The 56,554-nt window shown below is 60.8% G+C and carries 57 protein-coding genes and 1 tRNA gene; 26 read left to right on the forward strand and 32 right to left on the reverse strand.

Features of this window, described 5'->3' with window-relative positions; all coding sequences use genetic code 11:
• Window positions 1-146 precede the first annotated feature (146 nt).
• The 3 genes from J3D60_RS14775 (at window position 147) to J3D60_RS14785 (ending at window position 2,300) form a co-directional block, all read left to right on the forward strand.
• Window positions 147-458: a DUF962 domain-containing protein gene (locus tag J3D60_RS14775; RefSeq protein WP_027605580.1), complete on the forward strand. Its 312-nt coding sequence runs from the start codon at window positions 147-149 to the stop codon at window positions 456-458.
• A gap of 367 nt (window positions 459-825) precedes the next feature.
• The gene (locus J3D60_RS14780; RefSeq protein ID WP_162844272.1) at window positions 826-999 is read left to right on the forward strand and encodes a hypothetical protein; all 174 of its coding nucleotides are present in this window, start codon (window positions 826-828) and stop codon (window positions 997-999) included.
• A gap of 104 nt (window positions 1,000-1,103) precedes the next feature.
• The gene (locus J3D60_RS14785) at window positions 1,104-2,300 is read left to right on the forward strand and encodes an MFS transporter (RefSeq protein WP_253491849.1); all 1,197 of its coding nucleotides are present in this window, start codon (window positions 1,104-1,106) and stop codon (window positions 2,298-2,300) included.
• Here J3D60_RS14785 and arfB read toward each other — a convergent pair.
• Complete coding sequence (gene arfB / locus J3D60_RS14790) at window positions 2,297-2,710, reverse strand: alternative ribosome rescue aminoacyl-tRNA hydrolase ArfB (protein ID WP_253491850.1); 414 nt, start codon at window positions 2,708-2,710, stop codon at window positions 2,297-2,299. The genes J3D60_RS14785 and arfB overlap by 4 nt on opposite strands.
• Window positions 2,711-2,780: 70 nt before the next feature.
• Between arfB and J3D60_RS14795 the strand changes: the two genes are divergently transcribed.
• Window positions 2,781-3,155: a cytochrome c gene (locus J3D60_RS14795; RefSeq protein WP_065939144.1), complete on the forward strand. Its 375-nt coding sequence runs from the start codon at window positions 2,781-2,783 to the stop codon at window positions 3,153-3,155.
• Between the two features lie 64 nt (window positions 3,156-3,219).
• Here J3D60_RS14795 and J3D60_RS14800 read toward each other — a convergent pair whose 3' ends face one another.
• Complete coding sequence (locus J3D60_RS14800; protein ID WP_065939145.1) at window positions 3,220-4,641, reverse strand: amino acid permease; 1,422 nt, start codon at window positions 4,639-4,641, stop codon at window positions 3,220-3,222.
• A 638-nt stretch (window positions 4,642-5,279) separates the two neighbouring features.
• Here J3D60_RS14800 and J3D60_RS14805 point away from each other — a divergent pair.
• On the forward strand, window positions 5,280-5,417 hold the full coding sequence (locus J3D60_RS14805) for a hypothetical protein (RefSeq protein WP_003175756.1): 138 nt from the start codon (window positions 5,280-5,282) through the stop codon (window positions 5,415-5,417).
• A gap of 73 nt (window positions 5,418-5,490) precedes the next feature.
• Window positions 5,491-6,450, forward strand: a complete 960-nt coding sequence (locus J3D60_RS14810) for a leucyl aminopeptidase (protein WP_065939147.1) — start codon at window positions 5,491-5,493, stop codon at window positions 6,448-6,450.
• A 191-nt stretch (window positions 6,451-6,641) separates the two neighbouring features.
• Here the strand turns inward: J3D60_RS14810 and rluB are convergent, their stop codons facing one another.
• The 5 genes from rluB to J3D60_RS14835 all read right to left on the reverse strand — a co-directional run bounded on the left by rluB (window position 6,642) and on the right by J3D60_RS14835 (window position 11,338).
• Window positions 6,642-7,889, reverse strand: a complete 1,248-nt coding sequence (gene rluB, locus J3D60_RS14815; protein ID WP_027605574.1) for a 23S rRNA pseudouridine(2605) synthase RluB — start codon at window positions 7,887-7,889, stop codon at window positions 6,642-6,644.
• Window positions 7,890-8,085: 196 nt separating this feature from the next.
• Window positions 8,086-9,000: an SMC-Scp complex subunit ScpB gene (scpB, locus tag J3D60_RS14820; protein WP_253491851.1), complete on the reverse strand. Its 915-nt coding sequence runs from the start codon at window positions 8,998-9,000 to the stop codon at window positions 8,086-8,088.
• Window positions 9,001-9,012: 12 nt separating this feature from the next.
• Complete coding sequence (locus J3D60_RS14825) at window positions 9,013-9,711, reverse strand: ScpA family protein (RefSeq protein WP_169898658.1); 699 nt, start codon at window positions 9,709-9,711, stop codon at window positions 9,013-9,015.
• Window positions 9,712-9,831: 120 nt separating this feature from the next.
• Complete coding sequence (locus J3D60_RS14830) at window positions 9,832-10,461, reverse strand: L-threonylcarbamoyladenylate synthase (protein ID WP_027605571.1); 630 nt, start codon at window positions 10,459-10,461, stop codon at window positions 9,832-9,834.
• A 13-nt stretch (window positions 10,462-10,474) separates the two neighbouring features.
• The gene (locus J3D60_RS14835; RefSeq protein ID WP_065939149.1) at window positions 10,475-11,338 is read right to left on the reverse strand and encodes a PHP domain-containing protein; all 864 of its coding nucleotides are present in this window, start codon (window positions 11,336-11,338) and stop codon (window positions 10,475-10,477) included.
• An 87-nt stretch (window positions 11,339-11,425) separates the two neighbouring features.
• Here J3D60_RS14835 and J3D60_RS14840 point away from each other — a divergent pair, with 87 nt between their 5' ends.
• The 7 genes from J3D60_RS14840 (at window position 11,426) to J3D60_RS14870 (ending at window position 16,932) form a co-directional block, all read left to right on the forward strand.
• Window positions 11,426-12,022 carry a septation protein A gene (locus tag J3D60_RS14840; RefSeq protein WP_027605569.1) on the forward strand — a complete coding sequence of 199 codons (597 nt, stop codon included), beginning with the start codon at window positions 11,426-11,428 and terminating at the stop codon, window positions 12,020-12,022.
• A gap of 1 nt (window position 12,023) precedes the next feature.
• On the forward strand, window positions 12,024-12,323 hold the full coding sequence (locus J3D60_RS14845; RefSeq protein WP_253491852.1) for a YciI family protein: 300 nt from the start codon (window positions 12,024-12,026) through the stop codon (window positions 12,321-12,323).
• A gap of 106 nt (window positions 12,324-12,429) precedes the next feature.
• Complete coding sequence (locus J3D60_RS14850) at window positions 12,430-12,837, forward strand: translation initiation factor 2 (RefSeq protein ID WP_027605567.1); 408 nt, start codon at window positions 12,430-12,432, stop codon at window positions 12,835-12,837.
• Window positions 12,838-12,844: 7 nt separating this feature from the next.
• Window positions 12,845-13,522: a response regulator transcription factor gene (locus J3D60_RS14855; RefSeq protein WP_027605566.1), complete on the forward strand. Its 678-nt coding sequence runs from the start codon at window positions 12,845-12,847 to the stop codon at window positions 13,520-13,522.
• Between the two features lie 143 nt (window positions 13,523-13,665).
• Window positions 13,666-14,130 carry an LTXXQ domain protein gene (locus J3D60_RS14860; protein ID WP_027605565.1) on the forward strand — a complete coding sequence of 155 codons (465 nt, stop codon included), beginning with the start codon at window positions 13,666-13,668 and terminating at the stop codon, window positions 14,128-14,130.
• 68 nt (window positions 14,131-14,198) lie between these two features.
• On the forward strand, window positions 14,199-15,542 hold the full coding sequence (locus J3D60_RS14865; RefSeq protein ID WP_065939151.1) for a HAMP domain-containing sensor histidine kinase: 1,344 nt from the start codon (window positions 14,199-14,201) through the stop codon (window positions 15,540-15,542).
• 40 nt (window positions 15,543-15,582) lie between these two features.
• Window positions 15,583-16,932 (forward strand): CoA transferase, encoded by a 1,350-nt coding sequence (locus J3D60_RS14870; protein ID WP_253491853.1) that lies wholly within the window; start codon window positions 15,583-15,585, stop codon window positions 16,930-16,932.
• 30 nt (window positions 16,933-16,962) lie between these two features.
• On the opposite strand, the gene arcD (J3D60_RS14875) is transcribed toward J3D60_RS14870, so the two are convergent.
• Window positions 16,963-18,390, reverse strand: coding sequence for an arginine-ornithine antiporter (gene arcD, locus J3D60_RS14875; RefSeq protein ID WP_253491854.1), 1,428 nt, complete (start codon window positions 18,388-18,390; stop codon window positions 16,963-16,965).
• A gap of 442 nt (window positions 18,391-18,832) precedes the next feature.
• On the opposite strand from arcD (J3D60_RS14875), the gene arcD (J3D60_RS14880) reads away from it, so the two are divergent.
• The 6 genes from arcD (J3D60_RS14880) to J3D60_RS14905 all read left to right on the forward strand — a co-directional run bounded on the left by arcD (J3D60_RS14880) (window position 18,833) and on the right by J3D60_RS14905 (window position 25,651).
• Entirely contained in the window at window positions 18,833-20,260 is a 1,428-nt protein-coding gene (arcD, locus tag J3D60_RS14880; protein WP_253491856.1) for an arginine-ornithine antiporter, read from the forward strand.
• A 24-nt stretch (window positions 20,261-20,284) separates the two neighbouring features.
• A complete protein-coding gene (gene arcA, locus J3D60_RS14885; RefSeq protein ID WP_027605560.1) occupies window positions 20,285-21,541 on the forward strand; it encodes an arginine deiminase in 1,257 nt (418 codons plus the stop codon).
• 12 nt (window positions 21,542-21,553) lie between these two features.
• Window positions 21,554-22,564: an ornithine carbamoyltransferase gene (locus J3D60_RS14890; protein ID WP_015885593.1), complete on the forward strand. Its 1,011-nt coding sequence runs from the start codon at window positions 21,554-21,556 to the stop codon at window positions 22,562-22,564.
• 148 nt (window positions 22,565-22,712) lie between these two features.
• Window positions 22,713-23,642: a carbamate kinase gene (arcC, locus tag J3D60_RS14895; RefSeq protein ID WP_065925908.1), complete on the forward strand. Its 930-nt coding sequence runs from the start codon at window positions 22,713-22,715 to the stop codon at window positions 23,640-23,642.
• 18 nt (window positions 23,643-23,660) lie between these two features.
• Window positions 23,661-24,023 (forward strand): DUF5064 family protein, encoded by a 363-nt coding sequence (locus J3D60_RS14900; protein ID WP_027605557.1) that lies wholly within the window; start codon window positions 23,661-23,663, stop codon window positions 24,021-24,023.
• Window positions 24,024-24,142: 119 nt separating this feature from the next.
• Complete coding sequence (locus J3D60_RS14905) at window positions 24,143-25,651, forward strand: sigma-54-dependent transcriptional regulator (RefSeq protein WP_065939156.1); 1,509 nt, start codon at window positions 24,143-24,145, stop codon at window positions 25,649-25,651.
• 9 nt (window positions 25,652-25,660) lie between these two features.
• Here the strand turns inward: J3D60_RS14905 and J3D60_RS14910 are convergent, their stop codons facing one another.
• Window positions 25,661-30,328, reverse strand: coding sequence for a hypothetical protein (locus J3D60_RS14910; RefSeq protein WP_253491858.1), 4,668 nt, complete (start codon window positions 30,326-30,328; stop codon window positions 25,661-25,663).
• 347 nt (window positions 30,329-30,675) lie between these two features.
• On the opposite strand from J3D60_RS14910, the gene gcvH reads away from it, so the two are divergent.
• From gcvH to J3D60_RS14940, 6 genes are all read left to right on the forward strand, one after another.
• A complete protein-coding gene (gene gcvH, locus J3D60_RS14915; RefSeq protein ID WP_065939158.1) occupies window positions 30,676-31,059 on the forward strand; it encodes a glycine cleavage system protein GcvH in 384 nt (127 codons plus the stop codon).
• 10 nt (window positions 31,060-31,069) lie between these two features.
• Entirely contained in the window at window positions 31,070-33,910 is a 2,841-nt protein-coding gene (gene gcvP / locus J3D60_RS14920; protein ID WP_253491860.1) for an aminomethyl-transferring glycine dehydrogenase, read from the forward strand.
• 113 nt (window positions 33,911-34,023) lie between these two features.
• A complete protein-coding gene (locus J3D60_RS14925; RefSeq protein WP_141155893.1) occupies window positions 34,024-35,400 on the forward strand; it encodes an L-serine ammonia-lyase in 1,377 nt (458 codons plus the stop codon).
• A gap of 39 nt (window positions 35,401-35,439) precedes the next feature.
• Complete coding sequence (gene gcvT / locus J3D60_RS14930) at window positions 35,440-36,564, forward strand: glycine cleavage system aminomethyltransferase GcvT (RefSeq protein WP_065939161.1); 1,125 nt, start codon at window positions 35,440-35,442, stop codon at window positions 36,562-36,564.
• A gap of 393 nt (window positions 36,565-36,957) precedes the next feature.
• Window positions 36,958-37,170, forward strand: coding sequence for a cold-shock protein (locus J3D60_RS14935; RefSeq protein ID WP_014339904.1), 213 nt, complete (start codon window positions 36,958-36,960; stop codon window positions 37,168-37,170).
• A 94-nt stretch (window positions 37,171-37,264) separates the two neighbouring features.
• Complete coding sequence (locus J3D60_RS14940) at window positions 37,265-37,753, forward strand: RDD family protein (protein ID WP_065925902.1); 489 nt, start codon at window positions 37,265-37,267, stop codon at window positions 37,751-37,753.
• 137 nt (window positions 37,754-37,890) lie between these two features.
• On the opposite strand, the gene nadA is transcribed toward J3D60_RS14940, so the two are convergent.
• The 21 genes from nadA to J3D60_RS15045 form a co-directional block, all read right to left on the reverse strand.
• A complete protein-coding gene (gene nadA, locus J3D60_RS14945) occupies window positions 37,891-38,949 on the reverse strand; it encodes a quinolinate synthase NadA (protein ID WP_027605549.1) in 1,059 nt (352 codons plus the stop codon).
• A 280-nt stretch (window positions 38,950-39,229) separates the two neighbouring features.
• A complete protein-coding gene (locus J3D60_RS14950; RefSeq protein ID WP_065939162.1) occupies window positions 39,230-39,613 on the reverse strand; it encodes a MerR family transcriptional regulator in 384 nt (127 codons plus the stop codon).
• A gap of 160 nt (window positions 39,614-39,773) precedes the next feature.
• Window positions 39,774-40,349: an NAD(P)H-dependent oxidoreductase gene (locus J3D60_RS14955; RefSeq protein ID WP_253491861.1), complete on the reverse strand. Its 576-nt coding sequence runs from the start codon at window positions 40,347-40,349 to the stop codon at window positions 39,774-39,776.
• A 195-nt stretch (window positions 40,350-40,544) separates the two neighbouring features.
• Window positions 40,545-40,620: transfer RNA gene (locus J3D60_RS14960), tRNA-Lys, on the reverse strand.
• Between the two features lie 63 nt (window positions 40,621-40,683).
• A complete protein-coding gene (queC, locus tag J3D60_RS14965; protein WP_065939164.1) occupies window positions 40,684-41,361 on the reverse strand; it encodes a 7-cyano-7-deazaguanine synthase QueC in 678 nt (225 codons plus the stop codon).
• A 1-nt stretch (window position 41,362) separates the two neighbouring features.
• Window positions 41,363-42,010 carry a 7-carboxy-7-deazaguanine synthase QueE gene (queE, locus tag J3D60_RS14970; protein WP_027605545.1) on the reverse strand — a complete coding sequence of 216 codons (648 nt, stop codon included), beginning with the start codon at window positions 42,008-42,010 and terminating at the stop codon, window positions 41,363-41,365.
• A 163-nt stretch (window positions 42,011-42,173) separates the two neighbouring features.
• Window positions 42,174-43,010: a tol-pal system protein YbgF gene (ybgF, locus tag J3D60_RS14975; protein ID WP_027605544.1), complete on the reverse strand. Its 837-nt coding sequence runs from the start codon at window positions 43,008-43,010 to the stop codon at window positions 42,174-42,176.
• Between the two features lie 6 nt (window positions 43,011-43,016).
• On the reverse strand, window positions 43,017-43,517 hold the full coding sequence (gene pal, locus J3D60_RS14980; RefSeq protein WP_003209827.1) for a peptidoglycan-associated lipoprotein Pal: 501 nt from the start codon (window positions 43,515-43,517) through the stop codon (window positions 43,017-43,019).
• A 55-nt stretch (window positions 43,518-43,572) separates the two neighbouring features.
• The gene (tolB, locus tag J3D60_RS14985; RefSeq protein WP_043293513.1) at window positions 43,573-44,853 is read right to left on the reverse strand and encodes a Tol-Pal system beta propeller repeat protein TolB; all 1,281 of its coding nucleotides are present in this window, start codon (window positions 44,851-44,853) and stop codon (window positions 43,573-43,575) included.
• A 17-nt stretch (window positions 44,854-44,870) separates the two neighbouring features.
• Window positions 44,871-45,944 carry a cell envelope integrity protein TolA gene (tolA, locus tag J3D60_RS14990; protein ID WP_053135848.1) on the reverse strand — a complete coding sequence of 358 codons (1,074 nt, stop codon included), beginning with the start codon at window positions 45,942-45,944 and terminating at the stop codon, window positions 44,871-44,873.
• Complete coding sequence (gene tolR / locus J3D60_RS14995; protein WP_161793227.1) at window positions 45,944-46,396, reverse strand: protein TolR; 453 nt, start codon at window positions 46,394-46,396, stop codon at window positions 45,944-45,946. The genes tolA and tolR overlap by 1 nt, the downstream gene beginning before the upstream one ends.
• A gap of 23 nt (window positions 46,397-46,419) precedes the next feature.
• Window positions 46,420-47,115, reverse strand: coding sequence for a protein TolQ (gene tolQ, locus J3D60_RS15000; protein WP_015885609.1), 696 nt, complete (start codon window positions 47,113-47,115; stop codon window positions 46,420-46,422).
• Between the two features lies 1 nt (window position 47,116).
• Window positions 47,117-47,572, reverse strand: a complete 456-nt coding sequence (ybgC, locus tag J3D60_RS15005; protein ID WP_032890914.1) for a tol-pal system-associated acyl-CoA thioesterase — start codon at window positions 47,570-47,572, stop codon at window positions 47,117-47,119.
• 140 nt (window positions 47,573-47,712) lie between these two features.
• Window positions 47,713-48,771, reverse strand: coding sequence for a Holliday junction branch migration DNA helicase RuvB (ruvB, locus tag J3D60_RS15010; RefSeq protein ID WP_005790907.1), 1,059 nt, complete (start codon window positions 48,769-48,771; stop codon window positions 47,713-47,715).
• Complete coding sequence (gene ruvA, locus J3D60_RS15015) at window positions 48,772-49,383, reverse strand: Holliday junction branch migration protein RuvA (protein ID WP_003175802.1); 612 nt, start codon at window positions 49,381-49,383, stop codon at window positions 48,772-48,774. It lies immediately after the preceding gene.
• 67 nt (window positions 49,384-49,450) lie between these two features.
• Window positions 49,451-49,975, reverse strand: coding sequence for a crossover junction endodeoxyribonuclease RuvC (gene ruvC, locus J3D60_RS15020; RefSeq protein WP_027605540.1), 525 nt, complete (start codon window positions 49,973-49,975; stop codon window positions 49,451-49,453).
• A 157-nt stretch (window positions 49,976-50,132) separates the two neighbouring features.
• Complete coding sequence (locus J3D60_RS15025; protein WP_027605539.1) at window positions 50,133-50,879, reverse strand: YebC/PmpR family DNA-binding transcriptional regulator; 747 nt, start codon at window positions 50,877-50,879, stop codon at window positions 50,133-50,135.
• Window positions 50,880-51,014: 135 nt separating this feature from the next.
• The gene (gene aspS / locus J3D60_RS15030; RefSeq protein WP_027605538.1) at window positions 51,015-52,790 is read right to left on the reverse strand and encodes an aspartate--tRNA ligase; all 1,776 of its coding nucleotides are present in this window, start codon (window positions 52,788-52,790) and stop codon (window positions 51,015-51,017) included.
• A gap of 107 nt (window positions 52,791-52,897) precedes the next feature.
• Window positions 52,898-53,119 carry an FmdB family zinc ribbon protein gene (locus J3D60_RS15035; RefSeq protein ID WP_010208103.1) on the reverse strand — a complete coding sequence of 74 codons (222 nt, stop codon included), beginning with the start codon at window positions 53,117-53,119 and terminating at the stop codon, window positions 52,898-52,900.
• Between the two features lie 179 nt (window positions 53,120-53,298).
• Window positions 53,299-53,640 carry a ribbon-helix-helix domain-containing protein gene (locus J3D60_RS15040; protein WP_065939167.1) on the reverse strand — a complete coding sequence of 114 codons (342 nt, stop codon included), beginning with the start codon at window positions 53,638-53,640 and terminating at the stop codon, window positions 53,299-53,301.
• 179 nt (window positions 53,641-53,819) lie between these two features.
• Window positions 53,820-54,293: a Dps family protein gene (locus J3D60_RS15045; protein WP_027605536.1), complete on the reverse strand. Its 474-nt coding sequence runs from the start codon at window positions 54,291-54,293 to the stop codon at window positions 53,820-53,822.
• 428 nt (window positions 54,294-54,721) lie between these two features.
• Here J3D60_RS15045 and J3D60_RS31300 point away from each other — a divergent pair, with 428 nt between their 5' ends.
• Entirely contained in the window at window positions 54,722-55,324 is a 603-nt protein-coding gene (locus J3D60_RS31300) for a cold-shock protein (RefSeq protein WP_005790922.1), read from the forward strand.
• 70 nt (window positions 55,325-55,394) lie between these two features.
• On the opposite strand, the gene J3D60_RS15055 is transcribed toward J3D60_RS31300, so the two are convergent.
• The gene (locus tag J3D60_RS15055; protein ID WP_027605535.1) at window positions 55,395-55,601 is read right to left on the reverse strand and encodes a SlyX family protein; all 207 of its coding nucleotides are present in this window, start codon (window positions 55,599-55,601) and stop codon (window positions 55,395-55,397) included.
• A gap of 3 nt (window positions 55,602-55,604) precedes the next feature.
• Entirely contained in the window at window positions 55,605-56,030 is a 426-nt protein-coding gene (locus J3D60_RS15060) for an HIT domain-containing protein (protein WP_115487253.1), read from the reverse strand.
• Window positions 56,031-56,554 lie beyond the last annotated feature (524 nt).

Genomic DNA, 56,554 nt, shown 5'->3' on the forward strand with positions numbered 1-56,554 from the left:
AGCAGGCTCAAAACGGCAGCCAGGAAAGCCAAGGATACTAAAGTGGCATCTATTGTCACTGGCTGTTACCACTGATCACTCTAGACTCAAATAAGCTCCCCGCCGAACATCTGTTGGGCGGCACAACAATCAAAGGGCCGGCCACAGTGGAAAACCTCAAGCGATTCAATAGCTTTGCCGAGTTTTACCCCTATTACCTGACTGAGCACGGCAACAGCACCTGCCGGCGCCTGCACTTTATCGGCACTACCCTGGTGATCGGCATACTGGCCTACGCCATCGGCCGAGGCTCACTGGGGCTGTTATTGGCCGTGCCGATTGCCGGTTACAGTTTTGCCTGGATCGGGCACTTCTTCTTCGAAAAGAACCGTCCGGCGACCTTCCAGCACCCGTTCTACAGCTTGCTCGGGGATTTTGTGATGTACCGCGACATGATCCTCGGTAAGGTGCCGTTCTGAGCGATGTGACCTCTTGTCACTTGCGTAAAAACGATAAAAGGTTCGTACACCCGGCGATATAAAAGTCTTTTTGTCATTTACAGTGCTGTATCCTGCCAAGGCTTTTTGAGAGCGCGGAATCACCTGCGATTGAAAAAACAGACTTTGCGAGGAGCGACGACGATGCACGAGATACCTAATCTCCCCTTCCCAAGCCTGCACGAAACTGAGCAGCCAACACCGCAGCAGGCCAGCGCAAAGCAGCCTGAGGCCAAAGAAGCAAAACCAGTCGACAGCAAGAGCCAGGACTGACGCCGTACCAGACCGTGTGGAAAGCGTACCTTTGAACGCTTTCCACACTGCCTGAATCACCCCCGAGGTACCCGCCATGACAGACACCCTCCCGGACACCGCCGTACTCGACACTGCCCTGCAGATGGTCGACGTGTGGAACCGCCTCAGCGCGGACAAACAAGCCTTGCTGCTCAAGCGCTTCGGCACCCAGGAAAACGCCCTGGCCGCCCTGGTCACCACCCAGTTACTCGCCCCCCTTCAAGCCTGACGTCTTTTTGATCTGACGTTTTTGCGTTTTACCGCCCTGCGCACGCCCAAGCCCCGGTATCATTAGCAGCCTATCTTTACCTGCTGCGACAGTGGACCTCTCCCATGCCAGATACCCAGCGCCCCATGGCGGTCACGCTGCAAGTTGTTTCCATCGTGTTGTTCACCTTTATCGGCTACCTGAATATCGGCATTCCCCTGGCCGTGTTGCCGGGCTATGTCCACAGTGAACTGGGCTACGGCGCGGTGATCGCCGGCCTGGTAATCAGCGTGCAGTACCTGGCCACGCTGCTGAGCCGCCCGTATGCCGGCAAAATCATCGATAACCTGGGCAGCAAGCGGGCGGTGCTGATCGGCCTGGTGGGCTGCGGCGCGAGCGGCGTGTTCATGTTGCTTGCAGCGTGGTTTTCAAGCGTGCCGGCCGTCAGCCTGGCCAGCCTGCTCATCGGTCGATTGGTTCTTGGCAGCGCAGAAAGCCTGGTGGGCTCAGGTGCCATCGGCTGGGGCATCGGCCGGGTGGGCGCGGCCAATACCGCCAAGGTCATTTCGTGGAACGGCATCGCCAGTTATGGCGCGCTGGCGGTCGGTGCGCCGTTGGGTGTGCTGCTGGTGCGGAATTTCGGACTGTGGAGCATGGGTGTCAGCATTATCCTGCTGGCGGTCGTCGGCGTGCTGCTGGCCTGGAACAAAGTGGCCGCGCCGGTTGTGGCCGGTGTGCGCCTGCCGTTCATGAACGTCCTGGGCCGAGTCCTGCCCCACGGCTGCGCGCTGGCCCTGGGCTCCATCGGCTTTGGCACCATCGCCACCTTTATCACCCTGTATTACACCACCCAGCATTGGGATAACGCGGTGTGGGCATTGAGCCTGTTCGGCGCCAGCTTTATCGGTGCACGCCTGCTGTTCGGCAACTTGATCAACCGTATCGGCGGCTTTCGCGTGGCGATCGCCTGCCTGTCGGTGGAGATCCTCGGCCTGCTGCTGTTGTGGCTGGCGCCGGATGCCAACCTGGCCCTGGCCGGCGCGGCGTTGAGTGGGTTCGGCTTTTCCCTGGTGTTTCCGGCGCTGGGGGTGGAGGCGGTCAACCTGGTGCCCGCGTCCAGCCGTGGTTCGGCGGTGGGCGCCTATTCGCTGTTTATCGACCTGTCGCTGGGCATTACCGGGCCGCTGGCCGGGGCCGTGGCGGCAGGTTTCGGTTTTGCGTCGATCTTCCTGTTCGCCGCCCTCGCCGCCCTCGGTGGGCTGCTGCTGAGTGTCTACCTGTACCGGCAAGCACCCAAGGCCCGCGAAACGCGCGATGCCTAGAAATCAACCTTGCCGCGCCCGGCCTTGATGCTGCCGCGCTTGGTCTTGGATTCCAGGCGACGCGTTTTCGAGCCCAGGGTGGGCTTGGTCGGGCGGCGCTTCTTCTCGACCTTGGTGGCACTGAGGATCAGCTCCACCAGGCGCTCCAGCGCGTCGGCACGGTTCTGTTCCTGGGTCCGGTACTGCTGGGCCTTGAGCACCAGCACGCCTTCGCTGGTGATACGGCTGTCACGCAGTGCCAGCAGTCGCTCCTTGTAGAACGCCGGCAGCGACGACGCCGGAATATCAAACCGCAGGTGCACCGCGCTCGACACCTTGTTGACGTTCTGCCCGCCGGCGCCCTGGGCGCGAATGGCGGTCAGCTCGATTTCGGCATCGGGCAGGTGCACGTTGTTGGAAATAACCAGCATCACTCAATAAACCCTAGACAACAGACACGCCCAATCAGGACAACAACCTCAACAACAAGGACGCATGACAATGAAAATACTGTTGATCACTTTGCTCGGCACCTTATCACTCATTCAAACGTCACTGTCCTTTGCAGATAACGCCAATGGCAAAAACCTCTATTCACAGCGCTGCGCCATGTGCCACGGGCCAGACCTCAAGGCAACGGGGCCGTTGGCCAGGAAAAGCAACCCGCCTACACCTGACCTGACAACCCCAGCCTTCAAAAAACGGCTGGCGGCTTATCCGGGCGTGATTGTGTCGTCGGTCATACTTCGCCCGAATGGAGACCTGATCCCAAAAACGCTGCGCGAGAATGGGGTGAAAGTCGCGCCGCATGCCTGGAACGTTAAGGATTTTCGCGACTTGAATGAATACATGAGCGGTGTGATTTCAAAAAGTTGACGGCTTCAAAATGCAAAACCCCGCGCCCTATGCAGGATGCGGGGTTTTCCAGGTAGGCGCCTGTTTACTTCAACGCCGCACTCGCGGTGCTCAACGCCGCTTCAGCACTGCGCTTGTTCTTGATCCAATAACACACCGCCATAAACGCCACCCACAGCGGGATCGCGTACACCGACACCTGGATCCCCGGAATCATCAGCATGATCACCAGGATAAACACCACGAACGCCAGGCACACATAGTTGCCGTACGGGTACCACAACGCCTTGAACAAAGGCACCTGGCCGGTGCGGTTCATGTGCTGGCGGAACTTGAGGTGGGAGAAGCTGATCATCGCCCAGTTGATCACCAGCGTGGCCACCACCAGGGACATCAGCAGTTCCAGAGCATGTTGCGGGATGAAGTAGTTCATCAACACCGCCACCAGCGTGACCGCCGCCGACGCGAGGATCGAACGCACCGGCACGCCGCGCTTGTCGATCTTTGCCAGCACCTTGGGCGCATCACCCTGCTCGGCCATGCCCAGCAGCATGCGGCTGTTGCAGTAGGTACCGCTGTTGTACACCGACAACGCCGCCGTCAACACCACGAAGTTGAGGATATGCGCGGCGGTGTTGCTGCCCAGCATGGAGAACACCTGCACGAACGGGCTGCCACTGTAGGCATCGCCGGAGGCGTTGAGGGTGGCCAGCAGGCTGTCCCAAGGCGTCAGCGACAGCAACACCACCAGGGCGCCGATGTAGAAGATCAGGATGCGGTAGATCACCTGGTTGATCGCCTTGGGGATCACGGTGCGTGGCTGGTCGGCTTCGGCGGCGGTAAAGCCGAGCATTTCCAGGCCGCCGAAGGAGAACATGATGATCGCCATGGCCATCACCAAGCCGCTGACGCCATGGGGGAAGAAGCCGCCGTGTTCCCACAGGTTGCTCACCGAGGCTTGCGGGCCGCCGCTGCCGCTGACCAGCAGGTAGCTGCCCAGGGCGATCATGCCGACGATAGCCACCACCTTGATGATGGCGAACCAGAACTCCGCTTCGCCAAAGACTTTGACGTTGGCCAGGTTGATCAGGTTGATCAGCACGAAGAACGCCGCCGCCGAGACCCAGGTCGGGATCTCCGGCCACCAGTAGTGCACGTACTTGCCGACGGCTGTCAGCTCGGACATGCCCACCAGGATGTACAGGATCCAGCAGTTCCAGCCCGACAGAAAGCCGGCGAAACCGCCCCAGTACTTGTGGGCAAAGTGGCTGAAGGAACCGGCGACCGGCTCTTCGACGATCATTTCGCCAAGCTGGCGCATGATCATGAAGGCAATGAAGCCGCAGATGGCATAACCCAGGATCATCGACGGGCCGGCGGATTTGAGCACGCCGGCCGAGCCCAGGAACAGGCCGGTGCCGATGGCGCCACCGAGGGCGATCAACTGGATATGCCGATTTTTCAGGCCGCGTTTCAGCTCGCCTGAAGAGGAATGGGGTTCACTCATGAAAAGGGTCTCACGCAAGGTTTGATGATGTTGAATGCAGGTTGCTGCCTTGAATTACCGACTCAAGCAGCGCCGCTCAAACCCCAGCGCAGGCACCAGGAGTACAGCGTCTTTCTAATGGTCATGCGTCACCTGTTTGTTTTTATCTGTGACGAAATCGAACCCGCCGGGCTCGTGGCCAGGCGGAGTGATCAGGGTGGGTAAACCCTGAGGTCTTGGCCTTTTGCGTGGTTACGCAAGGGGGTCACAGTAAAACGCGGCGCATTGTACACCGCTCGACAGCTTCAAGCCGTACCCGCGGAGCACGTGCGACGATCTGTCAGGTATTCCTTACAGCGGTAAATAGGCCAATCATGCCGCGAGCCACACGTAAATTAATCGTTACAGCATGGAAAATCGGCGTTACAGCTGTAAGTTTTTGAAAAAATGGCGGTAGGAAAATTCATCGCCATTAGCGACGCCAGCTCACTGTATTTCCTGAAGAAAAAAAGCCGGCGGAAAAACAGAAGAAAAAATCCAAATGAGACCGTGTCAATAAAATTTTTGCATTACCAAACACTCTCACCTAGGTTCTTTCACTTGCCCAGCGAAGCCCGCTGGCAAGCCGTTCTCAAACAACGTCCTCTAGGAGATACACCATGCAAGCACTGGAAAACGACCTGGAAACCGAACTGCAGCTCGACGATTGGTTTGAAGCGCCGACCCACGAGGCCGCCGTTGAAATGATGCAAGCCGATGCCGTGGTGCCATTTGGCACGGCGATGTGGCCGTTCTGACACCCGGCACGTATTCGGCAGGTGCTGTGCACGGCACCTGCCTCCTTACCCAAGGCACACAAGGACATACGTCATGGACAAGGCCCGCGCCGTTGAACACTTTCTCTACTACCTTGCACACCATCCGGCCCTCAGCGCCCTGAACTGCCCCACTGTGCTGCTGGGCCACACCGAGCGCTACGACGCCATCGCCCAGGCGATCGCCCAGAGCAGCGCCGCCCGTTTCAACTTCCAGGTGCAGCGTCTGGACCTGGCCGACAGCGACAGCCTGGCGCAGGCCATCGAAGCCTGCGACCTGTACCTGTTCCTCTACGATTCCTCCACCCTGCCCAACCCGCGCGCAGAAGGCCCGGACTTTATCCGTGCCCTGCAAGGCGTGATGGCCGAACACTGGAAGAAATCCCTGCTGTTCAAGGATTACGGCGACTACTTCTACGACACCTTCAGCGTCGAGCCGCAGCGCATCGCCGACCTCAACGCCACGCTGATCCGGCGCATGTCCCAAGCCGCTGTGCTGAGCTTTACCGACAAACACGGCTCACGCCTGCAGGCGCCCATGAGCAGCATCAAGAAGTGGACCAATATCAACGGCATCGGCAACCACGACCTGGCCCCGGGCGAAATCGCCACCCACAGCGAAGCCATCAATGGTCAGGTGCGGTTTGTCGGCACCTTTCTCAGCACCATCCCCTTCGCACGCAAGTACGGCGTGCTGCAGTCACCACTGGAACTGTGGATCGAAAACTCGACCATCTGCAGCGTGGCCAGTGACGTACCGGGGCTGGCCGACGACTTCAATAAATACCTGAATGCCAACCCGTCCAACCGCCGGGTGGAGGAGCTGGGGATTGGCACCAATGAAGGGGTGAAGGACCTGTATGCGCGCAACGCCGGTTTCGAGGAACGCCATTGCGGCTTGCACCTGGGCTTGGGTGGCGGGCAGAAAGGCAGTCATCACCTGGACCTGATCTTTGCCAGTGGGGTGTTGGCGCTGGATGACAAACCGGTGTTTGACGGCACTTTTGCGTTCTGAACACCGAGCTTGAAAATGATGGAGATCCAGCGGTGGGAGGGGGCTTGCTCCCGATAGCGGTGCGTCAGTCGCCGGATTGGCAAGCTGATACACCGCTATCGGGAGCAAGCCCCCCTCCCACATGTTTTACCTCTATTCCAAGGCAAAAAAAACGCCAACCCTAGGGTTGGCGTTGTTGTGCTGCGTTTACATCACTGCGGCTTTTTGCGACCAAAGCCTGGACGCTGACCCGAACCGGCCGGTGCGCCACGGCGCTTGCCCGATGGCTCGTCCGCCACCAGCTTCAGGCCTGGGCGCTTTTTCGGCGCGGGCTTGGCCGGGCGCTTGGTGTTGGCGCTGTCGGCTGGGTGATCGGATGCAGGAGCACCGCGACCGGCGTCACCACGGTTGCTGCGACCACCGCTTGGCGCATCACCACGACCGGCTGGGCGTGGGGTGCGTGGCGCACGTTCGCCTTCCTGGCGCGATGGCGCGGTGGGGCGACGCTCGCCTTCGATATGCGGTTGACGCGAGATACGCCCGCCGGTCGCCGGTGCATCCAGCGCCGGGCGCAGGGTGCGTGCAACACGTTCGGTGCGGGCCACGGGGCGCGACGATTTACGCTGCATACGATCGAGCTTGTCTTTGCTCTTGGCGTTCATCTGCGGCATGGCGACCGGCGTCAGGCCGACTTCGGCGCTGAGGATGTCGACTTCGTACTGGCTCATTTCGCGCCAGCGGCCCATCGGCAGGTCGGAGTTGAGGAACACCGGGCCAAAACGCACGCGCTTCAGGCGGCTGACCACCAGGCCCTGGGATTCCCACAGGCGACGCACTTCACGGTTACGGCCTTCCATCACCACGCAGTGGTACCAGTGGTTGAAACCCTCACCGCCCGGCGCCTGCTTGATGTCGGTGAACTTGGCCGGGCCGTCTTCCAGCACCACGCCGGCCTTGAGGCGTTCGATCATCTCGTCATCGACTTCACCACGCACACGCACGGCGTATTCGCGGTCCATCTCGTAGGACGGGTGCATCAGGCGGTTGGCCAATTCACCGTCGGTGGTGAACATCAGCAAGCCGGTGGTGTTGATGTCGAGACGACCGATGTTGATCCAACGGCCTTCTTTGGGCTTGGGCATCTTGTCGAACACGGTCGGACGGCCTTCCGGGTCGTCACGGGTGCAGATCTCGCCATCGGGCTTGTTGTACATGATCACGCGGCGCACCGATTCGGCGGCCTCTTCACGCTTGATGACCTTGCCATCAATGGTGATTGCATCGTGCAGGTCGACGCGCTGGCCGAGGGTGGCCTCGACGCCGTTGACCTTGATGCGCTTCTGGGTGATCCAGGCTTCGACGTCGCGGCGCGAGCCCACGCCGATACGCGCCAGCACCTTTTGCAGCTTTTCGCCTGCAGGGCCGATTTCCTGGCTGTCGTTCTGGTCTTTGTCGTTCATCTTAAGCACCTCCCGGTGGGTCGATTCAGGCGTGGCCTGAAGAGTGTTGAAAGCGGGGCTTTGGCCGAATAGGTCGGCAAAGGGTCGCGAATCATACGCCCATGGCGCGCATTGCGCATCAGAGACTAGTCGATAAGCGCCAGGTCATTGGTTTTTCCGCCGACCGGTGGTGCCCCAGGCTCCACATTCGAGTGCGTCAGTCTTCGAACTGGCGGCGTTCGTTCTCAATAGCTTCGGCCAGGGCCCGGGCTTCGTCTTCTTCGTCGCTCAGGGGCGGTTGTTCGAGGGCGGCGACGGCGGCCAGGAGTTTTTCGCGGGCTTCGGCCACGCCGAGGATATCGTCCTCAGGTTCAGGGTCGACCTCCACACTCACCTGGGCGTCCGGCTCGGCCGCACCATCGCGCAGCAAGTCATCAAAGTCGGTCTTGATGCCCTGCTCCATGTCGTCCAGTTCCAGCAACAACGTGTGGAAACTGGTTTCGTCCTTGGGCTCTTCCGGCTCGGCGGTGGCGTCGGCCAGTTCCTGCAGGCTCGCCGGGACCGGGGCGTCGTCGAAGTCGAGCACCGGCTCGGCCTCCATCTCACGCAATTCGGCCAGGGGCGGCAGGTCGTCGAGGTTTTTCAGGTTGAAATGGTCGAGGAACACCTTGGTGGTGGCGAACATCGCCGGTTTGCCGGGCACGTCGCGGTAGCCGACGATGCGGATCCACTCACGCTCCAGCAGCGTCTTGACGATATGGCTGTTGACCGCCACGCCCCGCACGTCCTCGATTTCGCCACGGGTGATGGGCTGGCGATAGGCGATCAGCGCCATGGTCTCCAGCATCGCCCGTGAATAGCGCTGCGGGCGTTCTTCCCAGAGGCGGCCGACCCACGGGGAAAACTTCTCACGGATCTGCAGGCGATAACCCGACGCCACCTCGCGCAGTTCAAAGGCGCGGCCGTCGCAGGATTTGCGCAGGATTTCCAGCGCCTTCTTGAACACCGGCGGTTCAGGGCGCTCGGCTTCCTCAAACAGTTCGAACAGACGCTCCAGGGATTGCGGCTTACCCGAGGCCAGGAGAAAGGCCTCCAGCAACGGGGCCAGTTCGCGGGGTTCAGTCAGATTCATCGTTTCAGCTCTTTATTCGGCTCGCGCCCGCACGTGGATAGCCGCAAAAGGCTCATTCTGGACCAGCTCGACCAAGGACTCCTTGACCAGTTCGAGGACCGCCATAAAGGTCACCACCACCCCCAGGCGCCCTTCCTCCGCCGTGAACAGCTCCACAAACGGCACAAACCCGCCGCCCTTGAGGCGTTCGAGCACATCGCTCATGCGCTCGCGGGTGGACAGGGCCTCGCGGCTGACCTGGTGGTGTTCGAACATATCGCCACGGCGCAGCACCTCGGCCATGGACATCAGCAACTCTTCCAGGCTCACGTCCGGCAGCAGCTTGCGTGCACGGGCTTCGGGGGCGTCGAGCTTGGGTACCACCACGTCGCGACCGACGCGGCTCAGGCCGTCGATACCTTCGGCGGCGGCCTTGAAGCGCTCGTATTCCTGCAGGCGGCGGATCAGTTCGGCGCGCGGGTCATCCTCTTCGGCCTCGACCGTCTCCGCCCGCGGCAACAGCATGCGCGACTTGATCTCGGCGAGCATGGCGGCCATCACCAGGTACTCGGCAGCCAGTTCCAGGCGTACCGACTGCATCAACTCGACATAGCCCATGTACTGGCGGGTGATTTCCGCCACCGGGATGTCGAGGATGTTGATGTTCTGTTTGCGGATCAGGTACAGCAGCAAGTCCAGCGGGCCCTCGAAAGCCTCAAGGAAGACCTCCAGGGCGTCCGGCGGAATGTACAGGTCCAGCGGCATTTCCAGCACCGCCTGGCCGTAGACCATGGCAAACGGCAGCTCCTGCTGGGCGCCCGCCTGGCTGTCGACGGTTTCCACGGCTGACATTCAGGCCTCGGCCATAAAGGGCGCAGGATCGCCGCAACCGACACGGATCACTTCAGGTTCGCCGTCGGCCAGGTTGATCACGGTGGAGGCCTTGTTGCCGCCGAAACCGCCGTCGATGATCAGGTCGACCTGTTTTTCCAGCAATTGGCGCATTTCGTATGGGTCTTCCAGGGGCTCGGTGTCGCCGGGCATGATCAACGACACACTCATCAACGGCTCACCCAGCTCGGCCAGCAACGCCAGGGCGATGGGATGCTCCGGCACCCGCAGGCCGATGGTGCGTTTTTTCGGGTGCAGCAGCAGGCGCGGCACTTCGCGGGTGGCGTTGAGGATAAAAGTGTAGGGCCCTGGCGTGTGGGCCTTGAGCAGGCGGAAGGTGCCGGTGTCGACCTTGGCGAACAGGCCCAGCTGGGACAAGTCGCTGCAGATCAACGCAAAGTTGTGCTTGTCATCCAGCTGGCGCAGGCGTCTGACACGCTCGACTGCGCCCTTGTCACCGATCTGGCAACCGATGGCGTAGGACGAATCGGTTGGGTAGATCACCACACCGCCGGCGCGAATGATCTCTACGGCCTGCTTGATCAGGCGCGCCTGGGGGTTTTCCGGATGAATCTGGAAGAATTGACTCACGGGTTCTACCTGTTCAGACGGTGGCAATAATGGGGTCATGCTTGAATCTCCCCCACAACAGCGGCAAATCTTCCGGGACCGCGCGGTACTCGCCGATCTCGGACCAGCCGCCAGGGCCATGAAAGTCACTGCCGGCGCTGACCAGCAGACCAAATTCGCGAGCAAGGATCGCCAGGCTGCCCACCTGTTCGGCGGGTTGAAAGCCGTTGACCACTTCAATCGCGTGACCACCCGCTCCAATATAGTCGCCAATCAGCTTGCGACGCTTGCTGCGGGTGAAATCGTAATGCCAGGGATGGGCCAGGCTGACCCAGGCCCCGGAGGCCCGCAGGGTCTCGACGGTGTCTTCGAGGGTCGGCCAATGTTGCTTCACATCGCCCAACTTGCCGGCGCCCAGCCATTTGCGAAAGGCTTCGGCGCGGTCTTTGACAAAACCCTCACGCACCATCCAGTCGGCAAAGTGCGGACGGGCCGGTGCGTTGCCGCTGTCACCCAGTTCCTGCTGGATGGCGCGGGCGCCGTCGAGGGCGTTGGGCATGCCTTTAAGGCCGAGTTTTCGGCTTATTTCTTCGGACCGCAGCCAGCGGCCATCGTGCAATTGCGCGATAGCCTCCACCAGCGGCGCAGCTTTTTGATCGAAACCGTAGCCGAGCACATGAATGGTGGCGCCGCCCCAGGTGCAGGACAATTCCACCCCGTTGACCAGCTGCATGCCCAGGGCATGGGCGGTTGTACGGGCTTCGTCGAGGCCTTCAAGGGTGTCGTGGTCGGTCAACGAGAGGACTCGCACGCCTTTTTCAAACGCACGCGCAACCAGTACCGCAGGCGCCAGGGCGCCGTCGGAGGCCGTGCTGTGGCAGTGCAAATCAACATTCACGGGGGGGTGTAACCTCAAGTCAGCTGGCGCTATCGCAACCAAGGATGTTTGTTATTATGCCGCCACATCCAGCTTCTGGCTCTTACTGTGAAACAATTCATCGACTTCATCCCGCTGTTGCTGTTTTTCATCGTTTACAAACTCGACCCCAGGGTCATCGACCTGGCCGGCCATGAGCTGACTGTCGGCGGCATCTACAGTGCCACCGCCGTGCTCATCATCAGCTCTGTGGTGGTCTACGGCGCCATCTTCATTTCCCAGCGCAAACTGGAAAAAAGCCAGTGGCTGACCCTGGTCGCCTGCCTGGTCTTCGGCAGCCTGACCCTGGCCTTCCACAGCGAAACCTTCCTGAAATGGAAAGCGCCGGTGGTGAACTGGCTGTTCGCCCTGGCGTTCATCGGCAGCCACTTCATCGGTGATCGCCTGCTGATCAAGCGGATCATGGGCCACGCACTGACCCTGCCGGAACCGGTGTGGACACGCTTGAACCTGGCCTGGATCGCGTTTTTCATCTTCTGCGGCGCCGCCAACCTGTTCGTGGCGTTTACCTTCCAGGACTACTGGGTCGACTTCAAAGTGTTCGGCAGCCTGGGCATGACCGTGCTGTTCCTGGTCGCCCAGGGCATCTACCTGTCGCGCCACCTGCATGACACCGAGCCTACCACGCCGAAAACCGAGGACTGACATGCTCTACGCCATCATTGCCACCGACATCGCCAACTCGCTGGAAAAACGCCTGTCCGTGCGCCCGGCCCACGTCGAGCGCCTGAAAGTCCTTCAAGCCGAAGGCCGCATCGTGCTGGCCGGCCCGCACCCCGCCGTGGACAGCAACGACCCGGGCGACGCCGGTTTTACCGGTAGCCTGATCGTCGCTGAGTTCGCCTCGCTGGCCGATGCCCAGGCTTGGGCCAAGGCCGATCCCTATGTCGCCGCAGGTGTCTACGCCGACGTAGTGATCAAACCCTTCAAGCAAGTCCTGCCCTGATCCTGGTGGCGCCGAACCTATTGAGGGCGGCGCACGCCTAATTGCTCATTATTCTCGGCAACCTGCCGACAACGTTCTGAATATTCGTGTGGAATCAGGAGTTCCGATGCGCTTACGTCAGTTGTGTCTGTTGGCAGTGTTAATGATCGGGGCTACGGCCCACGCTGAAGAAACCTCGAGCACCGGCAGTTCCACGCCCCTGTCCTTGAGCGCCGGCGCCCAGATCACCGAGTTGCAGCAACGTTTGAAAGAAAGCGAGCGGCAGCGTGAAGAACTGAGCAAGCAACTGCAAAGCGCGGATGCCACCCGCGAAAGCGCTCAATTGAGTCGCCTTCGCCAGGAGAACCAACGCCTGGCCCAGCAACTCAAAGATGCACAGGGCGGCGCATTGACCCGCTGGCTGACCGAGCAGCAGCAATGGTTCGTCACCGGTGGGGCCGTCGCACTGATCGCCCTGCTGTGCGGGATCTTCGCCAGCGGTGGGCACCGTCGCCGTCGACAATGGCTAAATTGAGTGAGTCATGAGCGAGCTGTTACTGATAGATGATGACCAGGAGCTCTGCGAGCTGCTGAGCAGTTGGCTGAGCCAGGAAGGTTTCCAGGTGCGCGCCTGCCACGACGGCTTGAGCGCGCGCAAGGCCTTGGCCGACAGCGCCCCGGCAGCGGTGGTGCTCGACGTGATGCTGCCCGACGGCAGCGGCCTGGAGCTACTCAAGCAATTGCGCAACGACCATCCGGAGCTGCCGGTGCTGATGCTTTCGGCGCGGGGCGAACCCCTGGACCGCATCCTCGGCCTGGAATTGGGCGCCGACGACTACCTGGCCAAGCCGTGCGACCCGCGCGAACTTACCGCGCGCCTGCGCGCGGTATTGCGCCGCAGCCACCCGGCCGCCGTCTCCAGCCAACTGGAACTGGGCGACCTGTGCTTCAGCCCGGTGCGCGGCGTGGTCAGCATCGATGAGCAGGAATTCACCCTCACCGTCTCCGAAAGCCGCCTGCTGGAAGCTTTATTGCGCCAGCCCGGCGAACCGCTGGACAAGCAGGAACTGGCGCAGATCGCCCTGGGCCGCAAGCTGACCCTTTACGATCGCAGCCTGGACATGCACGTCAGCAACCTGCGCAAGAAGATCGGCCCGCACCCGGATGGCCGGCCACGAATCGTGGCGTTGCGCAGCCGGGGCTACTACTACAGCCTCTAGGCCCCCCTCGCGCCTGCAGGGTTTTGTCAGTTCACAACAAAACCCTCTTTACCCAAGCTTTACCCACACCTGACCGCCGCTGACCTTGATCTCCGTAATCTACTCACATCCGGACTCACCGGAATAGAGACAGGAGAATCACCATGCGCAAGACCCTTATCGCTTTGATGTTCGCCGCCGCCCTGCCGACCGTTGCCATGGCCGCACTGCCAGAAGGTCCAGGCCCGATGGGCGGCCCTGAAGGGCACATGATGGGTGGCCCGGGCCACGGCGGTGAACACGGTCCGCGCGGCAAAGGCGGCCCCTTCAGCCAACTGGACCTGAGCCGCGAACAGCGCGAGCAGATCGGCAAGCTGATGGGCGACCAATGGCACGCTCGCAAAGACCTGGTCAAAAAGTACCTGGACAAACTCCCGGCCGCCGACCAGAAAGCCATGCAGGATGAAATCGCCGCCGGCAAGCAGAAGACCCAGGCCGATATCCGTGCCGTGCTCAAGCCTGACCAGCAGAAGAAGTTCGACGAGATCGTCAAGAAGCAAGAACAGCGCCGTGCCGAATGGAAGGAATTCCAGGCCTGGAAAGCGCAACAGCCGCAAAAAGCGCAATAATGCACCCGCGTTAACACTCCCAGCCCAGTGGCCACCGCCACTGGGCTTTTCCTGTTTGAGGGTTTCCTGTGCGTTCATTGTTCTGGCGCATCCTGGCCAGTTTCTGGCTGGCCATCGCCCTGGTTGCCGGGTTGTCGATCCTGCTTGGGCACATGCTTAACCAGGATGCCTGGATTCTCAGCCGCCACCCCGGCCTCAATAACCTCGCGCAAGAGTGGACCCAACTCTACGAGGCCCAGGGCGAGGATGCCGCCCAGGACCTGCTGCAACAGCGCAAGCGCCAGTACCACATCGACGTGCAAGTGCTCAACGAAAGCGGCGAGCCGGTGGTGCGCGGCACCTTCCCGCGCCGCGCCGCCGCCTTTGAAGCCCGCCAGAACGATAGCAAGGAAGGCCATCTGCCCTGGCGACGCCTGACCGCCGAGTACACCAGCGAGAAGACCGGCGATACCTACCTGTTGATCTACCGCATCCCGCACCCGGAGCTGGACGAGTGGCACCGCAGCAGCCTGACATGGCCCTTGAGCGCACTGACGATTGCCCTGGTGGTGCTGACCTTGTTCAGCCTGTTCGTCACCTTGTCCATCACCCGCCCACTGAGCCGCCTGCGCGGCGCGGTGCATGACCTCGGCCAGGCCACCTACCAGCAGAACAGCCTGGCGCAACTGGCCAACCGCCGCGATGAGTTCGGCGTACTCGCCACCGACTTCAACCGCATGGGCGCACGCCTGCAAAGCCTGATCGGCAGTCAACGCCAGCTGCTGCGCGATGTGTCCCATGAGCTGCGCTCGCCCCTCGCGCGCCTGCGCATTGCCCTGGCCCTGGCCGAACGCGCCAGCCCCGAAGAACGGGAAAAACTCTGGCCACGCCTGACCCGCGAATGCGATCGCCTGGAAGCGCTGATCAGCGAGATCCTGGTGCTGGCCCGCGTCGATGCCGACAATGCAAGCGCCGAAGACGTCGACCTCATCACCCTGCTCAAAACCCTGCAAAAGGATGCCCAACTCAGCGCGCCGGACCAGGTGGTGCAACTGAGCACCGATGCCGACCTGCAACTGAAGGGCTGGCCGACCATGATCGAACGGGCTGTGGATAACCTGCTGCGCAATGCCCAGCGCTTCAACCCGCCGGGACAACCCATTGAATTGCACGCACAGCGCCAGGGCGAACGTATCCTGATCAGCGTGCGCGACCATGGCCCCGGTGTGGACGCCGAACACCTGAGCCAACTCGGTGAACCGTTCTACCGCGCTCCCGGCCAGACCGCCCAAGGCCACGGCCTGGGCCTGGCGATCGCGCGACGCGCGGCCGAACGCCACGGTGGCAGCCTGATCCTGGCCAATCACCCAGCCGGTGGTTTTATCGCCAGCATCGACCTGCCGTTGGAACCAGGAGTTGTCACGCCGGTGTGATGATCTTCTATAGTGGCCCTTCTCTTACGGAGGGCCTTTGATGACTGACCTGCTGACTCCCATCCAAGCCGCACTCGATCTACCCCACACCCCGCTGACCTTCACCGAGGCTGGCGCCCTGCCCTCGACCTTCGCCGTCACCGAACTGGCCAGTGCCAGCATCGGCGCCGCCGGGCAGGCCGTCGCTCAGTTGATCCGGCAACAGACCGGGCGCCTGCCCGACGTGACCGTGGACCGACGCCTCGCCTCTTTCTGGTTCTCGTCCTCGATCCGCCCGCTGGGCTGGCAAGTGCCGCCGTTGTGGGATCCGGTGGCCGGCGATTACGCCAGCGCCGATGGCTGGATTCGCCTGCACACCAACGCGCCTCATCACCGTGCCGCCGCCGAACGGGTGCTGGGCAAGGTCGCCGACCGCGCCGGGATGGCCGGCAAGGTCGCGGGGTGGAACGCGGCAGAACTGGAACAGGCGATTGTCGACCAAGGTGGCTGCGCCGCGCAGATGCGTGCGTGGCAAGCCTGGCAGCAACACCCGCAGGGGTTGGCGGTGAACGCCGAGGCGCTGGTCCAACGCCAGACCTTCGAAACCACGACCGACAAACCCTGGCACGGCTCGCTGGCACGCCCGCTGGCCGGCCTCAAGGTGCTGGACCTGACCCGCGTATTGGCCGGCCCGGTGGCCAGTCGTTTCCTTGCCGGCCTCGGCGCGGATGTCCTGCGCATCGACTCACCCACCTGGAACGAACCCGGCGTAGTCCCGGAAATGACCCTGGGCAAACGCTGCGCGCGCCTGGACCTGAAAACGCCCGAAGGCCGGCGGGTTTTCGAGCGTTTGCTCAGGGACGCCGACATCCTGTTCCACGGTTACCGCGCTGACGCCCTGGAGCATCTGGGCTACACCGCCCCCGAACTGCAACACCTCGCCCCCGGCCTGATCGATGTCAGCCTCAACGCCTACGGCTGGAGCGGCCCATGGCGTAATCGCCGGGGCTTCGACAGCCTGGTGCAGATGAGCAGCGGGATCGCCGAGGCCGGCATGCTCTGGAAACACGCGGATAAACCGCTGCCACTGCCGTTGCAAGCGCTGGATCACGCGACCGGGTATCTGATGGCGGCCAGTGCGATTCAGGCGCTGAGCGAACGGTTGCAGTCGGAGCGCGGTGGTTCGGCGCGGTTGTCGTTGGCACGCACCGCAACGTTACTGGTGCAAGCAGGCCAAGTGCCCGAGCAACCGGCGTTGCGCGAGGAAGAACCAGGGGATCAAGGCCTGGTCGTCGAACAGACCGCCTGGGGCCAGGCCCATCGGCTGCTGCCCCCGCTGACTATCAGCGGTACGCCATTGCAATGGGATTTGCCGGCGGGAGAATTGGGCTCCCACCGGCCTCAATGGTGACTTGACGGCCGCTAGCGGCAGCAAGCCCCATCACAACGACAACACCCCGCTGTACAACCCATACGCCGCCAGCCCCGCGCCGGCGATCACGCAACTGAAAATGCCCTTCTCAACGTGGGTAAACAACGGATGGCCCTGTTCGCGCTTGGCGAGGGCGAACAGGATCACGCCCGGTGCATACAGCAGCGCCGACAGCAGCAGGTATTTAAGGCCCCCGGCGTAGAGCAACCATACGGCGTAACCCAGGGCGATCAACCCCACCAGCAGGTCCTTGATGCGATGGCGGTGGGCACCTTCATAGGTTTCACCGCGCCCGCTCAGCAACACCGCGTAAGCCGCCGACCACAGGTAAGGCACGAGGATCATCGACGACGCCAGGTAGATCAGGGTGGTGTAGGTGCTGTGGGAAAACAGCGTGATCACCAGGAAGACCTGGATCATCCCATTGGTCAGCCACAAGGCGTTGACCGGCACCTGGTTGGCATTTTCCTTTTTCAGGAAGGCCGGCATGGTCTTGTCATGGGCGGTGGCATAGAGGATCTCGGCACACAGCAGCGCCCAGGACAACAAGGCACCCAGCAGCGACACGGCCAGGCCGATACTGATCAGCAACGCGCCCCAGGGCCCGACGATATGCTCGAGCACACCGGCCAGGGACGGGTTTTGCAGGCCGGCCAGTTCCGCCTGGCTCATGATGCCCAGGGACAACACATTCACCAGCACCAACAGCGCCAGCACGCCGAGAAAGCCGATCACCGTGGCCCGCCCCACGTCCGCGCGCTTCTCGGCCCGCGCCGAATACACGCTGGCGCCTTCGATGCCGATAAACACAAATACCGTGACCAGCATCATATTGCGCACCTGGTCCACCACACTGCCGAATTGCGGCTTTTCCAGGCCCCAGATGTCAGCCGTGAAGATATCGGCCTTGAACGCCACGGCAGCGATGACCACGAACATCAGCAGCGGCACCAGCTTGGCCACGGTGGTGATCTGGTTGATGAACGCGGCTTCCTTGATCCCGCGCATCACCAGGAAGTGCACGGCCCACAGCAGCAACGATGCGCAGCCGATGGCCACCGGCGTGTTGCCTTGGCCGAATACCGGGAAAAAATAGCCGAGGGTGCTGAACAGCAACACGAAATAACCGACGTTGCCCATCCACGCGCTGATCCAGTAACCCCAGGCCGATGAGAAACCCATGTAGTCGCCGAAACCCGCCTTGGCGTAGGCGTACACCCCGGAATCCAGTTCCGGCTTGCGATTGGCCAGGGTCTGGAAGACAAACGCCAGGGTCAGCATGCCCACGGCGGTGATCGCCCAACCGATCAACACCGCGCCCACCTCCGCGCGCGCGGCCATGTTCTGCGGCAACGAGAAAATCCCCCCGCCGATCATCGAGCCCACCACCAGGGCAATCAGGGCGCCAAGCCGAAGTTTCTGGGTCGGTTGAGACATGCAGACTCCTGAATAAGATTTGAGCTGACAACCGTGCACTCAACTAATTAACTCAGCGAGTGTAGCGTTTATTAAAGACAGCGATAAAACCGCCACGCTCATAACTCAACGGCATGACAGTTTTTATAGTTTAGGCTTATTTAGATTTTAAATACGCCGAATACTTTGTCGCTTCCAAGCTATTTATTGTCGCCGTTGCGAAAAGTTTGCACATTCGGGAAAACGGGCTAGTTTCAAACGTCCATACGCAGCACTAAATGATTGACCAAACCGCAGAGATCGCTCTGGAAAGCGCCTTTGCGCGGAAAACTATTGCCCACGATTTCCCAATCTAAGTCATTAATTCACAATGGAATGTGCCAATGAAGTGATCTGAGTCAGCTGTTTGATTAGCGCACGGAATTATTCTGTGGTCTCTCTTCTCCTGCATTGGAGTTATGCGATGTCTGAATCTCCCGGAAAACTTCGATTGGGCGCACTGGTTGCACTTGTCGTCGGCTCAATGATTGGCGGCGGGATCTTCTCTCTGCCGCAAAACATGGCCGCCAGTGCCGATGTTGGCGCGGTATTGATCGGCTGGGTAATTACCGCCGTGGGCATGCTGACCCTGGCATTTGTCTTCCAGACCCTGGCCAACCGCAAACCTGACCTGGACGGCGGCGTCTACGCCTACGCCAAGGCCGGCTTCGGTGACTACATGGGCTTTTCGTCGGCCTGGGGTTACTGGATCAGCGCCTGGCTGGGCAACGTCGGTTACTTCGTCCTCCTGTTCAGCACCCTCGGTTACTTCTTCCCGATCTTCGGCGAAGGCAATACACCCGCGGCGGTGATTGGCGCGTCGGTTTTGCTCTGGGCCGTGCACTTTCTGGTACTGCGCGGGATCAAGGAGGCGGCGTTCATCAACCTCGTGACCACGGTCGCCAAGGTGGTGCCGCTGGTGCTGTTCGTGTTGATCGCCCTGTTCGCCTTCAAGCTGGACATCTTCACCGCTGACATCTGGGGCGTGAAAAACCCGGACCTGGGCAGCGTGATGAACCAGGTGCGCAACATGATGCTGGTCACCGTGTGGGTGTTCATCGGTATCGAAGGCGCAAGCATCTTCTCCTCCCGTGCAGAAAAACGCTCCGACGTCGGCAAGGCCACCGTGATCGGCTTTATCACCGTGCTGCTGTTCCTGATGCTGGTGAACGTGCTGTCCCTGGGCATCATGACCCAACCGGAGCTGGCCAAGCTGCAGAACCCGTCGATGGCCGCCGTGCTGGAGCATGTGGTGGGCCACTGGGGTGCGGTGCTGATCAGCGTCGGCTTGATCATCTCGTTGCTGGGTGCGCTGCTGTCGTGGGTGCTGCTGTGTGCGGAGATCATGTTCGCCGCCGCCAAGGACCACACCATGCCGGAGTTCCTGCGCAAGGAAAACGCCAACCATGTGCCGGCCAACGCCCTGTGGCTGACCAACGCCATGGTCCAGATATTCCTGGTGATCACGCTGTTTTCCGCCAGTACCTACCTGTCGCTGATCTACCTCGCCACCTCGATGATCCTGGTGCCGTACCTGTGGTCGGCGGCCTACGCGCTGCTGCTGGCGGTACGCGGCGAAACCTACGAAAATGCCCTCAAGGAGCGCAGGAAAGACCTGTTTATCGGCGCGATCGCACTGATCTACGCGGTCTGGCTGCTCTACGCCGGCGGCGTCAAATACCTGCTGTTGTCCGCCCTGCTCTATGCCCCCGGCGCGATCCTGTTCGCCAAGGCCAAGCATGAACTGGGCAAACCGATTTTCACCAACGTCGAGAAGCTGATTTTCGCCGCAGTCGTCATTGGCGCCCTGGTGGCTGCCTATGGCCTCTACGACGGCTTCCTGACTCTGTAACTGATGTTCACTGGAGGATCTGTAATGACCACGGAAAAAGTGAAGTACGGCGTACATTCCGAAGCCGGCAAACTGCGCAAAGTCATGGTGTGCTCCCCAGGCTTGGCCCACCAGCGGCTGACCCCTAACAACTGCGATGAACTGCTGTTCGATGACGTGCTCTGGGTAGCCCAGGCCAAGCGCGACCATTTCGACTTCGTGACCAAGATGCGCGAACGGGACATCGATGTGCTGGAAATGCACAACCTGCTGACCGATATCGTTGCCAACCCCGAAGCCCTGGACTGGATCCTGGAACGCAAGATCACCTCCAACACCGTGGGCCTGGGCCTGGTCGAGGAAGTCAGCTCCTGGCTGCGCAGCCTGGAGCCGCGCAAGATCGCCGAGTTCCTGATCGGTGGCGTGTCGGCCGATGACCTGCCGAGCAGCTTCGGTGGCAAGACCATCGAGATGTTCCGCGACTTCCTCGGCCACGCCAGTTTTATCCTGCCGCCGCTGCCCAACACCCAGTTCACCCGCGACACCACCTGCTGGATCTACGGCGGCGTGACGCTCAACCCGATGTACTGGCCGGCGCGACGCCAGGAAACCCTGCTGGCGAGCGCCATCTACAAATTCCACCCCGAATTCACCAACGCAGACTTCCAGATCTGGTACGGCGACCCCGACCAGGAACACGGTGCCGCCACGCTGGAAGGCGGCGACGTCATGCCGATTGGCAATGGCGTGGTGTTGATCGGCATGGGCGAGCGTTCGTCCCACCAGGCCATCGGCCAACTGGCGCGCAACCTGTTCAAGAACAAAGCGGTGGAACGGGTGATCGTTGCCGGCCTGCCGAAATCCCGCGCGGCGATGCACCTGGACACCGTGTTCAGCTTCTGCGACCGCGACCTGGTGACCATCTTCCCCGAAGTGGTCAACCAGATCGTGCCCTTCACCCTGCGCCCTGACGAAAGCAAACCCCACGGCATCGACATCCAGCGGGAGAAAACCAACTTCCTCGAGACCGTGGCCGCAGCGCTCAACCTCAAGGCCCTGCGCGTGGTCGAGACCGGCGGCAACAGCTTCGCCGCCGAACGCGAGCAGTGGGACGACGGCAACAACGTGGTGGCCGTGGAGCCTGGCGTAGTGATCGGCTACGACCGCAACACCTACACCAACACCCTGCTGCGCAAGGCCGGCGTGGAAGTCATCACCATCAGCGCCGGTGAACTTGGCCGTGGCCGTGGCGGCGGCCACTGCATGACCTGCCCGATCATCCGCGACCCTATCGACTATTAAGGAGATTCCATCATGGCTTTCAATATGCGCAACCGCAGCCTACTGTCGCTGATGCACCACACCACCCGCGAACTGAATTACCTGCTGGACCTGTCCCGCGACCTCAAGCGCGCCAAATACACCGGCACCGAGCGTCCGCACCTGCAAGGCAAGAACATCGCGCTGATCTTCGAAAAAACCTCGACCCGCACCCGTTGCGCCTTCGAAGTGGCGGCCCACGACCAGGGTGCCCACGTCACCTATATCGACCCGGTGTCGTCGCAGATCGGCCACAAAGAAAGCATGAAAGACACCGCCCGCGTACTCGGTCGCATGTTCGACGCCATTGAATACCGTGGCTTCGAGCAGGAAATCGTCGAAGAGCTGGCCAAGTTCGCCGGGGTGCCGGTGTTCAACGGCCTCACCGCCGAGTTCCACCCGACCCAAATGATCGCCGACACCCTGACCATGCGCGAACACAGCGACAAGCCGCTGCATGACATCAGCTACGCCTACCTGGGCGACGCGCGCTACAACATGGGTAACTCGCTGCTGATGATCGGCGCCAAGCTCGGCATGGACGTGCGCATCGGTGCGCCGAAAGCCCTGTGGCCCCATGAAGACTTCATCAAACAGTGCCAGGCCTTCGCCGAGGAAAGCGGCGCGCGCATTACCATCACCGAAGACCCGAAAGAAGCGGTCAAGGGCGTGGACTTCATCCACACCGATATCTGGGTGTCCATGGGTGAGCCGGTGGAAGCGTGGGACGAACGCATCGAGCAACTGCTGCCGTACCAGGTCAACGCCAAGATGATGAAAGCCTCGGGCAACCCTCGGGTGAAATTCATGCACTGCCTGCCGGCGTTCCACAACAGCGAAACCAAGGTCGGCAAGGACATCGCCGCGCGTTATCCGAACCTGGCCAATGGTGTTGAAGTGACCGAGGAAGTCTTCGAGTCGCCGGCCAACATCGCCTTTGAGCAGGCGGAAAACCGCATGCACACCATCAAGGCGATCCTGGTGTCGGCACTCGCGGATATCTAAACCCTGCTGCGATCCCACTGTAGGAGCGAGCTTGCTCGCGAAAAATTCAAGGGCACCGCGTTCATTCAAGATGAGCGCGTTATCGTTGACCTCCTTCGCGAGCAAGCTCGCTCCTACAAAGGATTACGAGCTCTAGAAGGATTGCATTATGCGCATCGTCGTAGCCCTGGGCGGCAACGCCCTCCTGCGCCGTGGTGAACCCATGACCGCAGACAACCAACGCGCCAATATCCGCATTGCCACCGAACAGATCGCCAAGATCCATGCCGGCAACGAACTGGTCATCGCCCACGGCAATGGCCCGCAGGTCGGCCTGCTGTCGTTGCAGGCGGCGGCCTACACCAGCGTTTCGCCGTACCCGCTGGACGTGCTCGGTGCCGAGACCGAAGGCATGATCGGCTACATCATCGAACAGGAACTGGGCAACCTGCTGGACTTCGAAGTGCCGTTCGCCACCCTGCTCACCCAGGTGGAAGTGGACGCCAAGGACCCGGCCTTCCAGAACCCGACCAAGCCCATCGGCCCGGTGTACTCCAAGGCCGAAGCGGAAAAACTCGCCGCCGAGAAAGGCTGGGCCATCGCCCCGGATGGCGATAAATATCGCCGCGTCGTGGCCAGCCCACGGCCCAAACGCATCTTCGAGATTCGCCCGATCAAGTGGCTGCTGGAAAAAAGCGCCATCGTGATCTGCGCCGGTGGTGGCGGTATCCCGACCCTGTACGGTGAAGACGGCAAGCTCAAGGGCATCGAAGCCGTGATCGACAAAGACCTGTGCTCCTCGTTGCTGGCCACGCAACTGGACGCCGATTTGCTGGTGATCGCCACCGACGTCAACGCCGCTTTTATCGACTTCGGCAAGCCGACCCAGAAAGCCATCGGCCAGGCCCACCCCGACGACATGGAAAAACTCGGCTTCGCCGCCGGTTCCATGGGCCCCAAGGTGCAAGCCGCCTGCGAGTTCGCTCGCCAGACTGGCAAAACCGCGGTGATCGGTTCACTCTCCGACATCGAAGCCATCGTCCAGGGCAGCGCCGGCACACGCATCAGCACGGCGACACCTGGCATCACCTATCTGTGAAGTAGAGGAGATACGCCTATGGCCACCTTTGAACCCGGTCACCTGCACGTCGAACGTCACGCGCTGAACAAGGACGACTACAGCTACAACCTGTGTATCGACTACGAAGTCAGCCAGGACCCAAAGGAAGGCAAGGGCATGCTGTTCAAGCTGCACGGCTCGGTGCAGGGCAAGGACCTCAAGGAAGAGTTCTTCTTGCCCAAGGACCAGGCATTCGACTTTGCCCGGCATGCGATGAACATCGCGCAGAAGTATGGGATGCCGAAGATTGCGGTGTTGAATGGCTCGATGCACAAACAGTACGACCTGATGTTCGAGGATGTGCGGCATCAACTGGATGTGAAATCCGGGGACCCGATCAAACCTGAACACCTGGAATAACCCGACGCCCCCGACACCAACACTCAAATGTGGGAGCAAGCCCGCTCCCACATTTTTGATCTCCATCACCTGTCAGGCATACTGGCCACCCTCAGTACGCCAGAACCAACATTCGCCCCATGCGTATCCACGTCAGCTTTATCGACCGCGTCGGTATCACCCAGGAAGTCCTGGCCTTGCTCGGTGGGCGCAATCTCAACCTGGATGCGGTGGAAATGGTGCCGCCCAACGTCTATATCGATGCGCCAACCCTCAGCGCCGACGTGCTCGAAGAGCTGCGTGACGCGCTGTTCAGCGTGCACGGCGTACAGGCAGTGACGGTGGTGGACATCCTTCCCGGCCAACGCCGCCACCTGCAACTCGACGCCCTGCTGGCGGCCATGACCGACCCGGTGCTGGCCCTGGACAGCGCGGGCAAGATCCTGCTGGCCAACCCGGCGCTGATCGCGCTGTACGGTCGCGAACCGGCCGGGGAAAGTATCGCCGAGCTGTTCAATGACCCGGCCTTGCTGGACACCTTGCTGGAAAACGGCTTTCGCCTGCCCTTGCGTGAAATCAGCGTCAATGGCCAAACGTTTTTGCTCGACGCCACGCCGATCACCGATGCCGGCGCCCTGCTCACCCTGTACCAACCCAACCGCATCGGCGAACAACTGTCGGCGCTGCACCACGATCATGCCGAAGGCTTTGATGCGCTGCTGGGCGAATCCCCGGTGATCCGCACCCTCAAGGCACGCGCACAACGGGTGGCCGCGCTCGATGCGCCGCTGTTGATCCAGGGCGAAACCGGCACCGGCAAGGAGTTGGTGGCGCGGGCCTGCCACGCCATCAGCGCGCGCCACAGTGCGCCGTTTTTGGCGCTCAACTGCGCGGCGCTGCCGGAGAATCTCGCCGAGAGTGAATTGTTCGGCTACGCCCCCGGCGCCTTTACCGGCGCCCAACGCGGCGGCAAGCCGGGGCTGATGGAGCTGGCCAACCAGGGCACGGTGTTTCTCGATGAGATCGGCGAAATGTCGCCCTATTTGCAAGCCAAGTTGCTGCGTTTTCTCAACGACGGCAGCTTCCGCCGGGTCGGCGGCGACCGCGAGGTGAAGGTCAATGTGCGCATCCTCAGCGCCACCCACCGCGACCTGGAAAAAATGGTCAGCGAAGGCACCTTCCGCGAAGACCTGTTCTACCGCCTCAACGTGCTCAACGTGGAGGTGCCGCCCCTGCGTGAGCGCGGCCAGGACATCCTGCTGTTGGCCCGCTACTTCATGCAGCAGGCCTGTGCACAGATCCAGCGCCCGGTATGCCGCCTGGCGCCCGGCACCTACCCGGCGCTGTTGGGCAACCGCTGGCCGGGCAATGTGCGCCAGTTGCAGAACGTGATCTTCCGCGCCGCCGCCATCTGCGAAAGCAGCCTGGTGGACATCGGTGACCTGGACATCGCCGGCACCTCCGTGGCGCGCCAGAGCGACGGCGAAGTCGATAGCCTGGAACAGGCCGTCGAGGACTTCGAACGCAGCCTGCTGGAGAAACTCTACGTCAGTTACCCCTCGACCCGGCAGTTGGCCAGCCGCCTGCAAACCTCACACACCGCCATCGCCCACCGCTTGCGCAAGTACGGCATTCCCGCAAAACCCTGAGCGCCTGCCTCACCAGAACGCACGCCGGCCACGATGCTTGATAACGCCGGTGGCGCTGAAAAACAGTTGCGTGGCCATGGGCGGGCTGATGCGCGAATAGTAGATCGCGATGGCCTCGTTGTCGGTTTTGTCGAGCAGGCTGCGAAAACTCATGAAGCGCTGCTCCGGCCTTTTCAGATGGCCGGCGTTGTAGGGTAAATCGGGGTCCGTGGGCGACGAGTAATGAAAGTGCGCATAAGCCAGGACCTTGCCCTGCCTGTCCTTGACCACATACTCCTGCAGGAAATCATCCACCCGCTTGAGCGCAATACGCCCCTCGATGCGCAGTATCTGCACCTGGTCCCGGGCCTGGAGCCAGGCAATCCCATCCTCATCGGGCGGCAAGCGCTTGATCATCTCGATGCGTAATCCTCGCCCCTGCTCCAGAGAGTGGCTGGCGGCCTGCTCCAGCTCATCGATCAGCGCCTGGGCCGCGGTATCCGGCGTTGACGGCAGCGCCTTGCGGATCTTTTCGGCAACCGCCTTGATGCCCTCGGACTGCCGCGTCAACCGGGCTTCGACGCTGGCCGGCAGCGTGGCACTGCGCGCTTCGTCGCGGGCCTGCTGCAGCACCAGCGGTGCCCTGGCCAACAAGCGACGCGCGTCGGCCTTGAGGTTTTCCAGGGAACGCGTCGGCCGCGGCATCACCGCGCCAGCCTCGGTGATCGCTTCGAACGCATCCGAACCCGGCTGCTGATGCAGGCTGACCACCACGGCCTGGTCAATCGGGTTGATGACATCAACGATGTCTTCGGTCGCCTCCGGCGTGCGGGCGCGAACCCGTCCCAATTGATAGCGCTTCTTCGAATCGCGGATCAACCGTTGATCGGCCTCAAGGGAGCGTACCCGGCCAGGCTGAGGGTTGCGCTCGTGCTCACGCAGCAGCTTTGCCAGGGCGATTCTCGACTCCTGTTCCAGACTGAGGATCGTGGCTTGCACCGGTACCTCGGCATCCCCATGGATCAATTCCGGCGCGGCGGCACGGTATTCATCCAGGAGCGCCAGGGTTTTCGCGTATTCGTGCAGCACCGCCCGGGTGCCGTCGATGCGCTGTTGCACACTCAGTACGCCTGGCTCATCGATGGTTTTCTGGGACTGGGCCGACTGGATCGCCTCATCCATGGCCGCGTCGATCCGACTGTAGTCATCCTGTTCTTCAGGCAGCGGCAGCCGGCGCCACAGCTGCTCCTTGAGCACCTGCAACTGCACGGTCCGCCAGTCCAATGGCAGCCCGTATGAGGACGGTTGCAACTCACCGATGTAAGACTTGTAGGCAGGAATGCTGAGCAACCGCTCGTAATTGACCCGTTCCCAGAAGCTCAGGTTGACCATCTTGTCGTGAAACTCGCCGATCCTGCGGCTCTCTTCGGTCAAGGTCCCGATCACCGCCTGGGCCGCGATCGCGTCCTCCCCCGCCACCCGCTCGGACAGTTGCGCGAGATGCGCTTCGGAAAACTGCTCCTCGCGGCGACTGAAGGTCAGCACGAACATCTGCCGGCGCATGTTCAGCACGATATCTTCCAACTGCAGGCACTGTTCCCGTTCAAAGCCGTCCAGGGGCTTGTTGGCGTTTCTGCGCATCAGCACATTGAGTTTTTTCTGTTGCGCATCGGCCTTTTTTTCCAACTCACGCAGGTAGCGCGCCCGGGCATCGCGCCGGTGCTGCTCGGTGAAGGCCGCCTCGGAGGTCAGGTGCGCCTTCTCACACAGGTCTTCGGCCGCGGTCACGACACGCTCCAGGCTCTGCAATTCGCTGCTTGCCGCGCTGTATTCGTGCTCAAGCTCAAGCTTTTGCCGCTCGATGTGGGCACGCCGCTGGGCCACCGTGCTCTTTGGCTGCCCGCCAACCAGGCGCAGGCCCAGGTCGACTTTCCACACCCCATGGGCATCCTTGTCCAGCCACGGGCCGAGACGCTGGGGTTGCCGCAGATCGACGACCCGCCAGCCATCCCTGACCTCCCTCACGCCATAGACTTTGCTGTCTATCAAGGTGTACTGCTCGTGACGGGCCGCGCTGCCGTCGCGCTGGACCAGCACCCGACCACGCACCGGGCTGGCCGCCGAGGCCAGTGTCGGCGAGTCGGGCCAGCGTTCGCCCTGCCTGGGTGACCATTGGAAGGTCTCGAGCTGGGCACGCTGTTGGGTCGTAAGCCTGGACCTTGAGTTGGCCCAGGAAAAATCCATTGCCGTGACGTCGGCGAACGAACGCTGCCAGGCAAACGTCGACGCCGAGTGGCGCGTGTGGCTGGCCGGGATCAAGTCAGGGGCCTGGGCACCGCCCGAACTCAAGCGCAGCCGTTGATCCAGCGTGACCACCGGGCTCATCAGCAGGCCGGCCACGCTGCCGATCAGCTCGGCGAAGGCATTGGCGGAATCTTCGCGGCTCGTCTCGAGCGGCAGCGCCAGCACCGCCTGGAATGTCCTGAAGGTCTGGGACAACCAGCCCGCCACCGCCACCGGCCCCCGGACCATCGGCAAAAGCGCGTTGAACACTTGCCACAGATCATTCTTGAACAGGGTCCACCGCAGCGCCTCGTTGGAAACCGACTGCTTGACGGCGCGCTGCCACAGGTCTCGGGCGTTTTCATCGAAGACGCTCTCAAGGAACTCGCCACGCACCGCTTCGTCACTCAGCAGCGCCGGGCTCGATGCGGGCAGCACGTCGAACTCATCGCCCTGCAGCACACGCTGGACATGAGGACGCAGAAAACCGCCGTTGGCAAACAGGGCACGGCTGTCCTGCGGTAAACGCTGCAGCACCACGCGTTGAAGATCGCTGCCCACCGTTGCGATCGCGTCGAGCAATGCCTGGCGGCTGGGAAACTGTTGCAGCATCGCGTCGGTTTGATCCGGCCGGTAGAGAATATGCGGCAGCGTGCTGTTGTCGCGGGGACCGAGGACAAACAGGTTGTGTGCTTGATGGGCCAGCCCGCCTGCATGGGCAAGGAACGCCAGGGGCCGGGCGACGATCACCTCACCGTCGACCACACGCTGGAGCGGATCTTCCCGCAGCAACGCGTGCACCACCCGAGCGCCGGAGCGGGTAAAGCCGTTGCGTTGGCGCAGGCTGTTTTCAAGGGCGCGCATCGGCAGTTGCAGCGCCATCTGAGCGACAAACAAACGGCGCCGCCGTGCAGACTGCGTCGGGTCGGCGATCAGTGCGTGCTCCAGCAATGGCGGATAGTGCTTGCCCACATCCACCCGTTCGATCAGCCCCTTGAGATAGGCCGGCGTGACCCAGTGCGGCACGTTACCTGGGGTGACCTGGTGGCTGATGTGCACACTGGCATAGGCGGTGGCGAAGGGGTTTTCCAGCGACCACTGGGTCAAGGTCCGGGTGGTCCGTTGCGTCCAGCCAACCGTGCCGCCCTGGGTGCGCTCGAAGGTCAGGAGACAGTCGTCCGGGTTGATGGGGGCCTGCGCTGGATGATCCAGGCGCATTTGCCGTTGCAGCGCCTTGCGCGCGTACACATCGATCGGCTCGAGGCCATCGAGGAACGTTGCACCGCCGGTACTGCGCTGCAGCTGCGCCAGGCGCTCCAGCCACTGACCGTAAGCCAGGCGATCCGCGCTGCTGGCCCGCTGCAACCAGAGCGGCAGCTGTTCTTCATGAGGTTGTTCGAGAGCGTCCGGGTCGAACCAGGCCAGTGGCGAGGTGAGCGTGGTGAACAGCTGTTCATAGCTGCCGATGTCGGGCAGTGCCGACCAGTCAACCCGCCGCACATCGCGAAGTTGGCGTTCGAGCAAGGCCTGGGCCAACGCATCGAACACATCGCCCTCGGGCTCGCGCAGTACCCATTGCAGCGGCGCCCCTGGCAGGTAACGGCTCATATAGCGCGGCAGCAGGTCACCCAAGGCGTCCAGGGATTCGAGCTGCACCAGGTTCATCACCGGGATATAGACGAGGGTGACCTGTTGCCCCTGGACTCGACGCTGCAAGACCAACAGCGGCAGCCATTCGCCCGGGTCCCCGGCCTGGGCCGCATAGACTTGATAGATATGCAGCGCATCGGCGTTACCCAAGGCCTCTCGATCCGCCCGATACCCCCAAAGCTGCTGTGCCTGCTCATCGCCCAGCCCCAGCAGCAGCCGCGCCTGCTCTGGCGTCAATGGCGGGTTCTGCCGCGCCGTGAGCAGGCATGCACGTAACTGGCTGCTGACCGCGTGCCAACGGCTGTCGGCCGAACCGTCCGACACGCGCGCGTTCCAGTAGTGCACCAAGCGCTCGGCAAAACCCGCCAGCACATCGGGCGCCAGGGTGTTGAGCATCCACTCGATATCGTCCACGTTGATGGCGCCGCTCGCCGGTTCGAACACCTGCGGTGCAGACTGCACCAACAGCACATGATGGCCTGGCGTGTAGTTCAGCGCGTCACCCTTCATGCAGCGCTGGATCAGCGCATCGCTCAAGGTCATAAGCGGCATGTGGCGGCGGCCGCTCGAGGTTGGCTGGATCACACCGATCCAGCTGTTACCGGCCTGCAGGCCGGAACCGGCAAACCACTGCCCGATCCATTCCTGGATCATTGCGCGGGCCACTTGGCCCAGGCCCAGGCGCCGCGCGAAGACCTTGGATAAATAGTCGCGAGACGTCCGCGCCTGGGAAATCTCGGGGGGAATAACCTTTGAAGCACTCATGGGGCGCATCCTGATGACGAAATGCGCCAACGGTAAAACGCCGGCTGGTCTCCCGGACGGTAGATAAATCGCGAAAAGCGACGTCCATGCGTACTGAAAGCGCTACAGTGGAACGATATCGCTACAACCTTGTTTTTTGCGCGCCATGCAAGGCTTTGATCCGCATAGGCTTTTTTTCGACGGCAGGACTGTAGCGAAATCGCTACACACAAATACGCTATCGTTATAACCGCTTTTGCCAAGCCATTGATTAATAAAGGATTAATCACATTGGCCGCGATATTGCTAAGCAACTCCTCATTATTCCAATCCTGCCCACCAGACGATTCTGGCCCTGAGGAGTTTCCATGAGCGAGTTGCGTTTCACTGAAGATCACGAATGGCTGCGCGCCGAAGCTGACGGCAGCGTCACCGTGGGTATCACCGCTTTCGCGCAGAACGCGCTCGGTGATGTGGTGTTCGTGCAACTGCCGGAGTTGCAGGCCTATGACAAGGGCGCTGAAGCGTCCACGGTTGAATCGGTCAAGGCCGCCAGCGGCGTGTACATGCCGTTGGACGGTGAAGTGCTGGAAGTGAACGCCAAACTCGATGGCAACCCGGAACTGGTCAACGAAGACCCGCTGGGCGAAGGCTGGTTCTTCCGCTTTAAACCGGCCGATGCCGGGGCAGTCGCTAAACTGTTGGATCAGGACGCGTACGACCGTCTGATCAAAGCCAACGCCGAAGCCTGAGGAGCGCGCCATGACCATCAATCTCAGCACCGCCAATGAGTTCATCGCCCGCCACATCGGCCCGCGCCAGGAAGATGAGCAGCAGATGCTCGCCAGCCTGGGCTTCGATTCCCTGGAAGCCCTGAGCGCCAGCGTGATCCCGGAAAGCATCAAGGGCACCAGCGTGCTCGGCCTGGAAGACGGCCTGGGCGAAGCCGAGGCCCTGGCCAGGATCAAGGCCATCGCCAGCCAGAACCAACTGTTCAAGACCTACATCGGCCAGGGCTACTACAACTGCCATACGCCGTCGCCGATCCTGCGCAACCTTCTGGAAAACCCGGCCTGGTACACCGCCTACACGCCGTACCAGCCAGAAATTTCCCAAGGCCGCCTGGAAGCGCTGCTGAACTTCCAGACCCTGATCAGCGACCTCACCGGCCTGCCGATCGCCAACGCCTCGCTGCTCGATGAAGCCACCGCCGCCGCCGAAGCCATGACCTTCTGCAAGCGCCTGAGCAAGAACAAGGGCAGCAACGCCTTCTTCGCCTCGGTCCACAGCCACCCGCAAACCCTCGACGTACTGCGCACCCGTGCCGAGCCGCTGGGCATCGACGTGGTGGTGGGCGATGAGCGCGAACTGACCGATGTCAGCCCGTTCTTCGGCGCCCTGCTGCAATACCCGGCCAGCAACGGTGACGTGTTCGACTACCGCGCTTTGACCGAGCGTTTCCATGCCGCCAACGCCCTGGTGGCCGTGGCTGCCGATCTGTTGGCCCTGACCCTGCTGGCCCCGCCGGGTGAGTTCGGCGCCGATGTGGCCATCGGCAGTGCGCAACGCTTCGGCGTGCCGCTGGGCTTCGGTGGCCCGCACGCGGCGTACTTCTCCACCAAGGATGCGTTCAAGCGCGACATGCCGGGGCGTCTGGTCGGTGTGTCGGTAGACCGCTTCGGCAAGCCGGCCCTGCGCCTGGCCATGCAGACTCGCGAGCAACATATCCGCCGCGAGAAAGCCACCAGCAACATCTGCACCGCGCAAGTGCTGCTCGCCAACATCGCCAGCATGTATGCCGTGTACCACGGGCCCAAGGGCCTGACCCAGATCGCCAAGCGCATTCACCAGCTGACCGCGATGCTCGCCAAGGGCCTGACCGCCCTGGGCCTCAAGGTCGAGCAGGCGCACTTCTTCGACACCCTGACCCTGCACACCGGCACCGACACCGCTGCGCTGCACGACAAGGCCCGCGCCCAGCGCATCAACCTGCGCGTGGTGGACGCCGAGCGGGTTGGGCTGTCGGTCGACGAAACCACCACCCAGGCCGATATCGAAACCCTGTGGGCGATCTTTGCCAATGGCAAAGCCCTGCCGGACGTCAACGCCACGGTGGACAGCCGCCTGCCCGACGCATTGCTGCGCCAGTCACCGATCCTCAGCCATCCGGTGTTCAACCGTTATCACTCGGAAACCGAGCTGATGCGCTACCTGCGCAAGCTGGCGGACAAGGACCTGGCCCTGGACCGCACCATGATCCCGTTGGGCTCGTGCACCATGAAGCTCAACGCCGCCAGTGAAATGATCCCGGTGACCTGGGCCGAGTTCGGTGCCCTGCACCCGTTCGCTCCGGCCGAACAAAGCGCCGGCTACCTGCAACTGACCTCCGACCTGGAAGCCATGCTCTGCGCGGCCACCGGGTATGACGCGATCTCCCTGCAGCCGAACGCCGGTTCCCAGGGCGAGTACGCCGGCCTGTTGGCCATCCGTGCCTATCACCAGAGCCGTGGCGAAGCACGTCGCGACATCTGCCTGATCCCATCGTCGGCCCACGGCACCAACCCGGCCACCGCCAACATGGCCGGTATGCGTGTGGTCGTCACCGCCTGCGATGCCCGTGGCAACGTGGACATCGAAGACCTGCGCGCCAAGGCCATCGAGCACCGTGAGCACCTCGCCGCACTGATGATTACCTACCCGTCCACCCACGGCGTGTTCGAAGAAGGTATCCGCGAAATCTGCGGGATCATCCACGACAACGGCGGCCAGGTGTACATCGACGGCGCCAACATGAACGCGATGGTTGGCCTGTGCGCACCGGGCAAGTTCGGCGGCGACGTGTCCCACCTGAATTTGCACAAGACTTTCTGCATCCCCCACGGCGGTGGCGGCCCGGGCGTTGGCCCGATTGGCGTCAAATCCCACCTCACGCCCTTCCTGCCCGGCCACGCGGCCATGGCGCGCAAGGAAGGCGCGGTATGTGCGGCACCGTTCGGCAGCGCAAGCATCCTGCCGATCACCTGGATGTACATCAGCATGATGGGTGGCGCAGGCCTCAAGCGCGCGTCGCAGCTGGCGATCCTGAATGCCAACTACATTTCCCGTCGCCTCGAAGAGCACTACCCCGTGTTGTACACCGGCAGCAACGGCCTGGTGGCGCACGAATGCATCCTCGACCTGCGCCCGCTGAAGGACAGCAGCGGCATCAGCGTGGATGACGTGGCCAAGCGCCTGATCGACTTTGGCTTCCACGCCCCGACCATGTCGTTCCCGGTGGCGGGTACGCTGATGATCGAGCCGACCGAAAGCGAATCCAAGGAAGAACTGGACCGCTTCTGCGACGCGATGATCGCCATCCGCGAAGAAATCCGCGCGGTGGAAAACGGCACCCTGGACAAGGACGACAACCCGCTGAAAAACGCACCGCATACTGCGGCGGAACTGGTTGGCGAATGGAGCCACCCATACAGCCGTGAACAAGCGGTGTACCCGGTCGCTTCGTTGATCGAAGGCAAGTACTGGCCACCGGTTGGCCGGGTCGACAACGTGTTTGGTGATCGCAACCTGGTGTGTGCATGCCCGTCGATCGAGCTTTATGCCTAAAGCAGTTGTAAGCGGCAAGCTACAAGCTGCAAGTTAAAGCCTAAGGCTCTTTCTTGCAGCTTGTGGCTTGGAGCTTGCCGCTGCTCCTATAACAAGAAACCGGAGAACAACTCATGTCCTTAAGCGTGTTCGACCTGTTCAAGATTGGCATCGGCCCCTCCAGCTCCCACACCGTCGGCCCCATGCGCGCGGCCGCTCGATTCGTCGAAGGCCTCAAGCGTGACAACCTGCTGAGCGCCACCACCGGCATCAAGGTGGAACTCTATGGCTCCCTCGGCGCCACCGGAAAAGGCCACGGCAGCGACAAGGCCGTGCTGCTGGGCCTGGAAGGCGAACACCCGGACACCGTGAACACCCAAACCGTGGCCGCACGCCTGGCGCAGATGCGCGGCGACGGTCGCTTGAACCTGCTCGGCGAACACAGCATTGCGTTCAACGAGAAAGAACACCTGGCGATGATTCGCAAACCCCTGGCCTACCATCCCAACGGCATGATTTTTCGTGCCTTTGATGCGGCGGGCATCCAGATCCGCAGCCGCGAGTACTACTCGGTGGGCGGCGGTTTTGTGGTGGATGAAGACGCCGCCGGCGCCGACCGGATCGTCGAAGACGCCACCCCACTGACGTTCCCGTTCAAACATGCCAAGGACTTGCTTGGCCACTGCACCACCTATGGGCTGTCCATCAGCCAGGTGATGTTGACCAATGAAAGTGCCTGGCGCCCGGAAGCGGAAACCCGCGCCGGCCTGTTGAAGATCTGGCAGGTGATGCAGGACTGCGTAGAGGCCGGCTGTCACAACGAAGGCATCTTGCCCGGCGGCTTGAAGGTCAAGCGTCGCGCCGCCGCCTTGCATCGCCAGTTGTGCAAGAACCCGGAGTCGGCCCTGCGCGACCCGTTGTCGGTGCTGGACTGGGTCAACCTGTACGCCCTGGCCGTCAACGAAGAAAACGCCAACGGCGGGCGCGTGGTCACGGCGCCCACCAACGGCGCGGCCGGGATTGTGCCGGCGGTGCTGCATTACTACATGCGTTTTATCCCCGGCGCGAATGAAGACGGCGTGGTGCGCTTCCTGCTCACCGCTGCCGCCATCGGCATTCTCTACAAGGAAAACGCCTCCATCTCCGGTGCCGAAGTCGGTTGCCAGGGTGAAGTCGGCGTGGCCTGTTCCATGGCCGCTGGCGCGTTGTGCGAAGTGTTGGGCGGCACGGTTTCCCAGGTGGAAAACGCCGCCGAAATCGGCATGGAACACAACCTCGGCCTGACCTGCGACCCGATTGGCGGGCTGGTGCAGGTGCCCTGCATCGAGCGCAATGCCATGGGCTCGGTGAAAGCCATCAATGCAGTGCGCATGGCCTTGCGTGGCGACGGGCAACACTTCGTCTCGCTGGACAAGGTCATCCGCACCATGCGCCAGACCGGCGCCGATATGAAAAGCAAATACAAGGAAACCGCCCGTGGCGGTTTGGCGGTCAATATTATCGAGTGCTGACGCCTAAAGGCGCGCCGGCACGTTTTTCAGGAGCTGAACATGTCCACCGAAACCCTGTTGAAAACCCCATTGCACGCCCTGCACCTCGAGCTGGGTGCACGCATGGTGCCCTTCGCCGGCTACGACATGCCGGTGCAATACCCACTGGGCGTGATGAAGGAGCACCTGCACACCCGTGAACAGGCCGGGTTGTTCGACGTGTCCCACATGGGCCAGATCCGCCTGACCGGCGCCAATGCCGCCAAGGCCCTGGAAACCCTGGTACCGGTCGACATCATCGACCTGCCGGTCGGCATGCAGCGCTACGCCATGTTCACCAACGGCCAGGGCGGCATCCTCGACGACCTGATGGTGGCGAACCTGGGTAACGACGAACTGTTCCTGGTAGTCAACGCAGCCTGCAAGGACCAGGACCTGGCGCACCTGCGCCAGCATATCGGCGAGCAGTGCCGCATCGAGCCGCTGTTCGAAGAACGCGCGCTGCTGGCCCTGCAAGGTCCGGCCGCAGTGAAGGTATTGGCGCGCCTGGCACCGGAAGTCACCCGGATGACCTTCATGCAATTCGCCCCGGTGCGCCTGCTGGGCGTGGACTGCTACGTCAGCCGCTCGGGCTACACCGGTGAAGACGGTTTTGAAATCTCCGTGCCTGCCGCCAGCGCCGAAAGCCTGGCGCGCAGCCTGCTGGCCGAGGACGAAGTGCAGGCCATCGGCCTGGGCGCCCGTGACTCGCTGCGCCTGGAGGCCGGCCTGTGCCTGTACGGCCACGACATGAACACCGAGACCACCCCGATCGAAGCCAGCCTCCTGTGGGCTATCTCCAAGGCCCGACGCACCGACGGTGCGCGTGCCGGTGGCTTCCCGGGTGCCGACCGCATCTTCACCCAGCAGCAAACCGGTGTCAGCCGCAAGCGCGTAGGCCTGCTGCCCCAGGAGCGCACACCTGTACGTGAAGGCGCAGAGATCGTCGATGCCCACGGCAGCGTGATCGGCAGCGTATGCAGCGGTGGCTTTGGCCCGAGCCTGGGTGGCCCACTGGCCATGGGTTACCTGGACAGCGCATTCACCGCACTGGACACCGAAGTCTCTGCGTTGGTGCGTGGGAAAAAAGTGCCACTTCGTGTAAGCAAAATGCCATTTGTGCCGCAACGTTACTATCGTGGCTGATTGACTGTTCCTATAAGTAACGCGGTTGCGTTAACGTGCACTAATCTGTAACGCAACCGCCATAAAACAGTGCAGCAACGATAGGCATTATTATAGGAATTAACCTATAACAAGTGACCCATTCTATCGAATAAGTCGGCTTCACATTATTCAACGAAGTGTCATGCGACCGAGCAAAACCCGGGCTTTTGCCAGGGCTTGTTTTTTCTCCATTAGTTGGCGTAGAGTTTGCCCACTGTGTTTGCATGGGTCGCTTGGAACCTGGACCTGGGCAGTAGCTGAAGTAGTTGTGCTACAACCCGTTCGACGTCTCTTACTTTCCTGCAACCCAGCCCAGTACTCTTTCATGTGAAAGGGGCTGTCATTAATTTTTAGCGTCAAGGAAATAAGAAAATGGCTGATCGTCAGAGCGGTACCGTCAAGTGGTTTAACGACGAGAAAGGGTTTGGTTTTATCACTCCAGAAAGCGGTCCGGATCTGTTCGTGCATTTCCGCGCTATTCAAGGCAACGGCTTCAAAAGCCTGAAGGAAGGCCAGAAGGTCACCTTCGTTGCAGTTCAAGGCCAGAAAGGCATGCAGGCTGACGAAGTACAAGCAGAAGGCTGATCCTTCCTGCGACAAAAAGCCCCTGACATGACATCAGGGGCTTTTTTATGGGCGCTATTCCGTAAAATGATTTTTTTCCTCTGAGAGCCCTGCCATGTCCAAACCCTTGCTGAGTCCCCAAGGCGAGTTCCCCGCCGTTGGCCTGGGCCGTCGCCTGGCAGCGATGTTCTATGACTTCCTGTTGTGCACCGCGCTGCTGATCGTCACCGCGTTTATCTACAAGCTGGTGTGGATCGCGTTCGTGGGCGAAGCCAGGATGCGCACCCTCACCGAATCCGGCGCACTGGACGGTGACCCGCTGCTGTCGACGATTCTGTTCTTTGTGCTGTTTGGTTTCTTTGCCAAGTTCTGGACCCATTCCGGGCAAACCCTGGGCATGCAGGTCTGGGGCGTGCGCGTGCAAAACGCCGACGGCTCGCGGATCAGCCTGTGGCAGGCGCTGTTGCGCTTTGTGGTGTCGATTGCGTCGTGGTTATGCGTGGGGCTGGGGTTTGTCTGGTCGTTGTTCGACAAGCACAAACGCAGCTGGCATGACATCTACTCGGATACGCAGTTGGTGCGCATCCCGAAGCAAAAGAAATAACCCGCTGCCTGAACGAAATCAAAATGTGGAAGGGGGCAAGCCCTAATGCCGATCAGTTAAGAAGTAGAACGGGTAAAAATTAACCTGTGGCGAGGGAGCTTGCCCCCTCCCACATTTTCAACCGAGCTCGCCTCGATTCAGGCGTTACCCGCCAGCTTCAGGCGCGCAGCCTGGGTGAAATCCAGCATGCGCTTGAGCGGTCGCACGGCGTGCGGAATCACCGACGGCTCGACGAATATCTCATTACTGCCCTCACGCAGGCACTGCAGCGTACGCTCCAGCGTATTCATCGCCATCCACGGGCAGTGCGCGCAACTGCGGCACGCAGCGCCGTTACCGGCCGTGGGCGCTTCGACGAAGACCTTGTCCGGGCACAGCTGCTGCATTTTGTAGAAGATGCCGCGGTCGGTCGCCACGATGAAGGTCTTGTTCGGCAGCCGCTGTGCCGCCGCAATCAACTGGCTGGTGGAGCCCACCGCGTCGGCCAGTTCGATTACCGAGGTCGGCGATTCCGGGTGCACCAGGATCGCTGCGTCCGGGTACAGCGCCTTCATGTCTTCCAACTGCTTGGACTTGAACTCCTCGTGGACGATGCACGCACCGTCCCACAGCAGCATGTCGGCACCGGTCTGGCGCTGGATGTAGGTACCCAGGTGCTTGTCCGGGCCCCAGATGATGGTCTCGCCGTTGTCCATCAGGCTTTCGACGATTTCCAGCGCGCAGCTGGAGGTCACCACCCAATCGGCCCGGGCCTTGACCGCCGCCGAAGTGTTGGCATACACCACCACGGTGCGCTCGGGATGCTGGTCGCAGAACGCCGAAAACTCATCCACCGGACACCCCAGGTCCAGGGAGCACGTGGCTTCCAGGGTCGGCATGAGGATGCGTTTTTCGGGGGTGAGGATTTTGGCGGTCTCGCCCATGAAACGTACACCGGCGACCAGTACGGTCTTGGCCGGGTGGGCTGCACCGAAGCGGGCCATTTCCAGGGAGTCGGAGACACAGCCGCCGGTTTCTTCGGCCAGGGCCTGGATCACCGGATCGCAATAGAAGTGGGCAACCAGCACCGCGTCCTGAGCCTTGAGCTCGGCAGCAATGGCGGCACGCAGGCTCGCCTCTTCCTCGGCGCTGAGGGCCTTGGGCTGCTTGGCGTCGAGGTGGGCTTGAACCAGTAGGCGTTCGGAAATGTGCGTCATGTTCGCAAGACCTGCAGGCGCAGTAGCGCGAAAGTCGAGTGTACCACCGGCTCTGGAGCCCTTCGGGCGCCGCCGGACGAAGTGATTGTGTTCATCAAGCACGGGTAAAGGTGAAGCTGCGCAAGGCTACAGAATATCCAATGGTTTCAAAAGCCTAATCTGGCTTTGACGCGTGCGCCTGTCGATTAAAAACCGCAATGGTACCTTGGGTCTCCCCCGCCTTCAGAAATCACCTCAAGCACATAGCTGTCAGCGGGCAGAGTTCATGCAGCAAGTTCGTTCAGACCGTTTTGGAAAGAGGCTCGAACTGGCATTGGTACCGGGCGTCCTTGAGGTTGCTTTCGAACTGTTCAAGACCGTCGTAGATGTTTTGCAGCCCTTCGATCTGGGCTTTCAGCTCGAGCTTTTTATCGGCAATGGCCTGGTTGGCCAAATCCCACGGCAGCTCCAGGCCCCGGTGGTCCTGCAGAATCGCCTGCATTTCCTTAAGCTTGAAACCCAGCTGCTGAGCACACTTGATGAACGTCAACAGCTCAACGCATTGCTGGTTATAGACCCGATACTTACCCTCGCGCACGGGCGGCGGCAGCAAGCCAATGTCTTCATAGTGGCGGATCGTCTTGACGGTAGTGCCCGATAGCTGGGCGGCTTTGCCGATATACATGAAAAGTCCTTTTTTGGCACAAGAGTGGGGAGAGCACTTTGGCGCGCCGCATCTTCACACATGTCTACGGGGTCGGAAACTCGAAGGTGTCAAAAGGCAATGTATCGCAGGGATGAAGCCGACATCGCCTGCTGCAAGGCGATGCCGGGCAATGGGGGTGTCAGCGACCAGCGATAGCCTGGGCTTGCTTGAGCCAGGCTTCGCGCAGGGAGGCGTCGGAACCGAGGATTGGTCCGAACATGAGGGTCTTCAATGGTTTGATGCCGCAGAACTCCAGGGTGGTCTTGCGCATCTGGTGCAGGCCCGGCATGCGGTAGACCCACTTGTAGTACCACGGCGGGGTATCCATCGTGACCAGCAGGTGAGCCGTGCGCCCCTTCAAAAGCTTGTCGGGAAAGGCTTTGCCTTTACGGTACTTGAAGGCAAAACCGGGAAGGAATATCCGATCGAAGAAGCCTTTCATCAGGGCCGGAATTCCGCCCCACCAGATGGGATAGACAAACGCCAGGTGCTCAGCCCACGTGATATCGGCCTGGGCCTTGAGCAGATCGGGCTCCAGCAACTGAACCTGTTTGTAGCCATCGTGCAGCACTGGATCAAACCGCAGTGCATCCAGACGTAATAGACGCACATCGTGCCCGGCCTCTGTGGCCGCCTTCACATAGGTGTCGGTCAACGCCCCACAGAAACTGTCGGTTGAGGGGTGCCCCAGAATCACCAGTACTCGTTTGCTCATCGTCACTTCATCCTGAAAAGTCGAACGGGCAGGATAGGGTGTGCCCGTAACAGGAGAGTCAACAGGGAGGTTTGCCAAATGCTGGTATAGCTTGGGTGCATTGCGCACCGGCAGGTAAGCACCAAATCGCAGGCAAAAAAAAACCCGGAAATCCTCACTTGCGTGGGCCTTCCGGATTTTCTAAACCGCCAAAAATGGTGGGTCGTGTGGGATTCGAACCTACGACCAATTGGTTAAAAGCCAACTGCTCTACCAACTGAGCTAACGACCCGCTGTGTGGTGGCGCGTATAATACTGATTTCTAAGGATTATTCAACACCTTATTTGAAATAAATCAGAAATAACGCGTCGGGTCCGTAATTCCGGCCATTTGGAAGCCCTCTGCACGCAGTCGGCAGCTGTCGCATTTCCCACAGGCACGGCCGTCATCGTCTGCCTGATAGCAGGAAACTGTCAGCGAGTAATCGACACCGAGTCCTACGCCAACCTTCACGATAGCGGCCTTGCTCAGGTTTTGCAGCGGTGCCTGGATCCGGAAACCCTGCCCTTCTACCCCGGCTTTTGTCGCCAAATTGGCCATACGTTCGAACGACTCGACGTACTCGGGGCGGCAGTCCGGGTAGCCGTTGTAATCAAGCGCGTTAACCCCGATGAAGATGTCACGGGCACTCAGAACCTCCGCCCAGCCCAGGGCGAGGGACAGAAACACGGTGTTGCGTGCCGGTACGTAGGTGACCGGGATGCCTTGGGTGGGCCCCTCAGGGACGTCGATAGTGCTGTCGGTCAAGGCCGAGCCACCCATGCCGCCGAGGTTCAGGCCAATCACCTTGTGTTCGACCACGCCCAGGTCTCGGGCCACACGGGCGGCTGCCTCCAGTTCGGCACGGTGGCGCTGACCGTAGTCGAAGCTCATGGTGTAACAGCTGTAACCTTCGGCGCGAACCATGGCCACTAACGTCGCGGAGTCGAGGCCACCGGACAGCAGGATGACCGCGCGCTTTTGATCAGTCATCTCAGCGCCCCGGTTCGTCGTTCCACAGGTATTTATGCAGCTGCAATTGCAGGCGTACGGGCAGGTTATCGGCAACCACCCAGTCGGCCAGATCGCGCGCGTTCAGGTCGTGGTGGCTGGGAGAGAACAATACCTCACCGGCACGGCGATCAAGGCCGTACTGGATCAGCTTGGAGTTGGCCCAGTCGTAGTCTTCACGGGAACAAATCACGAACTTGACCTGATCGTTGGGCGTCAGCAGCTCGATGTTCTCGTAGCGGTTGCGGTGCACTTCCTTGGAGCCCGGCGTCTTGAGGTCAACCACTCGGCTGACACGCGGGTCTACAGCGGAAATATCCAGGGCCCCGCTGGTTTCCAGGGAGACCTCGTAACCGGCATCACACAGCTGTTTGAGCAAGGGGATGGCGTTGGGCTGGGCCAGGGGCTCGCCACCCGTTACACAGACGTAGCGGGGCCGGTAGCCGGCAACCTGTTCCAGGATGTCTTCGAGGGTGCGCACGGTGCCGCCACTGAAGGCGTAGGCGCTGTCACAGTATTGGCAACGCAAGGGGCAACCGGTCAGGCGCACAAAAACTGTGGGCAAGCCAGCGGTTCGCGTTTCACCCTGTAACGAGTAAAAAACTTCGGTGATGCGTAATGTGTCTTGCATAGTCGCCACGGGCGTAACAGCTAAACAGGCTGTCCGCCTCCGTCAGGCACTTCAAGGAACCCCGCCAACGCGTAGGCCCCAGGAAGCGTGTGTCATAAAAGGGCGTGGATTCTAACGAAAAAACCCGCGCCAGGCGCGGGTTTCTTCTAAACGGCTGCATCGCTTACAAGCGTTGCAGATCCCGTTGGGCCAACTGTGCAGCGGAGGTACCCGGATATTGGGCTACGACCTGCTGCAGAATGCCTTTGACCTTGTCGGTATGACCCAGGCGGCGTTCTACGTCAGCGAGTTTATACAGCGAGTCGGGCACCTTGGCGTGCTTGGGGTACAGCTGGCTGACCTTGGCAAATGCCTGGCCCGCCCCCTGCAGATCACCCTTTGCCAGATTCACCTCGCCCAACCAGTATTGGGCATTGCCCGCGTACTGGCTGTTTGGGTAGCGGCCCAGGAAGGCAGTAAAGGCTTTGCTGGCCTTATCGAAATCCTTGGCCTTGATCAGGTCGAAGGCTGCATCGTAATACAGCTTTTCCTTCGCCGGATCACCCGGTTCACTGCTGGCGGCAGGGGCCTGGCTCGCAGCGGCGGCCCCTGCTGCTGCACCACCGATAGCCGCGCTGGGCGCGCCACCGGCAGAAGAATTATCAGGAGTAGCGGCAGGTGTAACACCGGCTCCTATACGTCGATCAAGATCCTGGTAACGTTCCAGGCCTTCTTGCTTCAGCTGACGCACCTCATTTTGCAGAACTTCAATGGTGCCTTGTTGCTGCGCCAATTGATCCTGCATGCGTTGCAGCTGGTTGAACAGTTCGCCCTGTGCCGAGGGAGCGGACGTAGCCGCCCCCCCAGCATAGGCGCCGTTCGTGCCATAACCCGCTGGCGGATAGCTACTCCCGCTATTGTTATAGCCAGAGTTGCTGTCTTCCACAGGAACCGCAGCCCACACCGCAAGCGGGGCGAGGCTGAGAGCCAATACAGTTAGAGCACGACGGCACGTTCGCATGACGAATTACTTACGCAGTTCGACGCGACGGTTTTGAGCCCAGGACTGCTCGTCGTGGCCAGTAGCAACTGGACGCTCTTTACCGTAGGAAACCAGTTCCAGTTGGCCTGGAGCAACACCTTGCAGTACCAGGTAGCGCTGAACGGCTTTCGCACGACGCTCGCCCAGTGCCATGTTGTACTCACGAGTACCACGTTCGTCAGTGTTACCTTCCAGAACAACGCGAGCGCCGTTAGCTTTCAGGTCCTTCGCGTGAACGTCCAGAGCGCGCATGGCTTCTGGCTTCAGGTCCGAACTGTCGTATTCGAAGTAGAAAGTGGTGATAGCGCGCAGAGCAGCTTCTTCGCTCAGGGAGCCGTCAACTGCACCAGTGTTAGCGCCGTAACCAGCGTTTGGATCAACAGCTGCGCCTTCACCGGCATTGTCGCCGCCTTTAGACGAGCAACCAACGGCTACGGACAGAGCCAGAGCCAGAGCAGCAAACTTACCAAACTTCAGCATTTCCATCGTGAAACTCCTAATGAACCCCAGTGTGTTAAGTACTTCTTTTTGTAGCGCCGCGTCAGTTCAGGTAAGGGGACCAGGACGGTTCTCTGACTTCGCCTTGTGCGGTAGGAAGCGGGAGCCTTACGCGTCCATTAATGGACACGAGCATCAAGACTCCCCGGCCCTGCTGGCGGGTGGCGTAGATTACCATGGTGCCGTTGGGCGCAACAGTAGCTGACTCATCAAGGTTGGTATCTGTGAGGATTTTTACCGTTCCACGCTGCAAATCCTGGGCCGCAACCCGGAAATTAGTGAAACCATCCTGACGGTGAATCATCACCAACGTCTTTTCATCAGCCGAAAGCTTAGGATTGGCGTTGTAGTTACCGATAAAGGTCACGCGTTCCGCACCCCCGCCGCCAACGCTGGTCTTGTAGATCTGTGGCTTGCCGCCGCGGTCCGAGGTGAAGTAGATGGTCGAACCATCCTTGCCCCAGAACGGTTCGGTGTTGATACCAGGACCGCTGGTCACGCGGCTGATCTGGCGCGAAGCCATGTTCATCACATAGATGTCCGGGTTGCCGTCCTTGGACAGTACGAATGCCAGGCGCGAACCATCCGGCGACCAGGCCGGTGCACCGTTGAGGCCTTCGAAGTTGGTGATCTGCTCACGACGGCCAGTATCGATGTGCTGGACGAAGATACGCGGACGCTTCTGTTCGAAAGACACGTAGGCAATACGCTTGCCGTCCGGCGCGAAGCGCGGCGACAGGATTGGCTCACGGGATTGCAGCAAGGTCACTGCCCGCGCACCGTCGTAGTCCGAACGCTGCAGGGTATAGCGAGTGTTGTCTACGGAGAAACGCTCGGCCGTTACATAAAGCAGGCGTGTCGAGAACGCACCCTTGATACCGGTGAGCTTTTCAAACGACTGGTCCGAGATGTAGTGGGCCATGTCGCGCAGTTGTTCGGCGGTACCCGATACGCTGCCGGTCAGGACCTGCTGCTCGGTGGCCACGTTGAACAAGGTGTACTGGATCTGCAGGCGACCGCCGGCCGGCGTGATGCTGCCGACCATCAGGTACTGCGCGCCCACCGCTTTCCAATCACGAAAGATGACTTCGCTGGCCTGGGTCGGCTGGCTGATCATGTTGCCTTTCGGAATCGGTGCGTAGTAACCGGAATTGCGCAGGTCGTCGCTGACGATCTGGGCCATGTCGTCCGGCAGAACGCTGCCGCCCTGCCAGCCAAACGGCACTACCGCGATCGGGGTGGCCCGATCGCTGCCGCTGGTGACCAGGATGTTCTTTTCATCCGCCGCCGCTATCCCTGCCATACAGCAAATAACGACAAGCATTCCTCGAAGAAGGTTTCTCACAAGGCTAGATCCTCAGGTGTGAATGTCATCTTGAATGAACGATAGGGAGCGAAGTCGCTTGGTTTCATTCCCTGCATCTCGGTCAACCGGCCAATATTCTTGACCGCGGCAACCGCCGAACTGTCGAACGAACCGTCACCACTGGACTTGGCCACGCTGACCGAAGTCACCGTACCGTCCGGCAACATGCCGATCTGCAGCACTACTGTCATGCCTTTGCGTGCCGAAGGTGGACGTGTCCAGCCTTCTGCTGCCCGTGCCCGAATCAGGTCGTCGAAACTGCCCGCGACTTCATCGCCACGTTCATCGGCCAAGGCTTGCTGACGCTGCGGCGTGTCGGAGAGCAAATCTGCCAAGGCCTGGGCCTTTTTCTCTTCGGCGGATTTACGCGCTGCTTCCTGGGCCTTTTTCTTGGTGGCATCGGCGGCAGCTTTCTTCTTCGCGTCGTCGGCGATTTTCTTCTTCGCCTCGTCTGCTTCAGCTTTTTTCTTGGCGTCTTCGGCGGCTTTTTTCTTCGCGTCTTCGACTATTTTCTTCTTGGCGTCTTCAGCGGCCTTTTTCTTGGCCTCTTCTTCGGCAGCCTTCTTGGCTTCTTCTTCAGATTTCTTCTTGGCTATATCAGCCAATTGTTTCTCTTCAGCTTTTTTAGCTTCGGCAGCTTTCTCGGCTTTCTTGGCTTCATCAGCCTTTTTCGCCTCGTCGGCCTTCTTGGCTTCGTCAGCCTTTTTCGATTCCTCGGCCTTTTGAGCCGCCTCTTCTTTCTTTTGTTCCGCAGCAGCCTTCACCGCTTCCTGCTCGACCTTCTTCTGTTCCATCTGTTCGACTTCAGTCTGGCGCGCAGCCGACTTCTGGGCCTCCCCCGCAATCTTCTGATTGGTCTGGGTGGTGGCCTGGCTTTTCGATTTCAGCTGATACAGGGTCGCCTGCACGATCGGCTTGGCTGGCGGCAGGTCCGGGGTCATGGCAAAGCTGACGAACAGCATGCCAAAGACCAGGACGTGCAGGGCAATTGCCCAGACGCTAGGCCAGAAGAAGCTTTCCGAGGCGGACGGCTCTCGCTGTTGGTGCATCAGGGCGCCTCGGTAATCAAGCCAACGTTACCGACGCCGGCCTTCTGCAGCCCGCCCATGGCGCCCATGACGGAACCGTAGTCGACCGACTTGTCGCCGCGGATGAACACCTGGGTGTGCTTGCCGCCTTCGTTGCCGGAGCGAATGATCTTGGTCACCGCATCGGTCATCGCCGGCAGGGTCAAGGCCTTGTCCTGTTGCTTCTGGGTGTCGACTTCGCTGCCAAGGTTCCAGTAATAGGTCTTGTCAGCCTTGATCGAAATGGTCAGGACCTGAGTGTTGTTGTCCTGCGGCAAGGCTTCACTGGAAACCTTGGGCAGATCAACCTTCACGCCCTGGTTGAGCATCGGCGCGGTCACCATGAAGATCACCAGCAGCACCAGCATCACGTCGATGTAGGGCACTACGTTCATCTCGGCGACCGGCTTGCGCTTTTTGCGAGCTCGAGCGATTAAAGCCATTGGGAATTACCTGCTTATTCTTCGCTGGTGTGCACTTTACGGTGCAGGATCGCCTGGAACTCATCGGCGAAGGTGTAGTAACGGCCGATCAACGTTTCGCTGGTGGCAGCAAAGCGGTTGTAGGCAATTACTGCGGGGATAGCGGCGAACAGGCCGATCGCGGTGGCGATCAGGGCTTCGGCAATACCCGGGGCCACGGTGGCCAGGGTAGCTTGCTGGGCCTGGGCCAGGCCACGGAACGAGTTCATGATCCCCCACACGGTACCGAACAGGCCGATGTACGGGCTGACGGAACCGACGGTAGCGAGGAACGGCAGGCTCTGCTCCAGCTTCTCTTCTTCACGGGAGATGGCGACGCGCATGGCACGGGCCACGCCTTCCATGACCGCTTCCGGATCAACACCCGGCTGTTGGCGCAGGCGCGAGAACTCCTTGAAGCCGGCGCGGAAGATCTGCTCGACGCCCGAGTCCGGGTCCGGATTGCTGCCGGCCTGGCGGTACAGCTTGGACAGGTCGATACCCGACCAGAAGCGCTCTTCAAAGCTCTCCAGGGCACGTCGACCGGCGCGCAGCAGGTTGCTGCGCTGAAAAATCATGACCCAAGAGGTAACCGATGCGGCTACCAGGGTCAGCATCACCAGTTGAACCACGACACTGGCATTGCTGACCAGGCTCCACATGGAGGAATGGTCGACGACGGTAGGTTCCACGCTAAATCTCCTGCTTTGATTGTTTACCCGCGCCGCTCACGGCGGCAAAGGCCGCACGTAGAGTTTCGGGAATGGCCCGAGGTTTCAAACTGTTGGTGCGCACACACGCCACCAGGAACTGCCCCTCACAGAGCAGCGTTGCATCCGTTGCCCGCCTGACCTGCTGCTTGAAACGCAGGCTGGCACGGTTCAATTCGATTACTTCAGCGCTGACCAGCAACTCGTCGTCCAGTCGCGCCGGTGCGTGGTAGCGCGCCTCGCTGGAATGCACGACAAATAACAGGTCCTCCCCTGCCAGCTGGGATTGGGCAAAGCCCAGCTCCCGTAGCCGCTCGGTACGAGCCCGCTCCATGAACTTGAGATAATTGACGTAATACACGATGCCGCCGGCATCGGTGTCCTCGTAATAAACGCGACAGCGATGTGCGAACGACTGATCCCCGTTTTGCGCGCGCATACTCTAGTGCTTACTCCTCAGGTTGCCAATCCGCTGGGGCAACTGTTTTTTCATTCTCGAAAAACATATCCAGTGACTGAATGACGACGCCAGCCACTAGGACAGCACAAACATCGAATAAATCGACTGGCGTGAAGCTTTTAATCGTCCACTGCATCAAGGAATTCGTCTACCGCGGGCATCTCACCCAATCGTGACGGAATGTTTAGCCCGAAGTGCAGATAGGCATGGCGCGTCACCACTCGCCCCCTTGGCGTGCGCATGATATAGCCCTGCTGGATCAGGTACGGCTCCAGCACATCCTCGATGGTATGGCGCTCTTCACTGATGGCCGCCGCCAGGCTGTCGACACCCACCGGGCCGCCGTCGAACTTCTCGATCATGGTCAAGAGTAGACGTCGATCCTGATGATCGAAGCCGTGCTCGTCCACATCCAGCAGGTTCAGGGCCAGGTCCGCCACGGCCTTGGTGATATGCCCCTTGGCCCGGACTTCGGCAAAGTCACGCACGCGACGCAGCAGGCGATTGGCAATCCGTGGCGTGCCCCGGGCCCGACGGGCAATTTCGAACGCGCCTTCCGGGTCCAGGGGCAAGCCAAGAATACTGGCCGAACGGCTGACGATGGTCGCCAGATCGGCGGTGCTGTAGAACTCAAGACGTTGAACAATGCCGAAACGGTCTCGCAGCGGGTTGGTCAACATGCCCGCGCGCGTGGTCGCGCCCACCAGCGTAAACGGTGGCAGGTCGAGCTTGATCGAGCGCGCCGCCGGGCCTTCGCCGATCATGATGTCGAGCTGGAAATCTTCCATCGCCGGGTACAGGACTTCCTCGACGATTGGCGAGAGCCGGTGGATTTCGTCGATAAACAGCACATCGTGCGGTTCGAGGTTGGTGAGCAAGGCAGCCAAATCACCTGGCCGCTCCAGCACCGGGCCGGAGGTGGACTTGATCGACACGCCCATTTCCTGGGCAATGATGTTGGCCAGGGTGGTTTTACCCAACCCTGGAGGACCGAAGATCAGGGTGTGGTCAAGGGACTCACTGCGCCCGCGCGCGGCCTGGATAAACAACTCCATCTGCTCGCGCACGGTAGGCTGGCCGATGTATTCGGCCAGGCTCAGGGGACGGATGGCGCGGTCCTGGACTTCTTCACGGTCGCGCGGGCCGGTGGCCGCGATCAGACGATCAGCTTCAATCACTTAAATCATTCCCTTCAGGGCTCGGCGGATCATGTCTTCGCTGCTCAGGTTCTTGTCCTTGATGGCCGAGACGGCCTTGCTGGCCTCCTGGGGTTTGTAGCCCAGGGAGATCAGCGCACTGACGGCGTCGCTTTCAGCACTCGCGACCTGGCCCGCCGGCATGTCCGGCTGGTTCGGCACCAGGGCGAACATGCTCGGCACCACCTCCCAGGCCTTGAAGCGGTCCTTGAGTTCTACCAGCAGGCGCTCGGCGGTTTTCTTGCCCACGCCCGGCACCTTGGTCAGCGCCGAGGTGTCCTGGGCCGACACGGCACGTACCAGCTCATCCACTTCCAGGCTCGACATCAACGCCAGGGCCAATTTAGGCCCCACGCCATTGAGGCGAATCAACTCGCGGAAGAAGTCGCGGTCACGCTTGCCAATGAAACCATAGAGTAGTTGCGCATCTTCGCGCACCACCAGATGGGTATGCAGCGTTATGGGCTCACCGACCGACGGCAGGCGATACAGGGTGGTCATGGGCACTTCCAGCTCATACCCCAACCCGTTTACATCCAGAATCAGGTGCGGCGGCTGTTTCTCAGCCAGGGTGCCGCGCAAGCGTCCAATCACGGTTCAGATCCTTAAAGCTTGGGGTCAGAGCGAGGCCTGACCGGAAATAACGATTGCGCTGATGCTATCAGAGACGCAGGCGCCCGCCACGACTGCGTGCCGTGCCCAGGCCGTGAGGCAGCAGGCTGGAGCGCGTGTGCGCATGGCAAATGGCAATGGCCAGGGCGTCGGAGGCATCGATCTGCGGCTTTGAGGTGAGCTTGAGCATGTGCATGACCATCATCTGCACCTGCTCTTTATTGGCCGCGCCGGTGCCGACCACGGACTGCTTGACCTGGGTCGCGGTGTACTCGGCGATCTCCATGCCCTCCTCGGCGCCGGCGACGATGGCCGCGCCACGGGCCTGGCCGAGCTTCAACGCCGAATCTGCGTTTTTTGCCATGAATACCTTTTCGATGCCCATGGTCACCGGTCCGTAGGTCTGGATCACTTCACGCACGCCGCGATAGACGATCTGCAGGCGCTCAGCCAACTCACCTGCACCGGTACGGATACAGCCCGAAGCAACGTAGACGCAGCCGCGCGGGGTGTGTTGCACCACACCAAAACCGGTGATGCGCGAACCGGGGTCGATACCTAGGATTAAAGTCATAACGCCTGCAGGTCGGATAAACACATTTTTTGATACACCGTAGTTCTAATGTGGGAGGGGGCTTGCTCCCGATGGCGATCGTCCAGTTAGACATAGGCTGACTGATACACTGCCATCGGGAGCAAGCCCCCTCCCACATTTGGATCTACGTCATTCTTCAGCCTAGCTGTTCGGCCACGGATTCCGGAATGTCGGCGTTGGAATACACGTTTTGTACATCATCCAGGTCTTCGAGCATATCGAGCATCTTCAACACCTTCTGTGCGCCGTCCAGGTCCAGTTCGGCACTGGTGGTCGGCAGCATCACGATCTCGGCGTCGGAGCCTTTGAAACCGGCCGCTTCCAGGGCATTACGCACGGCGTAGAAGCCGGCGAACGAAGTAAACACGTCGATGGAGCCATCTTCATTGGTCACCACGTCGTCGGCATCCGCCTCCATCGCCGCTTCCATCAGTGCGTCTTCATCCACACCCGGCGCGAAGGAGATCTGCCCCTTGCGTTCGAACAGATAGGCCACCGAACCGTCAGTCCCCAGGTTGCCGCCACACTTGCTGAACGCATGACGCACGGCGGCGGCAGTACGGTTGCGGTTATCGGTCATGCATTCGACCATCACCGCCACGCCACCCGGGCCGTAGCCTTCGTAGGTCAACTCGACCATGTCGTCGGTGTCGGCAGCGCCGGCCCCACGGGCCACGGCACGGTCGATAATGTCACGACTCATGTTGGCGCCGAGGGCCTTGTCCAGGGCCAGGCGCAGACGCGGGTTGGAGCCCGGGTCACCACCGCCCTGGCGGGCAGCGACCGTCAGCTCACGGATCCACTTGGTAAAAATCTTGCCTTTCTTGGCATCCTGACGCTCTTTGCGGTGCTTGATGTTCGCCCACTTGGAATGGCCAGCCATAACACAACTCCGAAATTCTCTAGAAACCTTATCAACCCCACCCCGGGTGGGATACACCCCTTGTAACGCAAAGGCGCATCCGAAGATGCGCCTTTTTAGACTGCGTAAACCTCAGTGCGCTTTCACGCAGCAGCCTTACTCAGCCTTCGGCGTCTCGCGCAGGCGAATATGCAGCTCGCGCAATGCCTTGGCATCCACCACACCCGGAGCCTGGGTCATGACGTCCGCAGCACTCTGGGTTTTCGGGAAGGCGATCACTTCACGGATCGACTGGGCACCGGTCATCAGCATCACCAGGCGGTCGAGGCCGAAAGCCAGGCCACCGTGGGGCGGCGCGCCGTATTTCAGGGCGTCGAGCAGGAAGCCGAATTTCTCTTCCTGTTCCGCTTCGTTGATGCCCAGCAGGCGGAAGACCGCTTGCTGCATCTCTTTGCGGTGGATACGGATCGAACCGCCACCCAGCTCAGTACCGTTCAACACCATGTCGTACGCGCGGGACAGCGCGCCTGCCGGGTTGGCTTCCAGCTCTTCGGGCGAGCACTTCGGCGCGGTGAACGGGTGGTGCAAGGCGCTGAAGCTGCCGTCATCGTTCTCTTCGAACATCGGGAAGTCGACGACCCACATCGGTGCCCACTTGCAGGTCAGCAGGTCCAGGTCGTGGCCCAGCTTGATCCGCAGAGCGCCCAGGGCTTCGCTGACGATCTTGGCTTTGTCGGCGCCGAAGAACACGATGTCGCCGTCGACCGCGCCCACGCGATCCAGGATCACATTGAGGTTGGCTTCCGGGATGTTCTTCACGATTGGCGACTGCAGGCCTTCAACACCCTTGGCGCGCTCGTTGACCTTGATGTACGCCAGGCCCTTGGCACCGTAGATGCCGACGAACTTGGTGTAGTCGTCGATCTGCTTGCGTGGCATGCTCGCGCCGCCAGGCACGCGCAGGGCGGCGATGCGGCATTTCGGGTCGTTGGCCGGGCCGCTGAACACCTTGAAATCAACTTCGGTGAGCTGGTCGGCCACGTCCACCAGTTCCAGCGGGTTACGCAGGTCTGGCTTGTCCGAACCGTAGCGGCGCATGGCCTCTTCGAAGGTCATGTGCGGGAATTCGCCGAACTCCAGGTCCAGTACTTCCTTGAACAGGTTGCGGATCATCTGCTCGGTGATGCCCATGATCTCTTTCTCATCGAGGAAGCTGGTCTCGATGTCGATCTGGGTGAATTCCGGCTGGCGGTCGGCGCGCAGGTCTTCGTCGCGGAAGCACTTGGCGATCTGGTAGTAACGGTCGAAGCCAGCCACCATCAGCAGCTGCTTGAACAGCTGCGGCGACTGCGGCAAGGCGAAGAAACTGCCGGCGTGGGTACGGCTAGGCACCAGGTAGTCACGCGCGCCTTCCGGGGTGGCCCGGGTCAGGATAGGCGTTTCGACGTCAAGGAAGCCGTTCTCGTCGAGGAAGCGGCGGATGCTGGTGGTCATGCGCGAACGCAGGCGCAGCTTCTCGGCCATTTCCGGACGACGCAGGTCCAGGAAGCGGTAGCGCAGGCGGGTTTCTTCGCCGACGTCGGAGTATTCGTTCAACGGGAACGGCGGGGTTTCCGATTCGTTCAGTACTTCCAGCTCGTAGCCCAGCACTTCGATCGCACCGGACGCCATGTTCGCGTTCACGGCACCGGCCGGACGCAGGCGAACCTTGCCGGTGATCTTCACGACGTACTCGCTGCGCACACGGTCAGCGGCGGCGAAGCTCTCGGCGCGGTCCGGATCGAATACCACCTGGGCCAGGCCATCACGATCACGGATATCGAGGAAGATCACCCCGCCGTGGTCGCGGCGACGGTGAACCCATCCGCAAAGGGTGATTTCCTGACCATCCAGGGTCTCGTTCAGTTGGCCGCAATAGTGGCTGCGCATCATGGTAGTGGTTTCACTTCTCGTAATTCGAAATTCGGTGGAGGCCTGCCTCGTCACCGTACATTAAAGCAGGGGACGGATAATGCAGGAGCCTGCGCATGGAGTTCAACTCAGTCTGCTTTGTCGCCGCCCGCCAGGTTCTTCTTCGAACCGGTTTTGAAATCGGTCTCGTACCAGCCGCTGCCGCTCAGGCGGAAGCCCGGCATGGACAACATCTTCTTGAGCTCGGGCGCCTGGCAGGCCGGGCAATCGACCAGCGGCGCTGCGCTGATCTTCTGGATGGCTTCCAACTGATGTCCACAGGAAGCACATTGATAGTCGTACATGGGCATGGCGATGTCTCGGCGGTCGATCGTTACTGTGCCGCGCCCGCTCCTGATAGAGAGCAGAGGGAGAAAGCCCCGGCAGCAGCAAAGCGCGGGATTATATCTGGTAAATCAAGGCAGCGCAGCCGGCTTTCTGCCCGGAGCCTGGTCCACCTCCACGGCGGACCTGCCCCGGGACGTGCCGATTACTCAAGGTTGGCTGAGACGGCACGGCCTTTTAACAGATGAACCACACACACCACCCTGACCAACCCACTGAAGTTCTTCACTCCTCCATACCGGAGGTGCACTTCCCGATCGACATAGGACAGCAATGCGCTGACAGAGCAGGCATTGATCCTGGCTATTTCCGTGAGGATATTCCAATAGATCTGCTCAAGCCGAAGACAAGTGGAAAACCCATTGAGCCTTACCGATCGGGACAATGGCTTGGCCAGCCCCATATCGAACCCCTTGGCGAAGGGGTCGACGCTTATCTTGTGGAAACCACCGGTTTCCATCACTCCCACATCCACTCCACGTGACATACACCTGACACTCCATTGCCAAACAACAGCCCATGGGCTCTCCCATTGGACAATGGCCCTATAAGACAGCAGGACGAAGCAGGCAGCCAGAAGACGGGGCGTTGATAGGCGTAGGACAACGCCAGGAAATGCGTGGAAACAAGCAAGTGGCGCCACAACGGCGCCACTGTGGGTGACGTTTACTGGTTTTCGAGCAGGGAGCGCAGCATCCACGCGGTTTTCTCGTGAACCTGCATGCGCTGGGTCAGCAGGTCCGCGGTCGGCTCATCGCTGACCTTATCGAGCAACGGGAAAATACCGCGTGCGGTACGCGTGACCGCCTCCTGGCCCGCCACCAGTTGCTTGATCATCTCTTCTGCGCTGGGAACGCCCTCTTCTTCCTTGATGGAGGAAAGACGGGCGTAGATCGAATAGGCGCCCGGTGCCGGGAAGCCCAGGGCACGGATACGCTCGGCTATGGCGTCCACCGCCAGCGCCAGTTCGTTGTACTGCTCTTCGAACATCAGGTGCAGTGTACGGAACATGGGGCCCGTGACGTTCCAATGGAAGTTGTGGGTCTTCAGGTACAGTACATAGGTATCGGAGAGCAGTCGTGAAAGCCCATCGACGATGGATTTACGATCTTCTTCACTGATACCGATATCGATTGCCATGTTTATCCCCTTCAATTGACAAGCATTCATTGATCAGGTGCACGACCACTCTAGCAAGAGCGGGGCAGAGACGCAGCCCGACACCTTCGGGCGACATGCGGCAAAACGCCCCTGCACGACCTGTCAGCCCGTGCAGTACAAGCCTTTGTGCACGTCGGAAATTTCTTTTAAGGCCGCAAGAAACCCCTGCACATGTCTAGGACAAGCGTTTCACGCAGAAATGCCACGCCTCTTTCAACCGCGGAAAATGCTCGATTTGAGTAGGCACGGCCTTTGCTGTTAAATAGGCAGCGTGTCGCCGTCGTTAATTTCCACGGCAAGCGGCATAGGCTGATACCCGCGCGCGTGCCCAACGCCTCCCATTGTTCAGAAGCGAACCGTGCCAGTCAGCTCTTCCTTGTGATCCGTCTTAACGTGAGTTAATCAAAATGTTGAAAATCGTCCACCTGCTAACGGGCGTTGCAGCGTTGCTGCTGTCCTTTATCCCGAGCCTGCAGCCTGAAAGCCTGCCCTACCTGCAACAACACGACGCTCTGTACCTGGCCTTGTTCGGCCTTCTTAACCTGACGCTCGCTCCCGTAATCCCTTACTGGAACAAAGGCACACGTCATCAACTGCAAAACCTGGTCAGCGCACTGCTGGTACTGACCGTTGTCGTACAAACCCTCACCCTCCTGGCACCTATGCCTGAAGTGGGCGGCCATCCGGCCATCCTGCTCAGCCTGGTGATTGCTGTGGTCGCCATCGTTCTTCACCTGGCCATCAGCTTCTACCGTTCGTCCCCGGCGGCCGCGTCGCAAAACTACGACATGACCAATCGGGATACCGGTACCGTCAAGTGGTTCAACACCTCCAAAGGCTTCGGCTTTATTTCCCGCGATTCGGGCGACGACATCTTCGTCCACTTCCGGGCTATCCGTGGCGAAGGTCATCGCGTCCTGGTGGAAGGCCAGCGCGTGGAGTTCTCCGTGATGAATCGCGACAAAGGCCTGCAAGCCGAAGACGTGATCGCTGCCCTGCCGCGTCGCTGATTCCAGCCTTCGCAGCAAAAAAAACCGCGATCCAGCCTGGCTGGGTCGCGGTTTTTTTATTGCCCTCGGATTAATAGTGCGGTGGCGGCGCCTCTTCTTCGGACGTCTCGAACTGGCCGCCCATTTCTTCCTGACGCTTGAGCAGCGCGGTCATCTGCAGTTGCAGGCGCTCAACCGCGCGCTGCTGGGCGACCAGGATGTCATTGAGGGTCTCGATGGTGTCGTCCTGAAAGGCCAGGCGGCTCTCCAGATCGGTAACGCGGTCTTGCAAGTCCATGGTTCAACCCTGGGTAAAGATAAAGTCGGCAGGCAGCAACGCGCGCAGGCGCACACGAATGGCCGCCACTTGCTCTTCAGTGTACGGCTGGGCCGGATGCTTGCCCCAAACCGGCGCAGGCCACGCGGCGTCATCACGCTTGCGTACGATCACATGCACGTGCAATTGGCTGACGACATTGCCCAGCGCACCGATATTCATCTTGTCGGCGCCCAGGCCTTCGTTGAGTAACTGCGCCAGCAGCGTAGTTTCCTTCCAGAGGATCTGTTGATCTGCGACATCCAGCTGAAACACTTCGCTGATACCGTTGATGCGTGGCACCAGGATGAACCACGGGTAATTCGAGTCATTGGACAGCAGCAGGCGGCACAACGGGAAGTCCCCGATCACCAGTGTGTCTTGTTGCAGGCGTTGATCTAAGGCGAACACCACGGGCACTCCGTTTGGCAGGTCAAGTTCTGGCGCCCAGCATACCTTTGAATGCAGGCGGCTTCACGGCGAATGCGGGGGAGCCCGGCGCATCCGGAGAAAAACATCGCACCCTTTCGATGCAGGCGAATAATTGAGCTACGCTAACTCGGGCCTCACCGGGATGCACCAAAATGACCCACTTGTGCCTCAAAGAGATCCGCCAACTACCCACTCATGGGGGTGGACCGGTAACGTTTTTCTCGGGCAAGGTTTTTTTGCACCCCCGAACAGCGGTAACACACGGGCGTCAAGCCCAAACCAAACGGCGTAAAAAGCCCGTGCTTATGCGGTTTTTACCCCGTCGTAACGTTTTTCACGAAAAAATGACATTCAGTTACCGGTTTGGGCGCGCTTGTTGCATTCACCCCCCTATCGTCGACAACGGCACCTGCAGGGAAGTGAGTGTTTCGCGATAAATAACAGTGGCGTTTCAATGTATACCAAGGAAGACGACAAACGCTGAACGGCGTTTGAAAACAGCA

The organism is Pseudomonas sp. S3E17 (assembly GCF_024168685.1).
Taxonomy (GTDB): domain Bacteria; phylum Pseudomonadota; class Gammaproteobacteria; order Pseudomonadales; family Pseudomonadaceae; genus Aquipseudomonas; species Aquipseudomonas marginalis.

Bases quoted from the DNA above. Each gene is read 5' to 3' on its own strand.
- J3D60_RS14780 (WP_162844272.1), top strand. From the start codon at position 826: ATGACAGACACCCTCCCGGACACCGCCGTACTCGACACTGCCCTGCAG.
- J3D60_RS14785 (WP_253491849.1), top strand. From the start codon at position 1,104: ATGCCAGATACCCAGCGCCCCATGGCGGTCACGCTGCAAGTTGTTTCC.
- arfB (WP_253491850.1), bottom strand. From the start codon at position 2,710: ATGCTGGTTATTTCCAACAACGTGCACCTGCCCGATGCCGAAATCGAG.
- J3D60_RS14795 (WP_065939144.1), top strand. From the start codon at position 2,781: ATGAAAATACTGTTGATCACTTTGCTCGGCACCTTATCACTCATTCAA.
- J3D60_RS14800 (WP_065939145.1), bottom strand. From the start codon at position 4,641: ATGAGTGAACCCCATTCCTCTTCAGGCGAGCTGAAACGCGGCCTGAAA.
- J3D60_RS14805 (WP_003175756.1), top strand. From the start codon at position 5,280: ATGCAAGCACTGGAAAACGACCTGGAAACCGAACTGCAGCTCGACGAT.
- J3D60_RS14810 (WP_065939147.1), top strand. From the start codon at position 5,491: ATGGACAAGGCCCGCGCCGTTGAACACTTTCTCTACTACCTTGCACAC.
- rluB (WP_027605574.1), bottom strand. From the start codon at position 7,889: ATGAACGACAAAGACCAGAACGACAGCCAGGAAATCGGCCCTGCAGGC.
- scpB (WP_253491851.1), bottom strand. From the start codon at position 9,000: ATGAATCTGACTGAACCCCGCGAACTGGCCCCGTTGCTGGAGGCCTTT.
- J3D60_RS14845 (WP_253491852.1), top strand. From the start codon at position 12,024: ATGCTCTACGCCATCATTGCCACCGACATCGCCAACTCGCTGGAAAAA.
- J3D60_RS14850 (WP_027605567.1), top strand. From the start codon at position 12,430: ATGCGCTTACGTCAGTTGTGTCTGTTGGCAGTGTTAATGATCGGGGCT.
- J3D60_RS14855 (WP_027605566.1), top strand. From the start codon at position 12,845: ATGAGCGAGCTGTTACTGATAGATGATGACCAGGAGCTCTGCGAGCTG.
- J3D60_RS14860 (WP_027605565.1), top strand. From the start codon at position 13,666: ATGCGCAAGACCCTTATCGCTTTGATGTTCGCCGCCGCCCTGCCGACC.
- J3D60_RS14870 (WP_253491853.1), top strand. From the start codon at position 15,583: ATGACTGACCTGCTGACTCCCATCCAAGCCGCACTCGATCTACCCCAC.
- arcD (WP_253491854.1), bottom strand. From the start codon at position 18,390: ATGTCTCAACCGACCCAGAAACTTCGGCTTGGCGCCCTGATTGCCCTG.
- arcD (WP_253491856.1), top strand. From the start codon at position 18,833: ATGTCTGAATCTCCCGGAAAACTTCGATTGGGCGCACTGGTTGCACTT.
- arcA (WP_027605560.1), top strand. From the start codon at position 20,285: ATGACCACGGAAAAAGTGAAGTACGGCGTACATTCCGAAGCCGGCAAA.
- J3D60_RS14890 (WP_015885593.1), top strand. From the start codon at position 21,554: ATGGCTTTCAATATGCGCAACCGCAGCCTACTGTCGCTGATGCACCAC.
- arcC (WP_065925908.1), top strand. From the start codon at position 22,713: ATGCGCATCGTCGTAGCCCTGGGCGGCAACGCCCTCCTGCGCCGTGGT.
- J3D60_RS14900 (WP_027605557.1), top strand. From the start codon at position 23,661: ATGGCCACCTTTGAACCCGGTCACCTGCACGTCGAACGTCACGCGCTG.
- J3D60_RS14905 (WP_065939156.1), top strand. From the start codon at position 24,143: ATGCGTATCCACGTCAGCTTTATCGACCGCGTCGGTATCACCCAGGAA.
- J3D60_RS14910 (WP_253491858.1), bottom strand. From the start codon at position 30,328: ATGAGTGCTTCAAAGGTTATTCCCCCCGAGATTTCCCAGGCGCGGACG.
- gcvH (WP_065939158.1), top strand. From the start codon at position 30,676: ATGAGCGAGTTGCGTTTCACTGAAGATCACGAATGGCTGCGCGCCGAA.
- gcvP (WP_253491860.1), top strand. From the start codon at position 31,070: ATGACCATCAATCTCAGCACCGCCAATGAGTTCATCGCCCGCCACATC.
- J3D60_RS14925 (WP_141155893.1), top strand. From the start codon at position 34,024: ATGTCCTTAAGCGTGTTCGACCTGTTCAAGATTGGCATCGGCCCCTCC.
- gcvT (WP_065939161.1), top strand. From the start codon at position 35,440: ATGTCCACCGAAACCCTGTTGAAAACCCCATTGCACGCCCTGCACCTC.
- J3D60_RS14935 (WP_014339904.1), top strand. From the start codon at position 36,958: ATGGCTGATCGTCAGAGCGGTACCGTCAAGTGGTTTAACGACGAGAAA.
- J3D60_RS14940 (WP_065925902.1), top strand. From the start codon at position 37,265: ATGTCCAAACCCTTGCTGAGTCCCCAAGGCGAGTTCCCCGCCGTTGGC.
- nadA (WP_027605549.1), bottom strand. From the start codon at position 38,949: ATGACGCACATTTCCGAACGCCTACTGGTTCAAGCCCACCTCGACGCC.
- J3D60_RS14950 (WP_065939162.1), bottom strand. From the start codon at position 39,613: ATGTATATCGGCAAAGCCGCCCAGCTATCGGGCACTACCGTCAAGACG.
- J3D60_RS14955 (WP_253491861.1), bottom strand. From the start codon at position 40,349: ATGAGCAAACGAGTACTGGTGATTCTGGGGCACCCCTCAACCGACAGT.
- queC (WP_065939164.1), bottom strand. From the start codon at position 41,361: ATGACTGATCAAAAGCGCGCGGTCATCCTGCTGTCCGGTGGCCTCGAC.
- queE (WP_027605545.1), bottom strand. From the start codon at position 42,010: ATGCAAGACACATTACGCATCACCGAAGTTTTTTACTCGTTACAGGGT.
- ybgF (WP_027605544.1), bottom strand. From the start codon at position 43,010: ATGCGAACGTGCCGTCGTGCTCTAACTGTATTGGCTCTCAGCCTCGCC.
- pal (WP_003209827.1), bottom strand. From the start codon at position 43,517: ATGGAAATGCTGAAGTTTGGTAAGTTTGCTGCTCTGGCTCTGGCTCTG.
- tolB (WP_043293513.1), bottom strand. From the start codon at position 44,853: ATGCTTGTCGTTATTTGCTGTATGGCAGGGATAGCGGCGGCGGATGAA.
- tolA (WP_053135848.1), bottom strand. From the start codon at position 45,944: ATGCACCAACAGCGAGAGCCGTCCGCCTCGGAAAGCTTCTTCTGGCCT.
- ybgC (WP_032890914.1), bottom strand. From the start codon at position 47,572: ATGCGCGCGCAAAACGGGGATCAGTCGTTCGCACATCGCTGTCGCGTT.
- ruvC (WP_027605540.1), bottom strand. From the start codon at position 49,975: ATGACTTTAATCCTAGGTATCGACCCCGGTTCGCGCATCACCGGTTTT.
- J3D60_RS15025 (WP_027605539.1), bottom strand. From the start codon at position 50,879: ATGGCTGGCCATTCCAAGTGGGCGAACATCAAGCACCGCAAAGAGCGT.
- aspS (WP_027605538.1), bottom strand. From the start codon at position 52,790: ATGATGCGCAGCCACTATTGCGGCCAACTGAACGAGACCCTGGATGGT.
- J3D60_RS15035 (WP_010208103.1), bottom strand. From the start codon at position 53,119: ATGCCCATGTACGACTATCAATGTGCTTCCTGTGGACATCAGTTGGAA.
- J3D60_RS15040 (WP_065939167.1), bottom strand. From the start codon at position 53,640: ATGTCACGTGGAGTGGATGTGGGAGTGATGGAAACCGGTGGTTTCCAC.
- J3D60_RS15045 (WP_027605536.1), bottom strand. From the start codon at position 54,293: ATGGCAATCGATATCGGTATCAGTGAAGAAGATCGTAAATCCATCGTC.
- J3D60_RS31300 (WP_005790922.1), top strand. From the start codon at position 54,722: ATGTTGAAAATCGTCCACCTGCTAACGGGCGTTGCAGCGTTGCTGCTG.
- J3D60_RS15055 (WP_027605535.1), bottom strand. From the start codon at position 55,601: ATGGACTTGCAAGACCGCGTTACCGATCTGGAGAGCCGCCTGGCCTTT.